A 40,409-nucleotide genomic window follows, 5' to 3' on the forward strand; every position below is an offset into this window, starting at 1 on the left:
GCGGCCGTGCGGGCCTGCGCGGGGTCGTGGTCGACGAGGTGGACGCTGATGCCCCGGGCGGTCAGGGCGAGCGCCGCGGAGGTGCCGATCAGTCCGGTTCCGATGACGACGGCGGTTCTCACGGGGCGCTCCAAGGGTGATCACGTAACGGCGGGGCCGGGCCTGACTCAGGGTAGCCACTCGGTACCGCGAAAGGACCCGGCGGTCCGCCCTGTGGACGGGGCCGGGCCCTCGCGGACGATCCCGCCGGGTCAGAGGTTCTGCTTCCGGATGATCTCCTCCAGCGACTCGGTGGGCACCTGGCCGGCCGGAGTCAGCTTGTCGACGGCCTGCGGGAGCGCGCGGGCGAGCTGGTCGGCGGCCTCGTCGGGGCTGACGCCCGCCTGCCGGGCCGCCTGCTGGAGGGCGGCGTCCGGCAGCGCCTCCTTGATCTGGGCGCCGCTGACGGGCTGGTTCTCGCCGGTGCCGATCCAGGACTGGGCCTGGTCGGCGAGACCGGACTTCGTCAGCATGTCCAGCAGCCCGCCGAGGGGGTTGTTCGCCCCTCCGGCCGCCTGGGCGCCTCCGGCACCGCCACCGCCCATCAGGGCGCCGAGCAGCGCGCCCAGGATGTTGCCGCCGCCACCGGCCGCCGCGCCGCCGCTGCCGCCCTGGCCGCCGCCGAGGAGTCCGCCGAGGAGGGAGCCGAGGTCATTACCCGCCATGGTCCTGTTGCCTTTCGAAGGGGGACCGGGCGCACGCGCGTCAGCGGCGGGCCCGGCTTCGAGACACGGACAATGTCGCCCGGATCGCCCCGTACCGCCACCTGGCACACTGCGGTCCGGCAGGGTGCGGTAGAACCACCGGCATGATCTTCCACATCGCCGCGCTCGCCGACTGGAGTGCCGCTCCCGAGTCCCCGTACGCTCCCGGCTCGCTCGCCGCCGAGGGGTTCGTGCACTGTTCGGCGGACCGCCCCACCGTGCTCGCCATCGCGGACTCCCACTACCGCGAGGTGCCCGGCGTCCTGCTCGCCGTGGAGCTCGACGAGGCGGCCCTGACGGCGGAGGTCCGCCGGACGGGCCCCGGCGACCCGTACCCCCACGTCCACGGGCCGTTGAACCGCGACGCCGTGTTCCGCGTGTGGGAGGTCGTACGCACTCCCGGCGGCCCGGCGGACCTGGTCCCCTGGCGGCCGGTGTGAGACAGACGGTGTGGCGGGCTTCTCCTGGGGCCCGCCGCACGCCAGGATGCACCTCGCCATCCCGGCCACGCAGCAAGGAGCCCCGCATGACCGACTCGAACACCGCCCGGCGCACCGTACTGGCGGCCGGAGCCGCCGTCCTGGCGGGCGGCACCCTCGCCGCCTGCGGGTCCGACACGGAGAAGCCCGACACCGGGTCCGGTGCCGCGTCCGCCCCGCAGACGGGCGCGTCCCCGGGGGCCTCGGCGCCGGGCGCGGTCGCGGAGCCGCTGGTGAAGTCCTCCGCGGTGCCGGTCGGCGGCGGCACGGTCCTCAAGGAGCAGAAGGTGGTGGTCACCCAGCCGACGGCCGGCTCCTTCCGCTGCTTCACGGCCGTCTGCCCGCATCAGGGCTGCCTGGTGGACAAGGTCGAGAACGGCACGATCGACTGCCCCTGCCACGGCAGCAAGTTCAAGGTCGCCGACGGGGCCGTGGCACACGGGCCGGCGGTCAAACCGCTCGCGGAGAAGAAGATCGCCGTGTCCCCGGAGGGCGAAATCTCGCTCGCCTAGCGGACGCTGTGCCGCCTACCCTCCCGGGATGGACGACCTCACCCTGGTCCGGGACCACACGATCTACGCCTGCGTGATGGGCTCCCGCGCCTTCGGGCTGGCCACGGAGGCGAGCGACACCGACCGGCGCGGTGTCTACCTCGCCCCCACGCCGCTCTTCTGGCGGTTCGAGAAACCCCCGACCCATGTCGAGGGGCCCCGGGAGGAGGAGTTCTCCTGGGAGCTGGAGCGCTTCTGCGAGCTGGCCCTGCGCGCCAACCCGAACATCCTGGAGTGCCTGCACTCCCCGCTGGTGGAGCGGCTCACCCCGGCCGGCGAGGAACTGCTGTCCCTGCGCGGGGCCTTCCTCTCCCGCCGGGCCCACACCACCTTCAGCCGGTACGCGGTCTCCCAGCACCGCAAACTCCTCGCGGACGTCCGCGTCCACGGCGCCCCGCGCTGGAAGCACGCCATGCACCTGCTGCGCCTGCTGGCCTCCTGCCGCGACCTGCTGCGCACGGGCAGCCTGACGATCGACGCGGGCGCCGACCGCGAGCGGTTCCTCGCGGTCAAACGGGGCGAGCTGGGCTGGGACGACGTCGACGCCTGGATGGCCCGCCTCGCCGAGGAGTCGGAGGCGGCCCTCTCCTCCAGCCCGCTGCCCGCCGAGCCGGACCAGGCCCGCGTGGCGGACTTCCTCCACCGCGCCCGCCGCGCGTCAGCCGTCTAGGGGGTGTCCAGCGGCGTGCGGTGGCGTACGACGAACTCGTCGAGCTCCTCGTACGCACTCACGTACTCCGGCAACGCCGTGCGGGCCTGCGCCGCGTCCAGTACCGCGTGCAGCGCCCCGAAGTCCCGCCCGACCGCGTCGGTCGCGGGACCCTCGTACCGGCCGTGCTCGGCGGCCACCTTGGCCTCGATCAGCGCCTCCAGGTACCGGGGCGCTTCCGGGACCTCCCCGATCAGGGTGGGCAGGTGTGCCTGCACCTCGGCGGAGCGCATCAGGTGGATGCCGGTGAGCAGCGCGCGGAAGGCGTAGAGCAGGGGCTTCAGCTCGGCCGTCTTCTCGAACAGCCGCCACTGGGTGTTGGCGAAGCCCCGGTAGTGGTGGGCGTGGTGGCCGGTGAGCACACCCGGGGCGAGCGCGGCCAGCTCCGCGTGCGCCTCGGTCGTGTGGACCACCAGGGGGGACAGCAGCTGCTCCAGCACGTAGCCGTTGCGGCGCAGCATCAGGCGGACGAACTTGCGCAGGTCGTGCGTGACGAGGTCCAGTTCGACGCCGTCGTCCTCCCACATGCGGGTCCGGGTCTCCTCCGGATCGCGCAGGCCGAGCAGGGCGCGCGGCGGCAGCAGGTGGGCGCCGCGCAGGTCGATGTCGGAGTCCCGGGAGGGGAATCCGTACAGGTGGGCTCCGGAGACGGTGGCGAAGAGCAGCGGGTCGGGCTGCTCCGCCACGACGGGGGCGAGGTCGATGTCCATGGCGTCCAGCACGGCTCACGCGTCCCAGAGGGTGCCGAAGGCGAGGAGTTCCTCGCGGTACTCGATGCGGCCCTCCCAGTCGCGGGGCCAGACGTCGGCGCCGAGGTGGGCTCCGGCGAAGGCGCCGGCCAGGCAGGCGATCGAGTCCGAGTCCCCGGCGGTGCAGGCCGCGCGGCGCAGCGCGAGGAGGGGCTCGTCCGGGAACAGCAGGAAGCACTGGAGGGCGGTGGCCAGGGCCTCCTCGGCGATCCAGCCCTGGCCGGTGGTCAGGCAGGGGTCGGTCTCCGGGGAGGGGTCGCGCAGGGCGGCCGCGAGCCGGTCCAGGACGGCCAGGCACTCGTCCCAGCCCCGGGCGATGAAGGACTCCGGCGAGGCGTCGGAGGCGGTGCGCGTCCACAGGCCGCCGAGCCAGCGCTCGTGGTAGCGGGTGCGGTTCTCCAGGGCGTACGAGCGCAGCCGCCCGACCAGGCCCGTGACCTCGGTGCCCTGCGCCAGGAGGTGCACGGCGCGGGCGGTCAGGTCGGAGGCGGCCAGGGCGGTGGGGTGGCCGTGGGTGAGGGCCGACTGGAGCTGGGCGGCGCCCGCGCGCTCCTCGTCCGTCCATCCGGGGACCAGGCCGACGGGGGCCACGCGCATGTTGGCGCCGCAGCCCTTGGAGCCGGTCTGGCTGGCGTCCCGCCAGTCGCGCTCGCGCCGGACCAGCAGCCCGCAGGCCGTCATACAGGTGTTGCCGGGGGCGCGGTTGTTCTCCGGGGAGTGGTACCAGTCGACGAACTCCTCGCGGACCGGCGGGGTCAGCCGCAGCGGGTCGACCGGGCCGCTTCCGGCGGCCGTGCGGATGCCGCGCGCCAGCGCCAGGGTCATCTGGGTGTCGTCGGTGACGATCGCGGGGCGGGGCAGCGGCATCTGACGCCACGGGCCCGTCTTGGCGAGGATCGACGGGACGTCGCGGAACTCCGTCGGGAAGCCGAGGGCGTCGCCGAGGGCCAGGCCGACGAGGGCGCCCGTCGCGGCGCGCTTGGTGGCGGTCACAGGGTGGGTCCTTCCGAGGGGCGGAGCAGGGGCGGGTGGAGGGTGGTCGCCGGCCCGGCCCGGTACAGCGCGGCGGGTTTGCCGCGGCCGCCGGTCAGCCGGGCGGCTCCGGGCACGGCCTCGACGAAGCCGGGCGTGGCGAGGACCTTGCGGCGGAAGTTGGGGCGGTCCAGGGAGGTGTCCCAGACGGTCTCGTAGACGGCCTGGAGCTCCCCGAGGGTGAACTCGGGCGGGCAGAAGGCGGTGGCCAGGCAGGTGTACTCCAGCTTGGAGCCCACCCGCTGCCGGGCGTCCGCCAGGATCAGCGCGTGGTCGAAGGCGAGCCCCGAGGCCTCCCCCGCCGGCACCCACCGGGCCCGGTCGGCGTCCCCGCCGCCCTCTTCGGCCGGTTCGGGCATGTCGGGGACCAGGGCGGTGAAGGCGACCGACACGACCCGCATGCGGGGGTCCCGGTCCGGTTCGCTGTAGGTGCGCAGCTGTTCCAGGTGCAGGGCGGCGACCAGGGCGGGCGGCAGGCCGGTCTCCTCTGCCAGCTCCCGGCGGGCGGCCGTCTCGGCGGACTCCCGGGGCAGGACGAAGCCGCCGGGGAGCGCCCAGGCGCCCGCGTACGGTTCCTGGCCGCGCCGGATCAGCAGGACGTGCAGGGCGCCGCCGCGCACGGTGAGGACGGCGAGGTCGACGGTCACCGCGAAGGGCTCGAAGGCGTACGGGTCGTAGTTCACCGGCGCTCCGGGAGGGGCGCCGCGAAGTGCCAGCCCTCGGACAGCAGGCCGTCGACCGCCGCCACGGCCGCGTCGAGCCGGGTCCGCCGGTCCCCGCTGATGACCAGGAAACGCCTGCCGGTGCGGGTGAGTTCCCGGCGGAAGCGGGCGGTCATCCAGGGTCTGAGCTCAGGCCCGTCGCGCAGCCCGTCGTCCTCGAAGGGGACTCCTTCGTGGTCGGTCAGCAGGTACAGGTCGCGGGGGCGGCGGGCGGCGATCCGTTCGACCTCCGCGTTGCGGCCGCCGAGGTAGCGCTCGTGCCAGATGCCGGTGGCGAAGGAGTCGGTGTCGCAGAACAGCACCGGCGAGCCGAGCCGGGCGGCCCGCTCCTCCGCCTCGTCCTGGCGGCGGGCGATCACCGGGAACTCCCGCGAGGTGAAGGACATGTCCTCCCAGGAGGCCGCCGGGTCGACGGCGCGGGCCGCCGCGAGCTTCTCCTCGCTGTACTCGCGGCCGTACTCGGCGACCCAGCCGGTCTTCGCCCACACCCCGCCGCGGCGGCGGTAGCGCGCGGCCAGCTCCCGCGAGAGGGTGGTGGTGCCGGTGGACTCGGCGCCCAGGACGACGACCCGCCGGGTCAGCGCGGCCCGTACGCCGGGCCCGAGGAACTCCCAGCTGCCGGCCGGGTCCTCGCGCACGGCGGTCCCGGACACCGGGAACAGGGTGCGCGCCGGGTCCACGCAGACCTCCTCGGCGCCGAACCGCCGGGCGAGTTCGGTGCCGTACTCCTCGGAGGTGAAGACGGCGTCCACGCGCCGGCCCACCGCGCCGCGGAAGATCGCCATGTGCGCCTCCCAGACGCCGGGGTCGTGCAGGTCGACGGGGACGTCGTCGACCGCGCCGACGACCTCCGCACCGGGGTGTTCCTCGCGCATCCAGGCGACCCGGTCGGCGAGCGGCACGGACTCGACGGAGGCGGCGCAGACCAGCACCGTCAGCCGCTCGCACTGGTCCTGGGCGGTGCGCACCAGGTGGTGGTGGCCGGCGTGCGGCGGGTAGAACTTGCCCAGTACCAGCCCGTGGCCGTAGCGCTTGCCGCCGCTCATGCCGCCGCCTCCAGGGCCGTGCGGGCGCCGCGCGCCGGGAGCGCACGGTGCCAGCCGACGAGCCCGGCCACGCACAGGGCGAGGAAGCCCGCGTAGAGGACCGAGGTCAGGTACAGCCCCTTGTACGCGTAGAGCGGGACGTAGACGAGGTCGGCGGCGATCCACAGCCACCAGGACTCCAGGAGCTTGCGGCACTGACCGTAGGTGGCCATGAGGGACAGCCCGGTGGTGAGGGCGTCCCAGAACGGGACGGTGGAGTCGGTGACCCGGCCGAGCAGCAGGGTCAGGGCGGCGGTCCCCACCGCCCCCGCCACCAGCAGCCAGGCCCATTCGGCGCGCGTGGTGCGGCGCACCGGCAGGGCCCCGGCGGTTCCTGGTCCACCCCCGTGGGTCCAGGACCACCAGCCGTAGGCGGCGAGGGCGATGAAGACGATCTGGAGCCCGGCGTCGGCGTACAGGCCCGCCTGGGCGAACAGCACGATGAAGAAGAGGTTGTTGGCGATCCCGACCGGCCAGTTGGCGATGTGCTGCCGGGCCACCAGCCAGACGCACACGGCGCCCGTGGCGAAGCCGAGGATCTCGGTCCAGCTCGTGCTCCAGCCCATGAGGACCACCCGCTCCCTTTAATAGTCACCCTGACTATAAACAGGCTCGGCGGCCCCGGGCAAGGCGGTCGGCACGGTGGCGCCGGAAACGCGGAAGCCCGCGGCGCCTGATGGCACCGCGGGCTTCCGCCGGATCCTGCGAGGGGGACTACAGACCGACCTCGCGCATGAGCATGCCGACCTCGGTGTTGGTCAGGCGGCGCAGCCAGCCGGACTTCTGGTCGCCCAGCTCGATCGGGCCGAAGGAGGTCCGCACGAGCTTGTCGACCGGGAAGCCGGCCTCGGACAGCATGCGGCGGACGATGTGCTTGCGGCCCTCGTGGAGGGTCACCTCGACCAGGTAGTTCTTGCCGACCTGGTCGACGACGCGGAAGTTGTCGGCGCGGGCCCAGCCGTCCTCCAGCTCGATGCCGTCCTTGAGCCGCTTGCCGATGTCGCGCGGCAGGGAGCCGGTGATCGCCGCGACGTACGTCTTCTGCACGCCGTACTTGGGGTGCGTCAGGCGGTGGGCCAGCTCACCGTGGTTGGTGAGGAGGATGATGCCCTCGGTCTCGGTGTCGAGCCGGCCGACGTGGAAGAGGCGGGTCTCGCGGTTGGTGACGTAGTCGCCCAGGCACTGGCGGCCGTCCGGGTCCTCCATGGTGGAGACGACGCCGGCGGGCTTGTTCAGCGCGAAGAACAGGAAGGACTGGGTGGCGACCGTCAGGCCGTCCACCTTGATCTCGTCCTTCGGCTGGACGCGCTTGCCCTGCTCCGTGACGATCTCGCCGTTGACCTCGACGCGGGCCTGCTCGATCAGCTCCTCGCAGGCGCGGCGCGAGCCCATGCCGGCCCGTGCGAGGACCTTCTGCAGGCGCTCGCCCTCCAGCTCGGCACCGGGGAAGGTCTTCGGGGTCTTGATCACGGGCTTGTCGGCGTACCGGTCGCGCACGCGCTCCTCGATCCGCGCGTCCAGCTCGCGGGGGCGGGACTGACCGCTGCGGCTGCCCGGACCGCTGCGCGGACCGCCGGCGCCGCCGATGCCGGGGGTGCGGGAGGGGGTACGGGGACCGCCCTTGGCACCGCCGCGCGCCGCCGCGCCGCGGGCACCGCCGCCACCGGCCTTGGGGCCGCTGCGGCCGCTGCGCTCGCCCTCGGGGCCCACGTCGTAGCGGCGCTCCTCGGGGCGCGGGTTGCGGGGACGCTGGGGCGCCTGGTCCCGGTCGCGGTCCCGGGAGCCGCCGGAGGAACCGCCCCGGTAGCCGCCACCGCCGCCGGAGCCGGAGCCGCCGGAGGAACCGCCCCGGTAGCCGCCGCCCGAGCCGCTGCCGGACGAGCCGCCCCGGTAGCCGCCACCGCCGGAGCCGCCGGACGAGCCGCCGCCCCGGTAGCCGCCACCGCCGCCGGAGCCGCCGCCGCGGGCGTTACCGCGCCCGCCGCCGCTGCCGCCGCCGCTGTTCCTGTTGCCGCCACCGTTGCCGTTGCCGCTGCTTCGCATCAAAGTTCCGTCGTCTTGTCGTCGTCTACGTCAGTGTCCGGTGCGTCCGGATCGAACGACGGCACACCTTCTTGCGTCTCGGCTTCGATCGCGTCCGCCTCGGGGAGGAAGGGCGCGAGCTCCGGGAGCTCGTCCAGGCCTCGCAGGCCCATACGCTCCAGAAAGTAGTTCGTCGTCCTGTACAGGATCGCACCTGTTTCGGGTTCCGTGCCCGCCTCGGCCACCAGACCCCGCTGGAGCAGGGTCCGCATGACCCCGTCGCAGTTGACCCCGCGGACCGCCGAGACCCGCGAACGGCTCACCGGCTGGCGGTACGCGACCACCGCCAGGGTCTCCAGGGCCGCCTGGGTGAGCCGGGCCTGCTGCCCGTCCAGGACGAAGGCCTCCACGGCCGCCGCGTACTCGGGCCGGGTGTAGAACCGCCAGCCCCCGGCGACCAGCCGCAGCTCGAAGCCGCGGCGCTGCGCCGTGTACTCGTCGGCGAGCGCGGAGAGGGCCTCGGCGACCTCGCGCGGGGTGCGGTCCAGCACCTTCGCGAGGTGTTCGGCGGTCGCGGGCTCGTCCACGACCATCAGCACGGCCTCCAGCGCGCCCTTCAGCTCCAGCCGGTCCCGCACCCCGGTCATTCCGCCACCTCCACGACTCGGTCGAACTCGTCCATCACCCTCGGCGTCCCGTCGCCGTCCCCGCCGCACCAGCGCACGGTGAGCCGGAGCAGGGCCTCCGGCTGGTCCAGGGCCACGGCCTTCTCCCGGTACAGCTCCAGCAGCGCCAGGAAGCGGGCGACGACGGTGAGGGTGTCCGGGGCGTCCTCGGTCAGCTCCTGGAACGTCGCCTCGCCGCGCGCCTTGAGCAGGCGTACGACGTGCCCTGCCTGCTCCCGCACGCTGACGAGCGGGGCGTGGATGTGGTCCACGTACACCTGGGGCGCGGCCTTGGGTTGCATGGCCCGCACCGCGAGCCGGGCGAGGCCGTCGGCGCCGATGCTGATGACCACCTCGGGCAGCAGGTCGGCGTGGTGCGGCTCCAGCCCGACGGTGCGGGGGTAGCGCTTGCCCTCCGCCTCGGCGCGGTCCTGGAAGATCGCGGCGATCTGCTTGTACGCCTTGTACTGGAGCAGCCGCGCGAAGAGCAGGTCCCGCGCCTCCAGGAGGGCGAGGTCGGCCTCGTCCTCCACCTCGGCGGCGGGCAGCAGGCGGGCGGCCTTGAGGTCGAGCAGCGTGGCGGCGACCACGAGGAACTCGGTGGTCTGGTCGAGGTCCCAGTCGGGGCCCATGGCGCGGATGTGCGCCATGAACTCGTCGGTGACCTTGGAGAGGGCGACCTCGGTGACGTCGAGCTTGTGCCGGGAGATCAGCTGGAGCAGGAGGTCGAAGGGCCCTTCGAAGTTGTCGAGCCGCAGCGTGAACCGCCCGTCGCCGGCGGCGGGCTCGGCCGGCGGGTGCGCCACGGGGCCTGCGGCGCCGTCGGCCGGGCCGTCAGCGGGCCGGGCGGCGTCCCGATCGGGCCCTGCGGCGCCTCCAGGCGGGGCGTCAGGCGCCTGGGGGGCTTCCCCGGCCCCCCGGTCGCCCCCGAGCGGTTCGCGGGCCGCAGCGGGCGCCTGGGCGGCCTCCTGGGCCACCCCTGGGCCACGGCCCAGGCTCCGGCGGGCCGGGCGGGGGGCGTCTACGTTCGGGGGCATCGCGGTCCAGGGTGGTACGGGGTTTCGGCCGAGCGGCCACGGGTGCAGCCTAGGCCCTGGCCGGGCGGGAGCACGTCTACCGCTGCGCGGTGCGCTCCCCCATCCGCCCTTCCCCCGTCCCCCGGGGCTCCGCCCCCAGCCCCCCGCGCCTCAAACGCCGGCGAGGCTGCAAAGACCCCGGGGCTCCGCCCCGGACCCGGCGCCCCACGCTCCCCCGGCTACCGCTGGGAGGTGCCCCCGGGCGGGGCTGGATTCGGCTGAGCCGGCTCGAACGCCCCGCCGGCGTTTGAGGCGCGGGCGCGGTGGCGCCGTGCGGTGACCCGCACCGGCACGGAGCGCCGGTTCACGGAGACGACGGGCGCGCGGCGCCCGTGCCCCGGGCCGGGGCAGCCCCGCCGGCGCTTGAGGCGCGGGTCCGGGCAGCGCCCGGGGAACGGGCGAAGGGCGGGTGGGGGACCCTCGCCCCGCGCAGCGGGCCCGCCCGGCCGCACCCGACCCGCCGGCCCCGGCCACGGGCACCGGCACTGGCCCCGCCCCAGGGCCGCCGGACGGAGTCCGGCGCAGCGGGCCGAAGCCCGCGAGGCGCCCCGGCGCTGAGCGGTGCGAGGGCCGCGTCGAAAAGTGAAGACGGCCTAAGGGCTGTCCCGTAATCCCCGGTGGACCGGCGCACGGCGTCGGATGCGGTGCATCGCAAGGCGGAGGGGCGCCCCCGTACTGGGCGTATTCGGGCGTTCCGACAACGCAGCGAGGTGCCGTAGCCGGCGTCGTGCGCCCGCCGGGGATTACGGGACAGCCCTTAGGGGGGTCCGGCGGATCAGTCCCGGGCCCGGGACTGTCCGACCCTCACCCGCCGGACATCCCCTAGCGGCCGCGGAGGCGGCGGACCAGGATGCTGGCGTCGCCGCGCGACTCCAGGTCCGCCAGGACGACCGCGACCGCTTCGCGCACGATGCGGCCCCGGTCGACCGCCAGGCCGTGCTCACCGCGGAGCACCAGACGGGCGTGCTCCAGGTCCATGAGCTCCTCCGCGGAGACGTAGACCGTGATCTTCTCGTCGTGCCGCTCGCGCCCGCTCGGCCGCCGGTTCGCGCCCCGGCCCTGGCCCTTGCCCTGCCGGGGTCCGCCGCTGGCAGAACCTTCCTGCGGCCTGCGCTGCGCGCCCACCGCGGGCTCCGCGGTCTCCCGGCCCCGGGTCTCCCCCGTGGTCCGCGTCGTGCCGTCCGCCGGTGCTGCCGCGTGCTCCCCGCCCGTACCCCCGCCCCCGGCCGCCGGCGCCTCCTCTGCGCCCCGCCGCGGCGAGGACGACTGGAGGGCCATCCCCCCGGTCGTGCGGAACAGTTCGTCGGCTCCGGGCAGACTCACTCGGCGGGACACCGGGCGAGCACCTCCCTGGCCAGCTGGCGGTAGGCGGCGGCGCCGACGGAGTTGGACGCGTACGTGGTGATCGGCTCGCCGGCGACCGTGGTCTCCGGGAAGCGCACCGTCCGGCCGATGACCGTGTGGTAGACGTGGTCGTCGAAGGCCTCGACCACGCGCGCCAGCACCTCGCGGCTGTGCACCGTACGGGAGTCGTACATCGTGGCGAGGATGCCGTCGAGCTCCAGCTCCGGGTTGAGCCGCTCCTGGACCTTCTCGATGGTCTCCGTCAGCAGCGCGACACCGCGCAGCGCGAAGAACTCGCATTCCAGCGGCACGATGACCTTGTGAGCCGCCGTCAGGGCGTTCACCGTCAGCAGGCCGAGCGAGGGCTGACAGTCGATCACGATGTAGTCGTAGTCGGCCATCAGGGGCTTCAGCGCCCGCTGGAGCGTCGACTCGCGCGCGACCTCGCTCACCAACTGCACTTCGGCGGCGGACAGGTCGATGTTGCTCGGCAGCAGGTCCATGTTGGGGACCGCGGTCTTGAGCAGCACCTCGTCGGCCGACATGCCCCGCTCCATGAGCAGGTTGTAGACCGTCAGGTCGAGTTCCATCGGGTTCACGCCGAGGCCCACGGACAGCGCGCCCTGCGGGTCGAAGTCGACGAGCAGCACGCGGCGCCCGTACTCGGCGAGCGCGGCACCCAGGTTGATGGTCGACGTGGTCTTGCCCACGCCGCCCTTCTGGTTGCACATCGCGATGATCTTCGCCGGACCGTGGTCGGTCAGCGGACCCGGGATCGGGAAGTACGGGAGCGGGCGTCCGGTCGGGCCGATCCGCTCGCGGCGCTGGCGGGCAGCGTCGGGGGCGAGGGTGGCCGCGTACTCGGGGTCGGGCTCGTACTCCGCGTCGGGGTCGTAGAAGTGCCCCTCGGGCACCTGGTCGTAGTCGGCGAATCCAATGGGCGTATCGCCACCGTGGTCGCCGGCCGTGGAGTTCACGTCTAGGCCGTCCATGCTCTTTTGGGGCGTCGTCATGTGCTGGTGGTTTGCGAAGGTGCGGACCGCGACGGAGCCGACAGCTTCGAGCCCGGCAGGACCCTGTCCCCGCTCAGGCGTCCCTGCTCGACCACCTCCAGGAGCAAATGTCGACTCATTCACAAGTCGTCTTACCTCCTCGGACGTGACCAGGACACTTATCGATAGGTCAGCGTTGCACCATGCCGACGGTTGGCGACTCTATGGCGTGTCACCGCCCAGCGGCAACACAATCCGCCGGACCCGGCACGATGTGTCGGCAACCGAACACCACTCTGTCAAGGGCGTGCGCGCTGTCACTGCGAAGTTTCGCGGGTGTGCGAAAGGGTTAAAGGGTTACGTTCGAGGCGAGTTGAGCGGGCTGCGCGGGCATGCCGCAAACGCGTCCGGCCGGACCTTGCGGGCAAGGTCCGGCCGGATACGTGAGATTGACGTCAGTCGTTGACGGTTCAGCCGAGCAGCGTGCTGAGCTCGAGGGTCTCGAGGCCGTGGGCCTCGGCGACGGGACCGTAAACGACCTTGCCGTCATGGGTGTTGAGGCCCAGCGCCAGCGCCGGGTCACGGCGCAGCGCCTCGACCCAGCCGAGGTTCGCGAGCTGCACGATGTACGGCAGGGTCGCGTTCGTCAGGGCATAGGTGGAGGTGTTCGGAACCGCGCCCGGCATGTTGGCGACGCAGTAGAAGACCGAGTTGTGGACCTGGAAGGTCGGCTCGGCGTGGGTGGTCGGACGGGAGTCCTCGAAGCAGCCGCCCTGGTCGATCGCAATGTCGACAAGGACACTTCCGGGCTTCATCTTGGCGACGAGCTCGTTGGTGACCAGCTTCGGGGCCTTCGCACCCGGGATCAGCACGGCGCCGATGACGAGGTCGGCCTCGACGACGGCCTTCTCCAGCTCGTAGGCGTTGGAGACGATCGTCTTGATCTTCGTGCCGAAGATCTTGTCGGCCTCGCGGAGCTTGTTGATGTCGCGGTCGAGCAGGGTCACGTGGAAGCCCATGCCGATGGCGATCTGCGCCGCGTTCCAGCCGGAGACGCCGCCGCCGATGACCACGCACTCGCCGGCGTGGGTGCCGGGGACACCGCCGGGGAGGACGCCGCGGCCGCCGGCCGAGCGCATCAGGTGGTAGGCGCCGACCTGCGGGGCCAGGCGGCCCGCGACCTCGGACATCGGGGCGAGCAGCGGCAGCGCGCGGTTGGCGAGCTCGACCGTCTCGTACGCGATGGCGGTGGTGCCGGACTCCAGCAGGGCGTCCGTGCACTCGCGGGAGGCCGCCAGGTGCAGGTAGGTGAAGAGGGTCTGGTCCTTGCGGAGGCGGTGGTACTCCTCCGCGATGGGCTCCTTGACCTTCAGCAGCAGGTCCGCGGCGGCCCAGACCTCGTCGGCGGTGCCGAGGATCTCGGCACCGGCGGCGACGTACTCGGCGTCCGTGATCGAGGAGCCGACACCGGCGTTCTGCTCGATGACGACCTGGTGGCCGTTGCGGACGAGCTCATGCACGCCGGCGGGCGTGATGGCGACCCGGAACTCGTTGTTCTTGACCTCGCGGGGGATGCCGACCTTCATCGTCGATCACGGTCCTTGGCTCAGGGGATATTACGGGGTACTTCCATACATACCCGCCCACAAGAACGCGCAACGGGATGCACCACTGGATGTCGTGGTGAAGCCAGTCTAATGAAGGATGAGGCGCTGTCTAGCCTTGCAAACCAATAATTTCAGTCGGACACACTACGGATTTCGCAGGCCGCGGGGTCGTCTCCCAGCAATCTGTCGGCAGCCGAACGGTGCAGCCTCGCAGCTGCGGGGTCCCCCAGACGGTCCAGCGTGTCGGCCAGCCGGACCTGGAGCGCGGCCTGAAGCCGCTGGTCGCCGGCCCGGCGCGCCAGCTCGATGGCCTCGCGGCAGGTGTGCAGGGATTCCTCGGGCCGGCCGGCGTACTCCTGGACCCGCGCCATCTCGCTCAACGCCTTTGCCTGGCCGGGGACATCGGCCAGCCGGCGGTAGCCCGCGGCGGCCGCGCGCCAGCTGCGCAGGGCCTCCCCGTAGCGGCCCGCGTAGGTGTGCACGTTGCCGAGCCGGCCGTAGAGCCTGGCCTCGTCCACGCGCTCGCCGCGCGCGAGCGCGTGGGCCAGGGCGCGGCCGAACCAGTCGGAGGCCCGGGGCCAGTCCGCCAGCTCCTGGTAAGCACCGCCTACGGATTCCATCGCGCGGCCCGTCGCGTACGGGTCCTTCGCGGCCTTCCCCGCGCCCAGTGCGGCCCGGTACCGCGCCAGCGCGTCCTGGGTCCGGCCGGTCTCGGCGTCCAGATCGGCCAGGTTCAGCAGGGCGGCGGCCCGCTCCCGGTGCAGGCCGCGCCGCTCGGCCACGTCCAGTACGAGGCGGTGCAGCCCGTACAGCTCGGGGGCGGCCGCCTCGGTGCCCCGGTGCCCGGCCAGCGCCCGGACCAGGGCGGAGACCAGCCTGCGGGCCAGGGTGTCCAGCCCGCCGTCCGCCACGGCCAGGTGCGCGGACGAGGTCAGCGCGGGCAGCCGGGTGTCGAGCCAGGTGCCGGCCGCACGGCGGTCGGGGAAGCGCAGGGCCCGGGGCGTCCCGTCCAGGTGCTCGCGCAGCAGGCCGTCGTCGTCCTCGCCGGTGTCGGCCATGGCCCGGCAGGAGGTCAGCAGCCGTACGGTCCGCTCCAGCATCCGGGCGCGCGCCAGCTGTACCTCGGCGGGGCGCTCCTTGGTCTCCAGCAGGGCCTGGAGGAAGGGCGCGAGGCAGCCGGGGAGCAGGAAGAGGCCGTCCGGGGCGTGCCGTACGAGGCCCAGCGCGGCGAAGTCCTCCAGGGTGGACTGGGCCGCGGCCACCGAGCAGCCGGCCAGGGCCGAGGCGGTGTGCGAGTCGAGGTACCCGGCCGGGGCGAGCGGCAGCAGGTGCAGGGTGCGGCGGGCCGGCTGCGGCAGGGACTCGTAGACCAGCCGGAAGGCGCGGCCCAGCGGGCCGGCGCTGCCGGGGGGCATGTCGTGGAGCTGCTTGGCGAGGTCGGCGACGGCGGCCTTGGGGTGGGCGGCGAGCCAGCCGCCGGCGAGGGCGAGCGCGGCGGGCAGCCCTCCGCACTCCTCCGCGAGGGCCTCGGCGGCGCGGGGGTCGACGGTGACCCGGGTGTCGCCGATGAGCCGGGCGAGCAGGCCGACGCCGGAGGTGGGGTCGAGGCCGCCGAGGGTGCAGGGGCGGACGTCGGGGATCCCGGTGAGCGGGCCCTCGGCGGTGACCACGACCAGGCACTCGGGGGTGTCGGGGAGCAGGGCGTCGACCTGGTGCGGGTCGGCGGCGTCGTCGACGAGCAGGATCGCCCGCCGCCCGGCGAGGGCCTCCCGCAGGGCGGCGCTGAGGTCGTCCTCGCCGGCCCCGGGCGGGGTGCGTTCCCCGAGCCCCTCCAGCAGGGTGCGGACGGCCCGCTCGGTGGCGACGGGTTCCCCGCCGGGCTCGGTGAGCCGCACCCGGAGCAGGCCGTCGGGGTACTGGGGGGCGACCTCGCGCACGAACGCCTCCGCGAGCGCGGTCCGCCCGGAGCCGGGCCGCCCGGCGACGAGCAGTACCCGTGCGCGGGGCGCCTTCGCCTTGCGGCCCGAGAGGGTGTCGAGCCCGGTCCGCGCGATGTCCTCGCGCAGCTCCTTGAGCTCACGCCGCCGCCCGACGAAATCCGCCACGGATCCGCTCCTCTCCCTGCCTTCGGGTTGCTGAGCGTAGTTCACGCAGAGCGACGACCTGCGGGGAGCGCGGCCCGTAGATCGCCCGATCGGATCAGCGGATGTACCTATTTACCGAGCCGCCCCCGTTTGCCGTGGCCACGCGTGGTGTGTGCCGCTGCGCGGAGCGGTCCTTCCGCGCAGCGAATTCCAGCCCCGCCGGCGTTTGAGGCGTAGGGGTCCGGGAGGAGGAGCCCCCGGGGAGCGGGGTCCGGGGCAGCGCCCCGGGGAACGGGCGAAGGGCGGGGCGGGGAGCAGCCCGCGCAGCGGCACACCACCCGCACCCGGCTACGCCTCGTACGGCCGGGCCGGCCAGGGGGCGTCGGCGGGGCGGAGGGCTTCGGGGCCGCCCTCGGAGGCAAGGGCGGCGGTGAGGGCCAGGACCCCCGTGACCAGCGCCGGGTTGCCCAGCTCGCCGGCCAGGACCCCCCGGACCAAGTCCTCCCGCGCGACCCACTCCACCTGCATGTCGGCCTCCTCCGAGGAGGTTTCCGCGTACCGCTCGCCGTCCGCCTCGGCCACGTCCCGCGCGAGGAAGATCCGGATCGCCTCGTCGGAGCCGCCCGGGGAGGCGAAGAAGTCGGCCAGCACCCGCCAGTCCCCCGCCTTGACGTGGGCCTCCTCGTACAGCTCCCGCTGCGCCGCGTGCAGCGGGTTCTCCCCCGGTACGTCCAGCAGCCCGGCCGGCAGTTCCCACAGCCGGTGCCGGACGGGGTGGCGGTACTGCCGGATCACCAGTACCCGGCCGTCCCCGTCCAGGGCGAGCACGCACACCGATCCCGGGTGCACCTGGTAGTCGCGGCGGGCCACCGAACCGTCCGGCATGCGCACCTCGTCGGAGTCCACCGCCGTCTTGGCGCCCTGGAAGGGCCGCCTGGTCGACAGCGTCTCCCAGGTCTCCGACGTGTCCTTGATGGCGATCCCCATGGCCAGTGCCCTCCACAACGCGCGACAGCCGGGTACGGATGATCCGTACCCGGCTGCCTACGTTACCGAGCGTCAGCTACCGCGCGTCAGCCCTGCTGCTGGCGCTCCACCGCGGCCTTGACCAGGCCCGCGAAGAGCGGGTGCGGCCGGGTCGGGCGGGAGCGGAGCTCCGGGTGGGCCTGGGTGGCCACCAGGTAGGGGTGGACCTCGCGCGGGTACTCGACGTACTCGACGAGCTTGTTGTCCGGGGAGGTGCCGGAGAAGACCAGGCCGGCCTTCTTCTCCAGCTCGCCGCGGTAGGCGTTGTTCACCTCGTAGCGGTGGCGGTGGCGCTCGTCGACGTACGCGTCGCCGTAGACCTCGCGCACGATCGAGCCCTCGGCCAGCTTGGCCGTGTACATGCCCAGGCGCATGGTGCCGCCCAGGTCGCCCGCGCCCTCGACGAAGGCCAGCTGCTCCTCCATGGTCGAGATGACCGGGTGCGGGGTCGAGGCGTCGAACTCGGTGGAGTTCGCGCCCTCGATGCCCGCGAGGTTGCGCGCGGCCTCGATGACCACGCACTGCAGGCCCAGGCACAGGCCCAGCAGCGGGATCTTGTTCTCGCGGGCGTAGGTGATCGCGCCGACCTTGCCGTTGACACCGCGGTCGCCGAAGCCGCCGGGCACGCAGATCGCGTCCACGTCGCCGAGCTGCGCCGCGGCGCCGGCCGGGGTCTTGCAGTCGTCGGACGTGACCCACTTGATCTGGACGCGGGCCTTGTTGGCGAAGCCGCCGGCGCGCAGCGCCTCGGTCACCGACAGGTAGGCGTCGGGCAGGTCGATGTACTTGCCGACGAGCGCGACCTTGACCTCGTGGTCGGGGTTGTGGACCCGGTCCAGCAGGTCCTCCCACACCGTCCAGTCGACGTCGCGGAAGGGCAGGTCGAGCTTGCGGACGACGTAGGCGTCCAGGCCCTCGGTGTGCAGCACCTTGGGGATGTCGTAGATCGACTTGGCGTCGATCGCCGCGACCACGGCCGCCTCGTCCACGTCGCACATCAGCGAGATCTTGCGCTTGATGGAGGTGGGGACGTCGCGGTCGGCGCGCAGCACGATCGCGTCGGGCTGGATGCCGATGTTGCGCAGGGCCGCGACGGAGTGCTGGGTGGGCTTGGTCTTCAGCTCGCCGGAGGGGCCGATGTAGGGCAGCAGCGAGATGTGCACGACGAAGACGTTGTCGCGCCCGACCTCGTGGCGGACCTGGCGGACGGTCTCCAGGAACGGCAGCGACTCGATGTCGCCGACCGTGCCGCCGACCTCGGTGATGACGACGTCGACGTCCTCGGTCGCCATGCGGCGGATGCGGTGCTTGATCTCGTTGGTGATGTGCGGGATGACCTGCACGGTGTCACCGAGGTACTCGCCGCGGCGCTCCTTGGCGATGACCGTGTTGTAGACCTGGCCGGTGGTGACGTTGGCCGAGCCGTCGAGGTCGACGTCGAGGAAGCGCTCGTAGTGGCCGATGTCCAGGTCGGTCTCGGCGCCGTCGTTGGTGACGAACACCTCGCCGTGCTGGAAGGGGTTCATCGTGCCGGGGTCGACGTTCAGGTACGGGTCGAGCTTCTGCATCGTGACCCGCAGGCCGCGCGCCTTCAGCAGCGCACCCAGGCTGGAGGCCGTCAGGCCCTTGCCGAGGGACGAAGCGACACCCCCGGTGACGAAGATGTGCTTGGTCGTCATGGATTTGGGCGGCATCGCCAAGAGGGGGCTCCCGTGGTCGCGAGGTGAGGTGCGTCCGGCGACTTCTCCCGTTTCCGGGGGTGCCGAAGCTGCGGTTTCGGGGCCCCTGATTCGCACAGGCAGACCACCGGTCCACGGGGTACCAGCCTATCAGCGCCCGGGACGGTCCGCCTCCGGGCGCGCTGCGCGGCGGTCTCCGCGAGTCCTTCGACCTGCCGTTCCCGCAGGTCACCCGTTCGGCCGAGTGACATTGTCCCAATACTTAAGGAGATCACTAGGGTGCGCTCATAACTTGCTCGGATAACGCTGCACATCGCCGCCGAGCGGTCCGGCAGACGGCGTAACAACGCCAGTTCCGGCAATCTAGGACTCGACGCGGGGATCCCTGCGCACAGGAGACCGCGCGACAGCGCATTGCAAGCGCCCTTCGGGGCGGACGTGGCCGTTCGACTGGAGACCAACGTGTCCGGGCGCATCGAGGATTACGCACTGATCGGGGACATGCAGACCGCGGCGCTGGTCTGCCGGGACGGCGCGGTGGACTGGTTGTGTCTGCCACGTTTCGACTCCCATGCCGTCTTCGCGAGCCTTCTGGGCACCGAGGAACACGGGTTCTGGCGCATCGGCCCGGCGTTCCCCTCGGGCGCGGAGCCGCCGCGGGCCGCCCGCCGCCGCTACCGGGGCGATTCCCTGGTGCTGGAGTCGGAGTGGGACACCCCGCGCGGGACCGTCCGCGTCATCGACTTCATGCCGCCGCGCGAGGACCACGCGCCGCAGCTGATCCGCATCGTGGAGGGCGTCAGCGGGCGCGTCCCGATGCGCTCGGCGCTGCGGATGCGCTTCAGCTACGGGCGGGTCGTGCCGTGGGTGCACAAGGTGGACGGGCGCACCGTGGCCGTCGCCGGCCCGGACTCGGTCTGGCTGGACTCCGACGCGCAGACGTACGGCAAGGACCTGACGACCTACTCCGACTTCACGGTCGGGCCCGGCGACCGGGTGGCCTTCGCGATCAGCTGGCAGCCCTCCCACAAGGGCGCCCCGGAGACTCCGGACACCGAAGCGGCGCTGGAGGCGACCAGCGAGTTCTGGCGCGAGTGGGTGGACCTGTGTACGTACCACGGGCCCTACCGGGAGGCCGTGATCCGCTCGCTGATCACCCTCAAGGCGCTCACGTACGCGCCCACGGGCGGGATCGTCGCCGCGCCGACCACCTCCCTCCCGGAGGAGATCGGCGGGGTCCGCAACTGGGACTACCGCTACACGTGGCTGCGCGACGCCGCCATCACCCTGTCCTCGCTGCTGCGCACCGGCTACCGGGGCGAGGCCGCCGCCTGGCGGGACTGGCTGCTGCGCGCGGTGGCCGGCGACCCGGAGAACCTGCAGATCATGTACGGGATCGCCGGCGAGCGCGAGCTGGGCGAGACCGAGCTGGACTGGCTGCCCGGGTACGAGAACTCCGCCCCTGTGCGCGTCGGCAACGGCGCCGCCCACCAGCTCCAGCTCGACGTGTACGGCGAGGTCACCGAGGCCCTGCACCTGGGTCACATGACGGGCCTGGCCCGCAACGACTACGCCTCGGTCCTCCAGCTGAAGCTGATCCGCTACCTGGAGACCCACTGGATGGAGCCGGACGAGGGCATCTGGGAGGTGCGCGGTCCCCGCCGCCACTTCGTGCACTCGAAGGTGATGGCGTGGGTGGCCGTGGACCGCACGATCAAGCTGATCGAGAGCGGGGACGCGGACGGCCCGCTGGAACGCTGGCGCGAGATGCGCGACGCGATCCACGCGGACGTGTGCGAGAAGGGCTACGACCCGGAGCGCAACACGTTCACCCAGTCCTACGGGTCCCGGGAGCTGGACGCCTCCCTGCTGCTGATCCCGCAGATGGGCTTCCTGCCGCCCGACGACAAGCGGGTCATCGGCACCATCGAGGCGATCCAGCGCGAGCTGTCGACCCCGGACGGCTTCATCCTGCGCTACCCGACGGCCGGCGAGGAGGCCGGGGTGGACGGGCTGGAGGGCGACGAGGGGGCCTTCCTCGCGTGCTCGTTCTGGATGGCCGACGACCTCGCGATGATCGGCCGGGTCGACGAGGCCCGGCGGCTCTTCGAGAAGCTGCTGGCGCTCCGCAACGACCTGGGGCTGCTGGCGGAGGAGTGGGACCCCAAGCTCCAGCGGCAGGTGGGGAACTTCCCGCAGGCCTTCAGCCACGTTCCGCTGATCGACACGGCGCTGCGGCTGACGGCGAGCGGGGCCTACGGCGGCTGACGCGCGGGGGCGGGGCCGCCCGCCTAGCCTGTAAGGGTCCTTTGCCCTTGACGGGAAAGGGGGGTGGCCATGGCGCCCCTCTCGAAGGCGGGCGCGGCCCTCGCCGCGCTCCGCGAGGATCTGGCCGGCGACGTCTTCGCCCCGGACGACCCGGGGTACGACGGTGCCCGGACCCTGTTCAACGCGATGATCGACCGCCGGCCGGCGGTGATCGCCCAGTGCGAGGGCGCGTCGGACGTGGTGACGGCGGTGCGCTTCGCCCGGGAGCTGGACCTGCCGGTCGCGGTGCGCGGCGGCGGGCACAGCGTGGCGGGCATGTCCCTGAACGACGGGGGCCTGGTCGTGGACCTGCGCCGGATGCACGGGGTGACCGTCCATCCGGCGGCGCAGGCCGCGTACATCGGGGGCGGGGCCACGATGAGCCACCTGGACCGGGCCTGCGAGCCGTACGCGCTGGCGACCACCGGGGGCCGGGCCTCCACCACCGGCGTGGGCGGTTTCGTACTGGGCGGGGGGACGGGCTGGCTGGACCGGAAGTTCGGCCTGGCGGTGGACAACCTGCTGGGCGTGGACCTGGTCACCGCCGACGGGGAGCTGCTGCACGTCACGGCGGAGGACCACCCGGACCTGTTCTGGGGGCTGCACGGCGGCGGCGGGAACTTCGGCATCGCCACCTCGCTGACGCTGCGGCTGCACGAGCTGCCCCACATGTCGATCGCGTTCCTGCTGTACCTGCCGGAGCGCGGCCCGGAGGTGGTGCGCGCCTTCCGGGACGTCATCGAGTCGGGTCCGCCCGAGGCGGGCGGCGGCGCCATCTACCTGACGGCACCGCCCGAGGAGTTCGTCCCGCCGCACCTGGTGGGCCTGCTGGTGGCGGGCGTGCTGCTGACGTACGCGGGCCCCGAGGACGGGCTGCGGGCGCTGGCGGAGCCGCTGCTGGCGATCCCGCACGAGGTGGAGATGGTCACGCCGATCGCGTACGCCGACCTCCAGTGCATGATCGACGACCCGCCGGGGCTGCGGAACTACTGGTCGGCGGAGTACCTGACCGGTGCGCCGGACGAGTTCGTGGACGTGTTCTGCGCGCGGGCCGACTCGATGCCGGTGCCGACGGGCACCCAGCACGTGCTGTTCCCGCAGGGCGGGGCGGTCGCCTCCGGCCCGGCCGACTACCCGGTCCCCTACCGCGACGCGCCCTGGGCGGTGCACCCGTTCGGGATGTGGGAGGACCCGGCCGACGACGACCGGGTCCGGGGGTGGGTCGGGGACGTCCGCGCCGACGCCCGGCCGTGGAGCACCGGCGCGGTGTACCTCAACTTCACCGGGGACGAGGGCGCGGACCGGGTGGTGGCCGGCCTGGGCGCCGAGAACATGCGGCGCCTGGGCGAGCTGAAGCGGCGTCACGACCCGGACAACGTCTTCCGCTTCAACCACAACATCAAGCCCCTGTGAGGCGCCCCCGCGCGGGTGTCAGGTGAGGGCGGCGATCACCTCCCGGGCGGCCCGTTCGCCCTCGGTGGCGCCGCCCTCCATGAACCCCTGGAAGTCGTAGCTGCAGTGCTCGCCGCCGATGTGCACGTTGCCCTGGGCGGTGCCCTCGTACTTGGCGTAGCGGTGCAGGTAGCCGGTGGGCCAGTACGAGTAGGCGCCCAGCGAGTAGGGGTTGCGGTGCCAGGCGGAGAGCTGGGCGCGGCCGGTCCAGGCGGCCTTGGTGCCGGGGTAGAAGGCGTCGATGCCGGTGAGCATCCGGCCGGCGAGGGCGCGTACGTAGGGGTCGGCCTCGGTGGCGAAGGGGCTCGCGGGGGTGAGGGAGCCGGCGAGGCTGCCTCCGCCGTACTGGAGGAGGATGCCGCCGCTGCCGGGCTGGACCTTGGTGGTGTCCCAGGTCTGCTGGACGTCGGAGTCGGTGAAGCAGTCGCCGGCGGAGACGCCCGGCCAGGGGCCGGTGCCGCGCCAGGGCCGGGCGGTGAACTGCATGTTGAGCTTGGTGCAGTGGCCCATGCGGGCGTCGCGCAGCAGGTCGCGCATCAGCGGGTCGAAGCCGGCCCGCGAGGTGTCGAGGTTCTGGAGGACCGGCAGCGGCAGGCACAGGACGGTGTGGTCGGCGACGGCGGTGCGGGTGGCGCCGGCGTCGTCGAAGGTGAGGGTCTGGGTGCCGTCGGCGTTGGCGCGTACGGCGAGCAGCGCGCGGCCCATCACGACCGTGCCGGGGGCCAGGGCGGCGGCGATGGCGTTCGGGAGCCGGTCGTTGCCGCCGGTGATGTGGTAGCGCTCGTTGGACAGGCCCCAGACGTTGAAGTTGCCGGGGTTGGGCTGGTAGCCCATCAGCAGGACCAGGGCGAGGGCGGACTGGGCGGTGGTGTCGGCGCCGTACTCGACGTTGTAGGCGACGTCGATGAAGCGGCCCAGCCTTGAGGTGTGGCCGCCGGGGACGCGGGTCTCGATCCACTCGTACAGGGTCATGTCGTCGAGGGCGGTCCCGGCGGGGGTGGAGCTGTTCCAGCTGACCTCGCCGGCTTCCTGGAGGTCGCGGCGCAGCGCCTGGTAGACGGCCTTGAAGTCCTCGTCGGCCTGGGTGCGGGAGTAGTACCCGCCGTTGAACCAGAGGACCTCCTGCGCCCCGTTGGGTCCGCCGCCGAGGAAGTCCTCCGTGGGCAGGCCGAAGCGGCGGCAGAGTTCGAGGATCTTCTTGTGGCTGGTGTCGATCAGCTCGCCGCCGATCTCGGAGGTCTGGCCGTACGCCCAGTGGCCGCGCTGGGTCCACATGCGGCCGCCGACGCGGGCCGGGTCGGCCTCGTAGAGGGTGCAGGGGACGCCCGCGTCCTGGAGGGTGAGCGCGGCGGTGAGGCCGGAGATCCCGGCGCCGACGACGGCGACGCGGGCGGGGGCGGCGGGCTTCTTGGCGGGGGCGCTGTCCGCGGCGTACGCGGTGGCGGTGGCGGCCGCCGTCGCGGAGGAGGCGATGGCGGTGCCGAGGCCGAGCGCGGCGGCCCGGGAGAGGAGTTCGCGGCGGGTGGAGCCGCGCACCTCGGCGACGGGCAGGCGCAGCCGGCGGGCGGCGGCGTGTTCGGCGGCGAGCTGCCGCAGGGAACGCATCAGGGGCGTACGGGCCATGGCGGGGCTCCTCAGACGGTGGCGGCGGTCGGGCCGGAGGCGGTGGCGGCGGGGCCGTCGGGGGCGTCGGTGCGTTCGGCGGCGTCCTCCAGGACGATCCGGCCGATGACCTCGTACCGCTCGGGGGCCTTCGCCTTCAGCCAGAGGCCCAGTGCCAGGCCGCCGAGGAAGACGGCGCCGACGATCCACGGGATGAGCTTGAAGAACAGCGACCCGGCGGCGGCGCCCGCGGCGGTCTCCATGTTGAGCACCAGCAGGACCACGACGGCGGTCATCCCGATCCCGCCGAGCAGCGGCGCGGTGAAGGTCCTGAACCAGTGCCGGTCCTCGGGGTGGTTGGCGCGGAAGTAACCGATGACCGCGAAGGAACACAGGGTCTGCACGATCAGGATCGCCATCGTGCCGAGGATCGCGAGCAGCGTGTACAGGTGCAGGTACGGGTCCTGGCCGGTGAGCCAGAAGCCGGCGACGAGGGCGGTGGCGATGGCGGTCTGCGCCACGGAGGCCACGTACGGGGAGCCGTGGCGGTGGTGGGTGCGGCCGAGTCCGGGGTGCAGGAAGCCCTCGCGGCCGATGGCGTACAGGTAGCGGGCGGCGCACTGGTGGAAGGCCATGCCGCAGGCGAAGGAGCCGGTGAGCAGCAGCCACTGGAAGGCGTCGACGGCCCAGGCCCCGATGAAGGTCCGGGTGGGTGCGAAGAACAGGTCGAGGGGGCTCGCGGAGGCGGAGAGGGTGACGGAGTCGGCCAGGCCGTTGCCGGCGATGGTCATCCAGGAGACGTAGATGTAGAAGAGGCCCACTCCGACGACGGAGATGATGGTGGCCTTCGGGATGACCCGCTTGGGGTCGCGGGACTCCTCCCCGTACATCGCGGTGGACTCGAAGCCGACCCAGGACCAGAAGGCGAAGAAGAGGCCGAGTCCGGCGGAGGTGCCGGTGAAGGCGTTCTTCGGGTCGACGGGCTCCAGCGGGATCCCGTCGGGGCCGCCGCCCGCGAGGAGCACGGCGGTGGCGACGGCGAAGAGGACGGCGATCTCGGCGACGAGCATCACGCCGAGGGCCTTGGCGGTGAGGTTGATGTCGAAGTGGGCGAGGACGGCGGTGACGGCGAGCATGGCGGCCGCGTAGAGGATCCACGGCAGGTCCACGCCGAGCTGGTCGTGGACGGTCGTCTTCGCGAAGTAGGAGAAGACGCCGACGATCGAGGCCTCGAAAACGATGTACGCGAGGACGGCGAGCATCCCGGAGGCCATGCCGGCGATCCGGCCGAGGCCGTGCGATATGTATCCGTAGAAGGCGCCGGCGGCGGTGATCCGCTTGGCCATGGCCACGTAGCCGACTGCGAAGACGGTGAGGACGACGGTCGCGAAGAGGTACCCGGCGGGGGCACCGGTGCCGTTGCCGAAGCCGACCGCGATGGGGAGGTTGCCGGTCATCGCGGTGATCGGCGCGGCGGTGGCGACCGCCATGAAGACGACGCCGACGAGGCCGACGGAGTTGGCCTTCAGGCGCTGGACCGGGGGTGTGGTCCCGGCGGCGGGCGGAGGCGTGGCGCTGGCTCTGCTCATGGAGTCCTCGTTCCTGCTTCCTGATCTGTCCGAGGGCCGACACTCTCCACCCGGGTGACGCACGCCACAATCGGCACGCGGTCCGATAATCACCTTGCGGGGGCGACGAGTTGTCGGTCCGGACGGGGGCATATCGGACTCCGTAACCGCCCGGTGATGTGCGCGGAACGGGGCGGCCGGTAGCGTCCGCGATATGGACGACCAGGGCGGAATCACGGTTCAGCGGGCACTTGAGCTGCCGGGGCTGCGCGGCGGGCTCCCGGAGGTGGTCGCCTGCGCCGACCGGCTGGGACGGACCGTGCGCTGGGTGCACGCGGGCGAGGTGCCGAACATCGCCTCGCTGCTCAAGGGCGGCGAACTGCTGCTGACCACCGGGCTCGGGCTGGGCACCCGGCCGGCCGAGCAGCGCGCCTTCGTACGCCGCCTCGCGGACCGGGGCATCGCCGCGCTGGTCGTGGAACTGGGCCCGCGCTTCACCCGGCTGCCCGCCACCATCGTCGAGACCGCGAAGGCCGCTGGACTGCCCCTGGTCCAACTCCACCGCGAGGTCCCCTTCGTGACGGTGACGGAGGAGGTCCACACCGAGATCGTCAACGGCCACTACGCCCTGCTCCAGCGGGCCGAGGAGGTCCACCGGCGCTGCACGGAGGCCCTGCTGGGCGGCGGCGGGATCCCGCAGGTGCTGCGCATCCTGGCCGACTTCACCGCCAACCCGGTCTTCCTGGAGACCCCGGACGGCCAACTCCTGTACGCGGCCGGACCGGTGGCCGGGGAAGCGGCGGCGGACCCGCTCCAGGTGTGGGAGGGGCTACGGGGCCAGCGCGCGGCCGAGCCGTCGGCGAACGCGGTGGTGGTCGACGTACCGGGCGGAGGCCACGGCACCGGGTCGGTCCGGGCGCGGGTCGTCCTGGCCGGGGTCTCGGCGCCGCTGCTTCCGGTCCACCGGATGGCGGCGGAGCGCACGGCGGGGGTCCTCGCGGTGGTGCTGATGCAGGCGCGGCAGGAGGAGGAGCTGGCCGCGCGCGGCCGGGGGGACTTCCTCACGGACCTGGCGGAGGGCCGGATCTCGGCGGACGACGCCCCGGCGCAGGCCCGGGTCCTGGGCTTCCGGCCGGGGACGGGGCCGCTGCTGCCGATCGTGATGCGGCTGTCCACGGACCTGGGGGCCTCGGGGAACTGGGCGGTGCTGGCCCGGGCGGTGCTGGAGGAGCTGTCCTCGGTCGGGGTGCCGGTACTGCTGGGCGTCCGTCCGGTGGAGGGCCGGGTGCCGCTGCTGGTCTCCCTGCGCACCGAGTCGGAACGCACGGCGGTCGCCGACCGGGTCGCCGCCGCGCTGCGGGCGGGCGTCGAGCGGGCCGGCCTCGACCGGGCCTCCGCCCCGCCGGCCGTGGTCGTGGGCGTCGCGGGCGGCTGGGCGGCCGCCTCCTCGGGCCTGCGGCACGCCGCCGAGACCGCCACCGCGGCCCACGGCCTGCCGGCCCGGCTCTGGTACGACGCCCGCCGCCTGGACATCGACCTGCTGCTGTGGCGCCTGCGCGAGCACCCGGACCTGGCGGCGTTCGTGGACCGCGCGATCGGGGCCCTGCGGGTCCACGACGCCGCGTCCCGGCCGCCGCTCCTCCCGACGCTGGAGACGTACCTGGCCCACGCGGGCCGCAAGGCGGAGACCGCGCGCGAGCTCCACCTGAACCGCCAGACCCTGTACAACCGCCTGGCCCGCATCTCGGAACTCCTGGGCACGGACCTGGACGACCCCGAAACGGTCCTCTCCCTCAGCCTGGCCCTCCGCGCCCGCCGCCATACGGTCTCCTCTCCTTCCTGACGCGCCGCTCACACGGCTCGGCGCGTCAGGAAGGCGGCGGCACGTCAGCGTCAGGAAGGCGGCGGCACGTCAGGAGACGGGGCGTTCCATCAGTTCGTCGTACACCGCCAGGACCTGCGCCACCGTGTCGTCCTCCGACGGCCACGTCGCCGCCTGGGCCCGCCCCGCCACCGCGAGGGCGGCCCGGCGGTCCGGGTCGTCCAGGAGGGCCGCCACCGCGCCCGCCAGCGCGCCCGAGTCGCCGTAGGGGACCAGGACCGCCGCGTCGCCGACCAGTTCCGGGACTCCCCCGACCTCGGTGGCCACCAGGGCCACCCCCGCCCTCAGGGCCTCCTGCGCCAGCAGGGACCGGCCCTCCCAGCGGCTCGGCAGCACCGCCACGTCCGCCGCCGCGAGCAGCCGGTCGGCGTCCCGGCGGCGGCCCAGCAGCCGCACCGGGAGGCCCTCCTCCTCGATGCGCCGGGTCAGTTCGGGCCGCAGCGGCCCCTCCCCCGCGATCACCAGCAGCGGCAGCGGCTCCAGCACCCGCCACGCCCGCGCGGCGTCCAGCAGTACGGAGTACCCGCGCCGCGCCACCAGGCTGCCGACCGCGATGATCAGCGGCCGTTCCACCGCGCCCAGTTCCGCCCGGGTCTTGCCCGCGTCGGGCAGGGCCGCCGCTGCCGGTACGGCCACCGCCGCCAGCCGCGCGTCCCGCGCCCCGCGCCGCCGCGCGAGGTCGACCTGGTCGGAGGAGGAGCCCAGCACCACCGCCGCGGCCCGGGCGACGTGCCGCTCCAGGAGCCGGCTCAGCCGCCCGAGCGGGCCCGCGGGCTCCGGCGCGCTGCCGTGCCAGGTCACCACCAGCGGCACCCGCCGCCCGCGGCCGCGGCGCAGCGCCAGCGCGGCCCGCATCCCGGCCCGGATCCCGTGGGCGTGCACCACGTCGGCCCCGGCGCAGGCGGCCCGCAGGGCGCTCGCCGCGTCGGGGGTGAACTCCGCCCCGGCGCCGGTGAAGTCGTACTCCCCTTCGGCCGCGACGGGGGCGCACACGGTGACCCGTACTCCCCGCGCCGCGAGCCCCGTCGCCAGGGACCGCACGTGCGCGCTGCTGCCCGCCCCCGCACCGCCGAGGACCTGGACGGTACGCAGCGGGGGCCGCCCGTACGGCTGTGCGGGGGCCGGGAAGGAGGCCGGGGAGCTGCTCACGGGCCGTAGCTCCAGGGTGAGGAGTCAGGGGACGTCGCCCAGGATGCCAGTCCGCACGCGCGTTCCGGGACCATACGGGTGCGGATCCCGTACGAGATACCGCAGTGCGCCCCCCAGCCTCACCCACACGGGCTAACGAGCCCGTCGTCACGCGTCCGCGCGCGCCGCCTCCAGCAGCTCCTCGGCGTGGGCCCGCGCCGTCTGGGAGTCCTCCTGGCCGGCCAGCATCCGCGACAGCTCGCGGATCCGGTCCTCGCCCTCCAGCACGGTCACCCCGGACCGGGTCACCGATCCGTCGACGGTCTTCTCCACGAGCAGCTGGCGGTCCGCGAAAGCCGCGACCTGCGGCAGGTGCGTGACGACCACGACCTGCGCGGACTTGGCGAGCTTCGCGAGCCGCCGCCCGATCTCGACGGCCGCCTTGCCGCCGACGCCCGCGTCGACCTCGTCGAAGAGGTACGTGGGCACGGGCGCGGAACCGGCGAAGACGACCTCCACCGCCAGCATGACCCGCGACAGCTCACCGCCCGAGGCACCCTTGGCGATCGGCCGCGGCTGGGCTCCGGGGTGCGGGGCCAGCAGCAGCTCGACCTCGTCCGCGCCCGCGGGCCCGTACGCGACCGTGCGCCCGCCGACCTCGACGCCGTCGGCGTCCTCGGTCTGCCGGATCTCGATGGTCACCCGGGCGTGGGGCATGGCCAGGGAGGCCAGCTCCTCGGTGACGGCGGCGGCGAAGCGCTCGGCGGCCTCGGTCCGGGCGTCCGTCAGCGCCTGCGCCAGCAGCGACAGCTCCTCGCGCAGGGCGTCCCGCTCGGCGGTGAGCCCGGTGATCCGCTCGTCGTCCCCGTCCAGCTCCAGCAGCCGCGCCGAGCCCTTCTGGGCCCAGTCGAGCACCGAGTCGACGGACTCCCCGTACTTGCGGGTCAGCTGGGTGAGGGCGGCCCGCCGCTCCTCCACCGCGGCCAGCCGCAGCGGGTCGGCGTCCAGGTCGTCGGCGTACCCGGCGAGTTCCCCGGCGACGTCGGCGAGCAGGATGCCCAGCTCCCCGATCCGGTCGGCGAGCGCGCCGAGCGCCTGGTCGTGGGAGCGTACGGACTCCAGCGCGCGGTGGGCGCCCGCGACGAGGGTGTTGGCGTCGACGCCCTCCGGGTCCTCGACGTCGCCGGCCAGCGCCGCGTGCGCGGCCTGCGCCGCGGAGGCCAGGGACTCGGCGTGCCCGAGCCGTTCGGCCTCGGCCGCGAGCTCGGCGTCCTCGCCGGGCAGCGGTTCCACGGCGGCGATCTCGTCCAGCCCGAAGCGCAGCAGGTCCGCCTCCTGCGCCCGTTCGCGGGCGCGGGTGGTGATGGTGTCCAGCTCGGCGGTCGCGGCGCGCAGCCGCCGGTACGCGCCGGCGTACTTCTCCAGCGGGACGGCGACGGCGTCGCCGGCGTACCGGTCGAGGGCCTGGCGCTGGCGGGCCGGGCGCAGCAGGCCCTGCTGGTCGGTCTGGCCGTGGACGGCGACGAGGTCGTCGGCGAGCTCGGAGAGCAGGCCGACGGGCACGGAGCGGCCGCCGACGTGGGCGCGGGAGCGCCCCTCGGCGGACACGGTCCGGCTGATCAGCAGGGCGCCCTCGTCGAGCTCGGCCCCGGCTTCCTCGGCGCGTACGGCGGCGGGCGCGTCCGGGCGCATGACGACGCGCCCCTCGACCACCGCGGCCTTGGCCCCGATCCGCACCAGGGCCGGGTCGGCGCGGCCGCCGAGCAGCAGCCCGAGGCTGGTGACGACCATCGTCTTGCCCGCACCGGTCTCGCCGGTCACCGCGGTGAAACCGGGCGACAGCTCGACCACCGCGTCGTCGATGACCCCGAGCGACCGTATCCGCATCTCCTCAAGCACGGGACGACCATACCGAGGTTTCACGGGTGCCATGTGACCTCACCCGCCCGAAGTTGCTCGAACGGATGTGCTATTGAGGGGCTGGGGGGATCCGCCGGACACCCCCTAGTGCGGTGCCCCGCGCCACCCCGAGACCGGCAGCGCGAACTTCGCCACCAGCCGGTCCGTGAACGACGCGTGGTGCAGCCGGGCGAGCCGCACCGGCACCGTCCCCCGGCGGACCTCCACCCGCGCCCCTGCGGGCAGCTCCAGCGTCCTGCGCCCGTCGCACCACAGGGCGCCGTGCGGGGTCCCGTTCTGCACCTCCACCGCCAGCACCGAGGTGGGCGAGGTCACCAGCGGCTTCGCGAACAGCGCGTGGGCGCTGATCGGAACCATCAGCAGCGCCTCCACCTCCGGCCACACCACCGGCCCGCCCGCGGAGAACGCGTACGCCGTGGAACCCGTCGGCGTCGCGCAGACGATCCCGTCGCAGCCGAAGCCGGTCACCGGGCGGCCGTCGATCTCCAGGACCACCTCCAGCATCCGCTCGGCGGAGACCTTCTGGACGGCGGCCTCGTTCAGCGCCCAGTCCCGGTGCACGATGTCGCCGTTGGTCCGGACGAGGACGTCGAGGGTCATCCGCTCCTCGACCTCGTACGACCGCCTCACCACCCGGTCCACGACCTTGTCCAGGTCGTCGCGCTCGGCCTCGGCGAGGAACCCCACCCGGCCCAGGTTGACGCCCAGCATCGGCACCCCCGAGCCGCGCGCGAACTCCGCCCCGCGCAGCAGGGTCCCGTCCCCGCCCAGCACGATCAGCAGCTCGCACCCCTCGAACACCTTGGGCGTGCACTCCGCGACGAGCTCCACCTCGGGCGGCAGCGGCAGGTCCCGCGCCTCGTGCTCCAGGACCCGCACCCCGATCCCCGACTTCAGCAGCCCCTGCACCACCAGTTCGGCGCTGCGGATCGCGGCGGGCCGGCCGGTGTGCGCGACCAGGAAGACGGTCCGCGGCCCCGCCGGCTCCGCTGCCTCCTCCGAGGCCGCCCCCTCCGATTCCACCCGACGTGCTGAACCTGCTGAACCTGCTGACACATCCGTCACTGCGGCCCCTCCGCCACTGCACGATCGACATCCCCCGGGTCGAGTGCCGGTGCCCCCGCCCGAAGCCACAGAAAGTACTCGACGTTCCCCGACGGCCCCGGCAGCGGGCTCGCGGTCACCCCGAGCACACCCAGCCCCAGCTTCCAGGCCTGCGCCGCGACGTCCTTCACGGCCTCGGCCCGCAGCTCGGCGCTGCGCACCACACCGCCGCTGCCCAGGCGGTCCTTGCCCACCTCGAACTGCGGCTTCACCATCAGCACCAGATCGGCGTCCGGCGCCGTGCACCGCACCAGCGCGGGCAGCACCAGGCCGATGGAGATGAACGACAGGTCCCCCACGACCAGGTCCACCGGGACGTCGTCGATCAGCTCCGGCGTCAGCTCGCGCACGTTCGTACGGTCCTTGACGGTGACCCGCTCGTCGCTCTGCAGCGACCAGGCGAGCTGTCCGTAGCCGACGTCGACGGCGACGACGTGGGCCACGCCCGCGCGCAGCAGCACATCGGTGAACCCGCCCGTCGAGGCACCGGCGTCCAGCGCCCGGCGGCCTTCGACCGCCAGCCCCCGCGGCCGGAAGGCCGCGAGCGCGCCGGCCAGCTTGTGGCCGCCCCGGGAGACGTAGTCGGGGTCGCTGTCGTCCTTGAGGACGACGAGCGCCGCGCTGGTCTCGACCTGGGTGGCCGGTTTGGTGGCGGTGGTACCGCCCACGGTGACCCGGCCCGCGGCGATCAGCTGGGCCGCGTGCTCGCGCGAGCGGGCCATGCTGCGGCGTACCAGTTCGGCGTCCAGGCGGCGGCGTGCCACTCCTGCCACGTTCGGTTCAGCTCCTGTTTTCGTAAGGTCCGGGGACGGGCGTCGCGTCCAGCGCGTCCAGCGCCTCGCGCAGTCCCCTGTGCACATCCTCGTACACCTCGACGTGCCCGTCCGCCGCCAGGTCGTCCGCGTCCGCCAGCCGCTCCAGGTGCGCGTCCACCGCGGCGTGCCCGGTGGGGGTCCGTACGAGGCCCAGCGGCGCGGGCCCGGCGGGCGGCTCGGAGGGCCCGCCCGCGGGATCCCGGGGGTCGTCCGGCACGCTCCCGGACTGTGCGTCGGTCATGCCACGACGCTACCCCGAAGCGCGGCCGTCACCACCCGCGGCTCTGCGGTACGGTCGTGATCACCATGGCTACGATCCAGGAGTGCCGCGCGGCACTCGACCGACTCTCCGACAACCTGGCCGCGGCGGACGGCGACGTACGCGGCGCCGCAGCCCTCGACCGCTCCCTGAGCTGCCACATCACGGACCTCGACGAGACCTTCTCCGGCCGCCTCCGTGGCGGCCGGATCCGGGTGGACGGGCTCACGCCCGGACCGCCCCCGTCCAAGGCCGAGATCCGGCTGGCGATGACCGGCGACGACCTGGTCGCGATGGTCGCCGGCGAGCTGAAGTTCGCCAAGGCCTGGGCCTCGGGCCGGGTCCGCCTGGAGGCCGGCTTCCGCGACCTGCTGCGCCTCAAGAGCCTGCTGTAGACGTACGCCTCAGACGGCGGCCTTCGCCCGGGCCTGCCGGGCGGCCGGGACAACCAGCGGCGTACCGGTCTCCGGGTCGTCGATGATCTGGCAGCGCACCCCGAACACCTCCTCCACCAGCTCGGCGGTGACCACCTCGGCCGGCGGGCCCTCGGCGACGACCACGCCCCCGCGCAGGGCGATCAGGTGCGTGGCGTAGCGGGCCGCCTGATTGAGGTCGTGCAGCACCGCCACCAGGGTCCGCCCCTGGGTCTCGTGGAGCTCCGCGCACAGGTCGAGCACGTCGAGCTGGTGCTGGATGTCCAGGTAGGTCGTCGGCTCGTCCAGCAGCAGCAGCGGGGTCTGCTGGGCCAGGGCCATCGCGATCCACACCCGCTGGCGCTGGCCGCCCGACAGCTCGTCCACGGCCCGGTCGGCGAGCTCGGCGACGCCGGTCGAGGTCATCGACTCGACGACGATCCGCTCGTCCTGCGCCGACCACTGGCGCAGCAGCCCCTGGTGCGGATAGCGGCCGCGCGAGACCAGGTCGGCGACCGTGATGCCGTCGGGGGCGACCGAGGACTGCGGGAGCAGGCCCAGCGTCTTCGCCACCTTCTTCGCGGGCAGCGAGGAGATCGCCTGCCCGTCGAGCAGCACCCGCCCTGCGGCCGGCTTCAGCATCCGCGACAGGGCGCGCAGCAGCGTCGACTTGCCGCAGGCGTTGGGACCCACGATCACCGTGAAGGAGTTGTCGGGGATCTCCACCGACAGGTCCTCCGCGATGACCCGCTGGTCGTAGCCGAGGGTGACGTTCTCCGCGCTCAGCCTCTGCACTTGCCCACTCCTCGTTTCGACCTGCTTGTTCATATGCGTCCCGCCTTGCGCTCCGTGACGAGCAGCCAGAGCAGGTAGACACCGCCGACCAGCCCCGTGACCACGCCCACCGGCAGCTGGTCGGAGCCGAAGGCCCGCTGCGAGGCCAGGTCCGAGGCCAGCAGCAGGACGGCGCCCATCAGCGCGCCGGTCAGCAGGTTCGACCCGGGCGACCGCGACAGCCGCCGGGCCAGCTGCGGCGCGGCCAGCGCGACGAAGCTGATCGGCCCGGCCGCGGCGGCCGCCGCGGTGGTCAGCAGGACCGCCGCCAGCATCAGCAGCATCCGGGTCCGCTCCACGGGCACGCCCAGCGCGTACGCGGCGTCGTCGCCCATCTCGATCATCCGCAGCGCCCTGCTCTGCCCGAGGACCAGCGGGAACAGCACCGCGCAGGCCGCCAGCAGCGGCCACACCTGCGCCCAGTCCCGCCCGGCCAGCGAACCGGTCAGCCACACCATCGCCCGGGTGGCCTCGACGATCTGCGCCTTGGCTATCAGGTACTGGATGACCGCCACCAGGACGGCGGACGCCCCGATGCCGACGAGCACCAGCCGGTAGCCGTGGATCCCCTGCTTGTACGCGAGGAGGTAGACGACCGCGCCGGCCAGCAGGCCGCCGACGACCGCGCCCAGCGCGACCTCGGTGGCGCCGCCCTTGAACAGGACGATGACGACGAGCGCGCCGACGGCCGACCCGTACCCGAAGCCGAGCATGTCCGGGGAGCCGAGCGGATTGCGCGAGACGGACTGGAAGACCGCCCCGGACATCCCGAGGGCCGCGCCGACCAGCACCGCGACCAGGACCCGCGGCAGCCGCAGGTCGTTCACGATGAAGTCGTCGGCGGGGGTCCCGTTGCCCAGCAGGGTCTGCACGACGTCCCAGGGCGCGATCTCGAAGTCGCCGGTGCCGATGAGCACGACGGCCAGCACCAGGGTCGCCGCGGCCAGCACCAGCCCGGTCACCAGCGCGCGCGGCTCGACGCGCAGCGAGGTGCGGCCGGGTCCGCGCAGGGCCCGGAGCCGGGAGGCCGGGACGGGGGTCGGGGCGGGAGTCGGGGCGGCGGGGGTCGCGGTCACAGCTGGGCCATCCTCTTGCGCCGAACCAGGTGGATGAAGACGGGGCCGCCGATGAGCGCCGTGACGATCCCGACCTGGAGTTCGGACGGCCGGGTGACGACCCGTCCGACCACGTCGGCGCCGAGCAGCAGCACGGGCGACAGGACGGCCGAGTACGCGAGCACCCAGCGCATGTCGGGCCCGGTCACCAGGCGGGCCAGGTGCGGGATCATCAGCCCGATGAAGATGATCGGCCCGCACGCGGCCGTCGCGGCCCCGCACAGCAGGGTGATGGCCACCATCGCCAGGATCCGGGTCCGCGTCAGGTTCGCGCCGAGCGCCCGCGCGGTGTCGTCGCCCATCGCCATCGCGTTGAGCGGCCGGCCCAGCGTCAGCGCGAGGACGGCGCCGGCCAGCAGGAAGGGGGCCACCTGCTTGACGGTGTCCATGTTGGCCGAGGCCAGCGAACCCACCGTCCAGAAGCGCAGCTTGTCCAGCGCCTTGGTGTCCATCAGCTGCACGGCGTTGATGTAGCCGACGAGGGCCGCGCTGGCCGCCGTACCGGCGAGCGCGAGGCGCACCGGCGTCGCGCTGCGGCTGCCGCCGAGCACGTACACGGCGGCCGAGACGACGGCGGCGCCGAGGAAGGCCCACCAGATGTACTCGTTCAGCGTGGCGGCCCCGAAGAAGCTGATGGCCGAGACGACGGCGGCAGCGGCGCCGGCGTTGACGCCGAGGATGCCGGGCTCGGCCAGCGGGTTGCGGGTCAGCGCCTGCATCACCGCGCCGGACAGGCCGAGTCCGAGCCCGACCACCACCCCGAGGACGGTGCGCGGGACCCGCAGGTCCCGTACGACCACGTCGTTGGTGGTGCCGGAGTAGTGGAACAGGCCGTGCCAGACCTCGTCGAGCGGCATCGGCTTGGCGCCCACGGCGATGCTCGCCACCGCGACCAGGGCCAGCACGGCGAGGGCGATCAGCAGACCGGCCACGCGCACCGCGTGCCGCGGACGGGCCACGGACGGCGGCGCGCCCTGCTCGGATTCGGGGGGACTCTCAGCCAACACGAAGGTTAGGTTAGCCTACCCTGCGCCCATTCTGATCACCCGAACGGCCGAGCCCGCCGGGCTCAGAGCCCCAGCTTCGCCAGGGCCTTCTCCACGTCGTCCGCGTACGCCCCGTCCCCGGCCCGCGACCAGGCCGCCGCGCACAGCGCCCGCAGCCCGTCGACCGGATCGCCCGGACCGCCGGCACCGCCCGCCGGCTCCACGTCGAGGCGGCCGTCCGCGTGCACCGCGGTCCAGCCGCCGCACCGCCAGCCGCCCGCGTGCTCCACCACCTCCGGCTGCCCCGTCAGCAGCCCGCGCAGGTCCCGGTCCACATAGGTCGGCCGGTGCCTCGGCTCGGCCCGCAGCAACTGGACGGCGTCCGTCACCCCGGTCAGCACCAGCAGCGAGTCCACGTCCCCGTTGAACGCGCCCTCGATGTCGGTGTCCAGCCGGTCCCCCACCACCAGCGGCCGCTCCGCCCCGGTCCGCAGCACCGTCTCCCGGTGCATCGGGGGCAGCGGCTTCCCCGCCACCTGCGGCTCCGCGCCCGTGGCGATCCGAACGACCTCCACGGCCGCCCCGTTGCCCGGCGCGATCCCCCGCGCCCCCGGGATCGTCAGGTCGGTGTTCGACGCGAACCACGGCACCCCGCGGTTGACCGCGTACGCGGCCTCCGCGAACCTCCCCCACGCCAGGTCCGGCCCGCCGTACCCCTGGACCACCGCCGCGAGCCCCTCCTCGTCGGCGGACTCCACCGGCACCAGCCCGCGCTCGCGCAGCGCGACCCGCAGCCCCTCGCCGCCGATCACCAGCACCTTCGCCCCCGGCTCCACCTGCTCCGCGATCAGCCGGGCCACCGCCTGCGCGGAGGTGATCACCTCACCCGCCTCGGTGGGGATCCCCAGCTCGGTCAGGTGCTCCGCGACGGCGTCCGGGGTCCGCAGCGCGTTGTTGGTGACGTACGCCAGGTGCATCCCGCCCTCCCGGGCCACGGCCAGGGACTCCACCGCGTGCGCGATGGCGTGCCCGCCCGCGTACACCACCCCGTCCAGATCCAGCAGCGCCGTGTCGTACGCCTGGTGCAGACTCCGCTCGCTGCCCGCGGGGCTGGTCCTGCTCTGCCGGGTCATCTGGCCACTCCTCTTGAACCGTTCCAACAACGCTCGAGACACCGCGATTCTTACGAACGATCTTGTCCGAGTTTGCGCTACCCCGTAACTCCCCCGATCATCCCGCATCGCGAGACGGGTCTTACCATGCACCAATGACCACACCTGGCAACGCGGAGCACGGGCTGCGCCTGATCCCCTTCCACGGACTGCGCTACGTCCCGGAGCGCGTCGGCAGCCTGGCGGCAGTGACCTCGCCGCCGTACGACGTGGTCGTACGCCCCGACGGAGTCGACTACCTCGAATCCGCCGACCCGCACAACATCGTCCGGCTGATCCTGCCGCAGGCCGAGACCCCGGCCGCGCGCAACGAGCAGGCCGCCCGCACCCTGCGCGACTGGCTCGCCGGGGGCGTCCTCAGCTCCGACCCGCGGCCCGCGCTCTACGTCTACGAGCAGCGCAAGCCGGGCCTCCTCCAGCGCGGCATCATCGGCGCCCTCGCCCTCTCCCCCGCCGAGGCGGGCGTCGTCCTCCCCCACGAGGACGTCATGCCGGACGTGGTCACCGACCGGGCGGGCCTCATGCGCGCCACCTCGGCCAACCTGGAGCCCCTCCTCCTCACCTACCGCGGCGACGGCCCCGGCACCGGAGCGGCCGGCGTCGTCGAGGACACCGCCGCCCGCGAACCGCTGCTGTCCACCGTCACCGAGGACGGCTTCCGCCACAGCCTCTGGGCCATCACGGACCCCGGCGAACTGGCCGTCGTCACCGCCGACCTCGCCCACCGCCAGGCACTCATCGCCGACGGCCACCACCGCTGGGCGACGTACCTGCGCCTCCAGGAGGAGCACGGCCCCGCCACCCCGTGGGACTTCGGCCTGGTCCTCCTCGTCGACACCGCCCGCTACCCGCTCCAGGTCCGGGCCATCCATCGGATGCTGCGCCGGCTCCCCCTCACCGAGGCCCTCGCCAAGGTCGAGGGCTCCTTCCGGGTCCGCCCCGTCGAGGGCCCGCTGCCGCTGGCCCTGGAGGCCCTCGCGGACGCCTCGGAGCGCGGAAACGCCTTCCTCCTCACCGGCGACGGCTCCTACCACCTGGTCACCGACCCGGACCCGGCCCTCATCGAGCGCACCGTCCGGCACGACCGCCCCGAGGCCTGGCGCCGGCTGGACGCGACCGTGCTGCACGCCTCCCTGCTCGACGCCCTGTGGCAGATCCCGGACGCCCCCGACCACATCTCGTACATCCACGACGCCGCCGCCACCGTCGCCATGGCCGAACGGCACGGCGGCACCGCGGTCCTGCTGCACCCCGTACGGGAGGAGGTCGTCCGGGACCTGGCCCGCCAGGGCGTCACGATGCCCCGCAAATCCACCTCGTTCGGCCCGAAGCCGGCCACCGGTCTGGTGCTCCGCAGCCTGGACTGACGGCCCCACCCGGCCCCGGACACGCGGAAGGGCGGCACCCCCGAGGGGGGTGCCGCCCTTCCGTCGTCCCGCGAGCGCCGCGGTTACGCCTTGCCGCGCTCGTCGTCCTCCACGACCACGAGCTCGTCGGTCATGTCGACGTCGGCGTCGTCGACGGGCTCGTACTCCTCGTCGTCCTCGTCGTAGTACTCGGCCTGGTCGGCGGCGCGCTCGGCGGCGGCCACCTCCGCCGGGTCCTCGTCGTCGTCCGAGTCCTCGTCCTCGTCGATGTCCGCGTCGACGTCCGCGTCATCGAGCTCCGAGTCGGCCGCGGCGGCGTCCACGAACTCCACGCCGTCGATCTCGGCGAGCCGGTCGGAGGCGTCGGTCGCGCCGTCCTTGTCGGCCTCGAGGGTCTTCGCGAACCACTCGCGGGCCTCGTCCTCACGGCCGGCCGCGAGCAGGGCGTCGGCGTAGGCGTACCGCAGGCGCGCGGTCCACGGCTGCACGGCGCTGGAGGCCAGCTCGGGGCTCTGCAGGGTCACGATGGCGGCGTCGAGCTCGCCCATGTCCCGGCGGGCACCGGCCGCGACCAGACGCATCTCGACCTGGCCGGCCTTGTCCAGCTTCTGCACCTCGGGCTCACCGGCCATGGCCAGCGCCCGCTCCGGACGGCCGAGGCCGCGCTCGCAGTCGGCCATGACGGGCCACAGCTCGACGGAACCGGTCATCCGCTTGGCGGCACGGAACTCCGCGAGCGCCTCGCTGTACTTCTGCGTCGCGTACGCGGCGAAGCCGGCGGCCTCGCGCACGGCGGCGACGCGGGAGGCCAGCCGCAGGGCGATGCGGGAGTACGCGTACGCCTGCTCGGGGTCCTCGTCGATCAGGCGGGCGACCATGACCAGGTTCCGCGAGACCTCCTCGGCCAGGCCCTTCGGCAGGCTCAGGAGCTCCTGACGGACATCGGCGTCGATCTCGTGGCCGGTGACGTCCTCGTCGATCGGAAGCCGCTTGACCGGGTCACGGTCGGAGCGGAAGTCGCGGTCACCGCGGTCGTCACGGCGGAAGCCGCCACGGTCGCCACCACGGTCATCACGGCCACCACGGTACCCACCACGGTCGCCGCGGTCATCGCGACGGAAGCCACCGCGGTCGCCGCCACGGTCGTCCCGACGCGGGTACGACGGGCGGTCGCCGCCACGGTCGTCACGGCCGCCACGGAAACCGCCACGGTCGTCATCACGACGCGGGTAGGACGGACGCCCGCCACGGTCGTCATCGCGACGCGGGTACGAGGGACGCTCACCCCGGTCATCGCGACGGAACGAGGGACGGTCGCCGCCACGGTCATCACGACGCGGGAAGGAGGGACGGTCGCCGCCACGGTCATCCCGACGCGGGTACGACGGGCGGTCGCCGCCACGGTCGTCACGACCGCCACGGAAACCACCACGGTCGTCATCACGACGCGGGAACGACGGACGGTCTCCGCCACGGTCGTCGCGACGGACGCCGCCACCGCCGGCGGGACGCCCGCCACGGTCGTCACGGCGGAAGCCGCCACCGGCGGGCCGGCCGCCGCGGTCGTCGCGACGGAAGCCACCGCGGTCGCCGCCACGGTCGTCACGGCCCCCGCGGTAGCCGCCCCTGTCACCGCCGTCGTTGCGCCGAGGCTCGCGCTCCGGACGATCGTCGGAGTAGTTGGACATGGGTGTGACTCCTGTCTTCGGGGTACCGCTAGTCATTCTCGCGCAGCCAGCCCATGGCCGCGCTTCGACGTAAAGATGGGAAAAACAAAAAGGACCCTTGGCCCAGCGTTGAACGCTGGACCAAGGGTCCTTTGAAAGATTGTTCGGCGGCGTCCTACTCTCCCACAGGGTCCCCCCTGCAGTACCATCGGCGCTGAAAGGCTTAGCTTCCGGGTTCGGAATGTAACCGGGC

At 73.6% G+C, this 40,409-nt stretch carries 37 protein-coding genes and 1 rRNA gene (1 of these 38 only partly in view); 9 read left to right on the top strand and 29 right to left on the bottom strand.

The features are described 5' to 3' along the window. Positions 1 to 122, bottom strand: partial view of a prephenate dehydrogenase gene (locus tag ACZ7IF_RS25170; RefSeq protein ID WP_470975259.1) — the start only. The gene continues 967 nt to the left of window position 1, outside the view; 122 of the gene's 1,089 nt are visible here — the first part of the coding sequence; it begins with the start codon at positions 120 to 122; the stop codon falls past the left edge of the window. Between the two features lie 129 nt (positions 123 to 251). Further along, complete coding sequence (locus tag ACZ7IF_RS25175) at positions 252 to 704, bottom strand: YidB family protein (protein WP_470975262.1); 453 nt, start codon at positions 702 to 704, stop codon at positions 252 to 254. Between the two features lie 143 nt (positions 705 to 847). Between ACZ7IF_RS25175 and ACZ7IF_RS25180 the strand changes: the two genes are divergently transcribed. The 3 genes from ACZ7IF_RS25180 (at position 848) to ACZ7IF_RS25190 (ending at position 2,443) form a co-directional block, all read left to right on the top strand. Continuing rightward, positions 848 to 1,183, top strand: coding sequence for a DUF952 domain-containing protein (locus tag ACZ7IF_RS25180; RefSeq protein WP_470975265.1), 336 nt, complete (start codon positions 848 to 850; stop codon positions 1,181 to 1,183). 86 nt (positions 1,184 to 1,269) lie between these two features. Continuing rightward, the gene (locus ACZ7IF_RS25185; RefSeq protein WP_470975268.1) at positions 1,270 to 1,734 is read left to right on the top strand and encodes a Rieske (2Fe-2S) protein; all 465 of its coding nucleotides are present in this window, start codon (positions 1,270 to 1,272) and stop codon (positions 1,732 to 1,734) included. Between the two features lie 28 nt (positions 1,735 to 1,762). Continuing rightward, on the top strand, positions 1,763 to 2,443 hold the full coding sequence (locus tag ACZ7IF_RS25190; RefSeq protein WP_470975270.1) for a nucleotidyltransferase domain-containing protein: 681 nt from the start codon (positions 1,763 to 1,765) through the stop codon (positions 2,441 to 2,443). Here ACZ7IF_RS25190 and ACZ7IF_RS25195 read toward each other — a convergent pair. The 14 genes from ACZ7IF_RS25195 to ACZ7IF_RS25260 all read right to left on the bottom strand — a co-directional run bounded on the left by ACZ7IF_RS25195 (position 2,440) and on the right by ACZ7IF_RS25260 (position 18,580). Further along, complete coding sequence (locus ACZ7IF_RS25195) at positions 2,440 to 3,204, bottom strand: nucleotidyltransferase domain-containing protein (protein ID WP_470975273.1); 765 nt, start codon at positions 3,202 to 3,204, stop codon at positions 2,440 to 2,442. The two genes, ACZ7IF_RS25190 and ACZ7IF_RS25195, sit on opposite strands and share 4 nt — an antisense overlap. 3 nt (positions 3,205 to 3,207) lie before the next feature. After that, positions 3,208 to 4,224: an ADP-ribosylglycohydrolase family protein gene (locus ACZ7IF_RS25200; protein WP_470975276.1), complete on the bottom strand. Its 1,017-nt coding sequence runs from the start codon at positions 4,222 to 4,224 to the stop codon at positions 3,208 to 3,210. Further along, the gene (locus tag ACZ7IF_RS25205; protein WP_470975368.1) at positions 4,221 to 4,979 is read right to left on the bottom strand and encodes an NUDIX hydrolase; all 759 of its coding nucleotides are present in this window, start codon (positions 4,977 to 4,979) and stop codon (positions 4,221 to 4,223) included. The genes ACZ7IF_RS25200 and ACZ7IF_RS25205 overlap by 4 nt, the downstream gene beginning before the upstream one ends. Beyond that, complete coding sequence (locus tag ACZ7IF_RS25210; RefSeq protein ID WP_470975279.1) at positions 4,943 to 6,031, bottom strand: AAA family ATPase; 1,089 nt, start codon at positions 6,029 to 6,031, stop codon at positions 4,943 to 4,945. The genes ACZ7IF_RS25205 and ACZ7IF_RS25210 overlap by 37 nt, the downstream gene beginning before the upstream one ends. Beyond that, complete coding sequence (gene pnuC / locus ACZ7IF_RS25215) at positions 6,028 to 6,636, bottom strand: nicotinamide riboside transporter PnuC (RefSeq protein WP_470975282.1); 609 nt, start codon at positions 6,634 to 6,636, stop codon at positions 6,028 to 6,030. The genes ACZ7IF_RS25210 and pnuC overlap by 4 nt, the downstream gene beginning before the upstream one ends. A gap of 148 nt (positions 6,637 to 6,784) precedes the next feature. Then, on the bottom strand, positions 6,785 to 8,113 hold the full coding sequence (locus ACZ7IF_RS25220; RefSeq protein WP_470975285.1) for a pseudouridine synthase: 1,329 nt from the start codon (positions 8,111 to 8,113) through the stop codon (positions 6,785 to 6,787). Next, positions 8,113 to 8,739: an SMC-Scp complex subunit ScpB gene (gene scpB / locus ACZ7IF_RS25225; RefSeq protein WP_470975288.1), complete on the bottom strand. Its 627-nt coding sequence runs from the start codon at positions 8,737 to 8,739 to the stop codon at positions 8,113 to 8,115. Before scpB ends, ACZ7IF_RS25220 begins: the two co-directional genes overlap by 1 nt. Next, a complete protein-coding gene (locus ACZ7IF_RS25230; protein WP_470975291.1) occupies positions 8,736 to 9,794 on the bottom strand; it encodes a segregation and condensation protein A in 1,059 nt (352 codons plus the stop codon). The genes scpB and ACZ7IF_RS25230 overlap by 4 nt, the downstream gene beginning before the upstream one ends. An 861-nt stretch (positions 9,795 to 10,655) precedes the next feature. Continuing rightward, complete coding sequence (locus tag ACZ7IF_RS25235) at positions 10,656 to 11,168, bottom strand: hypothetical protein (protein WP_470975294.1); 513 nt, start codon at positions 11,166 to 11,168, stop codon at positions 10,656 to 10,658. Continuing rightward, the gene (locus ACZ7IF_RS25240; protein WP_125604141.1) at positions 11,153 to 12,313 is read right to left on the bottom strand and encodes a ParA family protein; all 1,161 of its coding nucleotides are present in this window, start codon (positions 12,311 to 12,313) and stop codon (positions 11,153 to 11,155) included. The genes ACZ7IF_RS25235 and ACZ7IF_RS25240 overlap by 16 nt, the downstream gene beginning before the upstream one ends. A 326-nt stretch (positions 12,314 to 12,639) precedes the next feature. After that, positions 12,640 to 13,755 (bottom strand): alanine dehydrogenase, encoded by a 1,116-nt coding sequence (ald, locus tag ACZ7IF_RS25245; RefSeq protein WP_125818991.1) that lies wholly within the window; start codon positions 13,753 to 13,755, stop codon positions 12,640 to 12,642. A gap of 152 nt (positions 13,756 to 13,907) precedes the next feature. Beyond that, a complete protein-coding gene (locus tag ACZ7IF_RS25250; RefSeq protein WP_470975298.1) occupies positions 13,908 to 15,926 on the bottom strand; it encodes a tetratricopeptide repeat protein in 2,019 nt (672 codons plus the stop codon). Between the two features lie 282 nt (positions 15,927 to 16,208). Further along, positions 16,209 to 16,841, bottom strand: coding sequence for an NUDIX domain-containing protein (locus tag ACZ7IF_RS25255; RefSeq protein WP_470975370.1), 633 nt, complete (start codon positions 16,839 to 16,841; stop codon positions 16,209 to 16,211). A gap of 92 nt (positions 16,842 to 16,933) precedes the next feature. Then, positions 16,934 to 18,580, bottom strand: a complete 1,647-nt coding sequence (locus ACZ7IF_RS25260) for a CTP synthase (protein ID WP_125818989.1) — start codon at positions 18,578 to 18,580, stop codon at positions 16,934 to 16,936. A gap of 423 nt (positions 18,581 to 19,003) precedes the next feature. Between ACZ7IF_RS25260 and ACZ7IF_RS25265 the strand changes: the two genes are divergently transcribed. Then, on the top strand, positions 19,004 to 20,833 hold the full coding sequence (locus ACZ7IF_RS25265; protein WP_470975301.1) for a glycoside hydrolase family 15 protein: 1,830 nt from the start codon (positions 19,004 to 19,006) through the stop codon (positions 20,831 to 20,833). Positions 20,834 to 20,902: 69 nt separating this feature from the next. After that, on the top strand, positions 20,903 to 22,285 hold the full coding sequence (locus ACZ7IF_RS25270; protein ID WP_470975303.1) for an FAD-binding oxidoreductase: 1,383 nt from the start codon (positions 20,903 to 20,905) through the stop codon (positions 22,283 to 22,285). Positions 22,286 to 22,303: 18 nt separating this feature from the next. Here the strand turns inward: ACZ7IF_RS25270 and ACZ7IF_RS25275 are convergent, their stop codons facing one another. Both ACZ7IF_RS25275 and ACZ7IF_RS25280 read right to left on the bottom strand, forming a co-directional pair. Beyond that, a complete protein-coding gene (locus tag ACZ7IF_RS25275) occupies positions 22,304 to 23,947 on the bottom strand; it encodes a flavin monoamine oxidase family protein (protein WP_470975306.1) in 1,644 nt (547 codons plus the stop codon). Positions 23,948 to 23,958: 11 nt separating this feature from the next. After that, positions 23,959 to 25,515, bottom strand: coding sequence for an APC family permease (locus ACZ7IF_RS25280; RefSeq protein WP_470975309.1), 1,557 nt, complete (start codon positions 25,513 to 25,515; stop codon positions 23,959 to 23,961). A gap of 193 nt (positions 25,516 to 25,708) precedes the next feature. Between ACZ7IF_RS25280 and ACZ7IF_RS25285 the strand changes: the two genes are divergently transcribed. Continuing rightward, complete coding sequence (locus ACZ7IF_RS25285; RefSeq protein WP_470975312.1) at positions 25,709 to 27,337, top strand: PucR family transcriptional regulator; 1,629 nt, start codon at positions 25,709 to 25,711, stop codon at positions 27,335 to 27,337. A gap of 69 nt (positions 27,338 to 27,406) precedes the next feature. Here the strand turns inward: ACZ7IF_RS25285 and ACZ7IF_RS25290 are convergent, their stop codons facing one another. From ACZ7IF_RS25290 to ACZ7IF_RS25310, 5 genes are all read right to left on the bottom strand, one after another. Beyond that, positions 27,407 to 28,525, bottom strand: coding sequence for a glycosyltransferase family 4 protein (locus tag ACZ7IF_RS25290; RefSeq protein WP_470975315.1), 1,119 nt, complete (start codon positions 28,523 to 28,525; stop codon positions 27,407 to 27,409). 147 nt (positions 28,526 to 28,672) lie between these two features. Continuing rightward, positions 28,673 to 30,391: a DNA repair protein RecN gene (gene recN, locus ACZ7IF_RS25295; RefSeq protein ID WP_470975373.1), complete on the bottom strand. Its 1,719-nt coding sequence runs from the start codon at positions 30,389 to 30,391 to the stop codon at positions 28,673 to 28,675. Positions 30,392 to 30,508: 117 nt separating this feature from the next. Further along, positions 30,509 to 31,447: an NAD kinase gene (locus ACZ7IF_RS25300; protein ID WP_470975318.1), complete on the bottom strand. Its 939-nt coding sequence runs from the start codon at positions 31,445 to 31,447 to the stop codon at positions 30,509 to 30,511. A 38-nt stretch (positions 31,448 to 31,485) separates the two neighbouring features. Next, the gene (locus ACZ7IF_RS25305; protein WP_470975321.1) at positions 31,486 to 32,301 is read right to left on the bottom strand and encodes a TlyA family RNA methyltransferase; all 816 of its coding nucleotides are present in this window, start codon (positions 32,299 to 32,301) and stop codon (positions 31,486 to 31,488) included. Between the two features lie 7 nt (positions 32,302 to 32,308). Next, positions 32,309 to 32,584, bottom strand: coding sequence for a hypothetical protein (locus ACZ7IF_RS25310; RefSeq protein WP_470975324.1), 276 nt, complete (start codon positions 32,582 to 32,584; stop codon positions 32,309 to 32,311). Between the two features lie 65 nt (positions 32,585 to 32,649). Between ACZ7IF_RS25310 and ACZ7IF_RS25315 the strand changes: the two genes are divergently transcribed. Further along, positions 32,650 to 32,997 carry an SCP2 sterol-binding domain-containing protein gene (locus ACZ7IF_RS25315; RefSeq protein WP_470975327.1) on the top strand — a complete coding sequence of 116 codons (348 nt, stop codon included), beginning with the start codon at positions 32,650 to 32,652 and terminating at the stop codon, positions 32,995 to 32,997. Positions 32,998 to 33,006: 9 nt separating this feature from the next. On the opposite strand, the gene ACZ7IF_RS25320 is transcribed toward ACZ7IF_RS25315, so the two are convergent. The 4 genes from ACZ7IF_RS25320 to ACZ7IF_RS25335 all read right to left on the bottom strand — a co-directional run bounded on the left by ACZ7IF_RS25320 (position 33,007) and on the right by ACZ7IF_RS25335 (position 37,083). Then, entirely contained in the window at positions 33,007 to 33,843 is an 837-nt protein-coding gene (locus ACZ7IF_RS25320; RefSeq protein ID WP_470975330.1) for an ABC transporter ATP-binding protein, read from the bottom strand. Then, on the bottom strand, positions 33,840 to 34,925 hold the full coding sequence (locus ACZ7IF_RS25325) for a FecCD family ABC transporter permease (RefSeq protein WP_470975332.1): 1,086 nt from the start codon (positions 34,923 to 34,925) through the stop codon (positions 33,840 to 33,842). The genes ACZ7IF_RS25320 and ACZ7IF_RS25325 overlap by 4 nt, the downstream gene beginning before the upstream one ends. After that, complete coding sequence (locus ACZ7IF_RS25330) at positions 34,922 to 35,971, bottom strand: FecCD family ABC transporter permease (protein ID WP_470975335.1); 1,050 nt, start codon at positions 35,969 to 35,971, stop codon at positions 34,922 to 34,924. Before ACZ7IF_RS25330 ends, ACZ7IF_RS25325 begins: the two co-directional genes overlap by 4 nt. Before the next feature lie 62 nt (positions 35,972 to 36,033). Further along, on the bottom strand, positions 36,034 to 37,083 hold the full coding sequence (locus ACZ7IF_RS25335) for an HAD hydrolase-like protein (protein ID WP_470975338.1): 1,050 nt from the start codon (positions 37,081 to 37,083) through the stop codon (positions 36,034 to 36,036). Between the two features lie 134 nt (positions 37,084 to 37,217). On the opposite strand from ACZ7IF_RS25335, the gene ACZ7IF_RS25340 reads away from it, so the two are divergent. After that, on the top strand, positions 37,218 to 38,489 hold the full coding sequence (locus ACZ7IF_RS25340; RefSeq protein WP_470975340.1) for a DUF1015 family protein: 1,272 nt from the start codon (positions 37,218 to 37,220) through the stop codon (positions 38,487 to 38,489). Positions 38,490 to 38,572: 83 nt separating this feature from the next. On the opposite strand, the gene ACZ7IF_RS25345 is transcribed toward ACZ7IF_RS25340, so the two are convergent. Then, positions 38,573 to 39,415: a tetratricopeptide repeat protein gene (locus ACZ7IF_RS25345; protein WP_470975376.1), complete on the bottom strand. Its 843-nt coding sequence runs from the start codon at positions 39,413 to 39,415 to the stop codon at positions 38,573 to 38,575. Positions 39,416 to 39,445: 30 nt separating this feature from the next. Between ACZ7IF_RS25345 and ACZ7IF_RS25350 the strand changes: the two genes are divergently transcribed. Further along, entirely contained in the window at positions 39,446 to 40,312 is an 867-nt protein-coding gene (locus ACZ7IF_RS25350; protein ID WP_470975378.1) for a hypothetical protein, read from the top strand. A 6-nt stretch (positions 40,313 to 40,318) separates the two neighbouring features. Here the strand turns inward: ACZ7IF_RS25350 and rrf are convergent. Further along, positions 40,319 to 40,409, bottom strand: a 5S ribosomal RNA gene (gene rrf / locus ACZ7IF_RS25355); the annotation flags it as partial.

The sequence above is a fragment of the Streptomyces sp. NPDC037421 genome (genome assembly GCF_055602105.1).

Bases quoted from the DNA above. Each gene is read 5' to 3' on its own strand.
- ACZ7IF_RS25175 (WP_470975262.1), bottom strand. From the start codon at position 704: ATGGCGGGTAATGACCTCGGCTCCCTCCTCGGCGGACTCCTCGGCGGC.
- ACZ7IF_RS25180 (WP_470975265.1), top strand. From the start codon at position 848: ATGATCTTCCACATCGCCGCGCTCGCCGACTGGAGTGCCGCTCCCGAG.
- ACZ7IF_RS25185 (WP_470975268.1), top strand. From the start codon at position 1,270: ATGACCGACTCGAACACCGCCCGGCGCACCGTACTGGCGGCCGGAGCC.
- ACZ7IF_RS25190 (WP_470975270.1), top strand. From the start codon at position 1,763: ATGGACGACCTCACCCTGGTCCGGGACCACACGATCTACGCCTGCGTG.
- ACZ7IF_RS25210 (WP_470975279.1), bottom strand. From the start codon at position 6,031: ATGAGCGGCGGCAAGCGCTACGGCCACGGGCTGGTACTGGGCAAGTTC.
- pnuC (WP_470975282.1), bottom strand. From the start codon at position 6,636: ATGGGCTGGAGCACGAGCTGGACCGAGATCCTCGGCTTCGCCACGGGC.
- ACZ7IF_RS25220 (WP_470975285.1), bottom strand. From the start codon at position 8,113: ATGCGAAGCAGCGGCAACGGCAACGGTGGCGGCAACAGGAACAGCGGC.
- scpB (WP_470975288.1), bottom strand. From the start codon at position 8,739: ATGACCGGGGTGCGGGACCGGCTGGAGCTGAAGGGCGCGCTGGAGGCC.
- ACZ7IF_RS25230 (WP_470975291.1), bottom strand. From the start codon at position 9,794: ATGCCCCCGAACGTAGACGCCCCCCGCCCGGCCCGCCGGAGCCTGGGC.
- ald (WP_125818991.1), bottom strand. From the start codon at position 13,755: ATGAAGGTCGGCATCCCCCGCGAGGTCAAGAACAACGAGTTCCGGGTC.
- ACZ7IF_RS25260 (WP_125818989.1), bottom strand. From the start codon at position 18,580: ATGCCGCCCAAATCCATGACGACCAAGCACATCTTCGTCACCGGGGGT.
- ACZ7IF_RS25270 (WP_470975303.1), top strand. From the start codon at position 20,903: ATGGCGCCCCTCTCGAAGGCGGGCGCGGCCCTCGCCGCGCTCCGCGAG.
- ACZ7IF_RS25275 (WP_470975306.1), bottom strand. From the start codon at position 23,947: ATGGCCCGTACGCCCCTGATGCGTTCCCTGCGGCAGCTCGCCGCCGAA.
- ACZ7IF_RS25280 (WP_470975309.1), bottom strand. From the start codon at position 25,515: ATGAGCAGAGCCAGCGCCACGCCTCCGCCCGCCGCCGGGACCACACCC.
- ACZ7IF_RS25285 (WP_470975312.1), top strand. From the start codon at position 25,709: ATGGACGACCAGGGCGGAATCACGGTTCAGCGGGCACTTGAGCTGCCG.
- recN (WP_470975373.1), bottom strand. From the start codon at position 30,391: ATGCGGATACGGTCGCTCGGGGTCATCGACGACGCGGTGGTCGAGCTG.
- ACZ7IF_RS25310 (WP_470975324.1), bottom strand. From the start codon at position 32,584: ATGACCGACGCACAGTCCGGGAGCGTGCCGGACGACCCCCGGGATCCC.
- ACZ7IF_RS25315 (WP_470975327.1), top strand. From the start codon at position 32,650: ATGGCTACGATCCAGGAGTGCCGCGCGGCACTCGACCGACTCTCCGAC.
- ACZ7IF_RS25320 (WP_470975330.1), bottom strand. From the start codon at position 33,843: ATGAACAAGCAGGTCGAAACGAGGAGTGGGCAAGTGCAGAGGCTGAGC.
- ACZ7IF_RS25335 (WP_470975338.1), bottom strand. From the start codon at position 37,083: ATGACCCGGCAGAGCAGGACCAGCCCCGCGGGCAGCGAGCGGAGTCTG.
- ACZ7IF_RS25340 (WP_470975340.1), top strand. From the start codon at position 37,218: ATGACCACACCTGGCAACGCGGAGCACGGGCTGCGCCTGATCCCCTTC.